Origin of the sequence: Aeromonas sp. Lyrl_2, assembly GCF_051948815.1 — a bacterium.
GTDB classification, from domain to species: domain Bacteria; phylum Pseudomonadota; class Gammaproteobacteria; order Enterobacterales; family Aeromonadaceae; genus Aeromonas; species Aeromonas veronii.
Map to the genome: position 1 here is coordinate 284550 of NZ_JAYJLJ010000001.1, position 56668 is coordinate 341217.

Sequence of the window (56668 nt, forward strand, 5' to 3'; positions counted from 1 at the left end):
GCCGGCAAAAATGAAGACCGAAAACAGCACCGGCAGCAGATCGTTGAGCACCAGTCCACCGGTTGCACCTGAGTAAAGCACCTCTGGCCCCACCTGGAAGAAGGTCAGCAGCACGAAGATACCGCCCAATACCCGCACACAGGCCCAGAAAGGGGAGACATTGAACAAGCTGTTGAGGAAAGGACGACGCACCAAGATCGCTGGCTTGAACAGCCAGGCAATCAGCGTCATCAGCATGGTGGTGGTGATCACCGCACTGACCATGGCGACCAGATAATCGGCAAAAACGCGCTGTACCAGCTTGGCCAGCACGGCCACCGGGATGGTGACGTTACCGTCATAGACGACCGGCGTCATGAACAACAGGATCCCGATAAGTGACGGAACCAGAAACATCAACAAGTTACGGCGAGTATTGACCGCAGGTGCTTCTAGACTCTTTTCCAACATGATATGACTGCCCTAATGTTACTTTTCCCTAGCCCGGCCAACCTGCGTATTCATGCATTAACCGGCAAAGCGGGCGCAAGAATACTCTAAAAAAATGCACAAACAAGCCCTTAAGACAGAAATCTGCGCATAAATATTTCCACAGGCAAACCTTCCATCAAAACAATAAGATACAGCGTCGCATATCGATTCAATCGACATCGCCAGATGATTGTTTCGTTATTGTTAATTTTGGTGGGCAGTATAATCGGTTATCAGTAGCAGGCAATAAGTGACATCACAAATATACCTAATGAGTTGCTGCTCGATAGACATAAAAAAACCGGAGCCTGTTCAGGCTCCGGTTTTCAATGAGAGTAACGGGGATCAGTCGCGGACGTAGATGACTTCAACGCCATCATCTTCGTCGTCATCCCAATCGTCATCATCAAGCCCTTCATCGAAGGCAAGAGAGGCAGCCAGTGCTTCCGCTTCAGCCTTGGCCAACTGGTTCTTGTGGTAGTCGTCCCACTTGAACTCCACCTTCTCGATGGCGTCTTTGGCATCTTCCGCCAGCTGACGGGGCATGGTATCCAGCAGATCCAGAATGTCGTAGCAGACCTTCTTAGTACCTTCCTTGCTGATGGCAGTGATGGCATAGACCGGACCTTCATGGTTCAGGGCCGCCTTGACGCGCTCCATCACCTCCTGGGCTTCCTCTTCCAGGATCAGATCCATCTTGTTGAACACCAACCAGCGCGGCTTGCCAGCCAGTTCCGGGCTGTACTTCTCCAGCTCCTTGACGATGGTCACGGCATTTTCAGCAGGATCGGAGCCATCAACCGGGCAGATATCCACCAAGTGGATCAGCACGCGGCAACGCTCGAGGTGTTTCAGGAAGCGGATACCCAGACCTGCACCTTCGGCAGCGCCTTCGATCAGACCCGGGATATCGGCGATCACGAAGGAGCGGGAGTTCTCACCACGCACCACACCCAGGTTCGGTACCAAGGTAGTGAAGGGGTAATCAGCTACTTTCGGGCGAGCTGCAGAAACGGCGCGAATAAAGGTAGACTTGCCTGCGTTGGGCAGACCCAGCATGCCGACATCGGCCAGCAGCAGCAGTTCCAGCTTCAGGGTGCGCACTTCACCCGGAGTACCGTTACTCTTCTGGCGGGGAGCACGGTTGACGGAGCTCTTGAAGCGGGTGTTGCCCAGACCGTGGAAACCACCTTTGGCAACCAGTAGCTTCTGCTCGTGGTGGGTCAGATCCCCCAGCAGTTCACCGGTATCTTCATCGGTCGCACGGGTACCGACCGGCACACGCAGGATCTTGTCCTTGCCGCGGCGACCGGTACAGTTGGCGCTCTGGCCATTCTCACCGCGCTCGGCAGCATGGAAACGCTCGAAACGGTAGTCGATCAGGGTATTGAGGTTCTCGTCGGCGATCAGATATACGTCGCCACCGTCACCGCCGTCACCGCCGTCCGGACCACCGTTGGGAATATATTTTTCACGGCGAAAGCTTACACAACCGTTACCACCGTCACCGGCATCGACTCGAATCTGGACTTCATCAACAAACTTCATAGGTAACCGTCACCTTAATTCGAAAAACCGATACGCAATTATAGTGGTACAGACCCCTGCGGGCGATACGCATCTTGCCAATCATGCCCGTCAGAGCCAAAGTCAGCTGCGTTCCGTTTTTTCGTCAACGACATCAGAAAGACGTCAGAAAAACAAAAGCCCCGCCTGTTGGCGGGGCTTCGGATCCTTGCGGTCCGTAATTACTCAGCAACGATGCTAACGTACTTACGATTCAGCGGACCTTTAACTTCGAACAGGATTTTACCAGTCGCGGTAGCGAACAGGGTGTGATCCTTGCCCAGACCAACGTTGGTGCCAGCGTGGAACTTGGTACCACGTTGACGAACGATGATGCTGCCAGCCAGAACTGTTTCGCCGCCGAAACGCTTCACGCCCAGGCGTTTAGCTTCAGAATCGCGACCGTTGCGGGATGAACCGCCAGCTTTTTTGTGTGCCATTTATCGGACTCCTCTAATTAAGCGCTGATGCCAGTGATTTTGACTTCAGTGAACCACTGACGGTGGCCCGCTTGCTTACGATGGTGCTTACGACGACGGAACTTGACGATAGTCACTTTCTCGCCACGGCCGTGAGCCACAACTTCAGCTACAACCTTGCCACCTTCAACGAAAGGAGCACCTACTTTAAAAGTGTCGCCTGCAGCAACCATCAGAACTTCGTTGAAGTCGATGGTAGCGCCAGTCTCAACGTTCAGCTTTTCCAGACGAACGATTTGACCTTCGGCCACACGGTGTTGTTTTCCGCCGCTTTGGAATACCGCGTACATTTGATTAACTCCGTAAAGGCATGTCTTTTGCTCAAGGCTAGACATGCGCAAAAACCTATAACAATGGGCGGGCATTCTACGCAAATCGATCTGCTCAGGCAAGGCCAATTTAGCAAAAAGTTTATTTTGTGCGCATATCTGCCGCCGTGGATAAACGCCTAACTGTAACCCATTGTGAAATCGTGTAGAATCCCTGCCATTACTAAAATCGCAGTTATTGCTGCTGTCACGTTACGAGACTTATGGACCAACAGACTATCCGTGCGCTCTGTGCCGCCGACATGACGGCGGTCAATGAACTGATCCTGGCCCGACTCCAGTCCGATGTCAGTCTGATTAATCAGCTGGGTTTCTACATTGTCAGCGCCGGCGGGAAACGGATGCGCCCCATGCTGACCGTGATGGCTGCGCGTGCGCTGGGCTATGAGGGTGAGGATCACCTGAAACTGGCCGCCATCATCGAATTCATTCACACCTCTACCCTGCTCCATGACGACGTGGTCGACGAATCCGACCTGCGCCGTGGCAGGGAGACCGCCAACGCCATGTTTGGCAATGCCGCCAGCGTGCTGGTCGGTGACTACCTCTATAGCCGCTCCTTCCAGATGATGGCCGAACTCTCCAACCTGCGGGTGATGGAGATCCTCTCGGATGCCACCAACACCATCGCCGAAGGGGAAGTGTTGCAGCTGATGAACTGCAACGATCCGGACACCACCGAAGAGAGCTACATGACGGTCATCTACTGCAAGACCGCCAAGCTGTTCGAGGCCGCTACTCGCCTTGCAGCCGTGCTGACTCATCAGCCCGAGCCCGTCGAGCAGGCCATGACCGATTACGGCAAGTATCTGGGCACCGCGTTCCAGATCATCGATGACGTGATGGACTACTGCTCCCAGAGCGAAGAGATGGGTAAGAACGTCGGAGACGATCTGGCCGAAGGCAAACCGACCCTGCCGCTGCTGCGCGCCATGGAAGTGGGCACGCCGGAAGAGCGCCAGCTGGTGCGCGATGCCATCGAGCACCGCAACGGCATGGAGCATCTTGAGCAGATCCTTGGCATTCTCGATCGTACCGGCGCGCTGGAGTACTCCCGCATGCGTGCCCGGGAAGAGGCTGACAAGGCCATTGCCGCCCTCGCCATTCTGCCGGACTCCCAACACAAGCAAGCGCTGGAAACACTGGCCCACATGGCCGTGCAGCGCAGTGCCTGAGTAAACGACATGGATGAAAAAAGAGGCCTGCGGCCTCTTTTTTATTGTCTGCTATCTGCTGAACTGTGCATTGCGACAGACTCAGCGACTCAGCATCCAGAGGATCACGCTACCTGCCACCACTAGCGAGCCGCCGATACGGCGCAACTGCTCCGGTGGCTGATCGCTCAGCAGCCGCAACATCTGCTGCCATGCCCTGGGCATCAACAGCGGGCCGAGCCCCTCGAACAACAACAGCAATCCCAACCCCATCAGCATGGATGTCAGCATCCGACCTCCTTCAGCACAGCGTCAACACAACCAACCACTGGTGGTCGACGGCTGGCGTTGGCACCAAAAACAAAAGGGTCTGACAATGCAGACCCTTTGAATGTGACCTCGTGGCGATTACTGCTTGGTGCCGTGAGGAGACTTGAGGTAACGGAAGAACTCGCTGTCCGGCTTCAACACCATCAGGTCGTTGCCACCGGCGAAGCTCTTGCGATAGGCCTCCATGCTACGCACGAAGCTGAAAAACTCGGGGTCTTTCTTGTAGCTGTCGGCATAGATCTTGGCGGCTTCCGCATCCCCTTCACCGCGCAGCTGGCGAGCGTTACTCTCGGCGTCAGCGATCATGACGGTTACCTTGCGGTCGATATCGGCACGCAGGATTTCAGCCTTCTCGCGACCCTGAGAGCGGTGCTCACGGGCGACTGCGGTACGCTCGGCGCGCATCCGCTGGTAGATGGAGTTGGAGACTTCCACCGGCAGGTTGATCTGCTTGATCCGCACATCCACCACCTTGATGCCGAGCTCGGAGGAGCGCGCCATCTTCTTCAGGGCATCTTCCATCACGGTACTGCGCTCACCGGAGACGATGTCCTTGATGGTGCGGTTACCGATCTCGGAACGCAGACCGTTGTTGATCTTGCGCTTGAGCAGATCTTCAGCCTGCAGCTTGTTGCCACCACCAGTTGCCAGGTAGTACTTGGAGAAGTCCTCGATCTTCCACTTCACGTAGGAGTCGATGATCAGGTCTTTCTTCTCGGAGGTAACAAAACGGTCGGCCTGGCTGTCAATGGTCTGGATGCGGGCATCCATCTTGCGAACCTGGTCGATGAGCGGCACCTTGAAATGCAGGCCCGGCTCATAGAGGCGGGGTTCACCGGAGTCAACCCGTTTCACCTTGCCAAACTGCACCACAATCCCCTTCTGACCTTCATCAACGATAAAGACAGAGGAGAAGCAGACCATGGCCGCGACAGCGATTGCACCAATAGCTAGCTTTTTCATCTATCAGTTTCTCCCTGAGCTGAAGCGGTCACCGCTACGCAGCGGCATTGTCGGGGTAGAGTTGGCACCCTCGTTGGAAACGGGGACCTGCTCTGTGACCGGGGCGACAGTGGCACGATCAAACTGGGCAGCCTTCGGCTTGCCAGACAGCTTGTCGAGCGGCAGGTAGATCATGCTGTTGTTGCCAGCCGGCATGTCGACCACCACCTTGTTGGCCTGCTGATAGAGATCTTCCATGGTTTCCAGATAGATACGCTCACGGGTCAGCTCGGGGGCAGCCAGATACTGGGGCAGCAGCTCGTTGAAGCGAGCAACTTCACCCTGGGCTTTCAACACGATCTGGGATTTGTAAGCTTCCGCTTCCTGCTCCAGACGCTTCACCTGACCACGGGCCTTGGGCTCGACTTCACGGGCATAGGCTTCTGCTTCACGAATGAAGCGCTGTTCATCTTCCTGAGCGGAGATGGCGTCATCAAACGCGTCTTTCACCTCTTCCGGCGGACGCGCCGGCAGGAAGTTGACGTCGACGATCTGCAGACCCATCTGGTAGGGCTCGATGATGCCATCGATCACCTGCCAGGTCTCCTGACGCACTTTCTCACGACCGGTAGTCAGCACGTCATCCATCCGGGTATGGCCCACCACGTAGCGCAGGGCGCTATCGGTAGCCTGGCCCAGACTCTCGTCGGCATTGGTCACGCTGAACAGATACTGCTCGGGATTGACCACACGGTACTGCACGTCCATCTCGACCCGTACCACGTTCTCATCCTGCGTCAGCATGAAACCGGAGGCAGGCAGGGAGCGCACGGACTCGACGTCCACCGGGATCACCTGATCGATAAAGGTCGGCTTCCAGCGCAGGCCCGGCTCGACAATATGGGAAAACTTGCCAAACCGCAGCACGGCACCACGCTCCGCTTCGCGAATGGTGTAGAAGCCGCTGACGACCCACACCACCACAGCCACAACCAGCGCGATGGAGATACCAAAGCGACCTACATCGCCGCCAGATTTGCCGCCACCAAACAAGCCACCGAAACGGCGACTCACTTTGCGCAGCATTTCATCCAGATCAGGGGGTCCCTGATTCTTGCCGTTATTCCCCCAAGGGTCACGGTCTTTGCCGTTGTTACCAGGCTCATTCCAAGCCATCAGCGTCTCCATTAATACATGCGGATGGATATCATCTCTATCGGGCCATCATACGTTGAGAAGCCCCTAAGGGTTCACCTTCATCAACGAATCAATGCCTGATAAAGCGTTGTAAACTCTCACCTTCCTGTTTCACGAGGCGGTTCCAGTCGGCCACTTGCAAGCGGACTTCCAGCACGAAATCACCCTCCTCGCTAAAACCTTCCTGCTCAATCCCTTTCAGCTGATAGAGCGCACTGCGCAATCTCGCGGCAGAAGGAGGCAACTGCAGGGTGTGATGCACCATGGAGCCAGCCAGCAATTCGGTCAGCGCCGTAAACAGATGCTCACAACCTTCACCAGTCTGGGCCGACAACCAGACGCGCAACGGGCGCCCCTCGTCATCTCGCTCCAGACCTGCCGGACGATCCGCCAGCTTGTCGATCTTGTTGCAGATCATCAGCTGGGGCCTGTCATCGGCTTCAATCTCGGCCAATACCTGCTGCACGGAGTCGATATTCTCCTGCATCTGCTCATCGGCACAGTCCACCACATGCAGCAGCAGATCCGCTTCACGGGTCTCCTGCAGGGTCGCCTTGAAGGCCGCGACCAGATCATGGGGCAAGTGTCGAATAAATCCAACTGTATCCGCCAAAATCACATCACCCACATCCCGGATCACCAGTTTACGCAGGGTGGGATCCAGAGTTGCGAACAATTGGTCGGCAGCATACACGCTGGCAGCTGTAAGTTGGTTGAACAAAGTGGACTTTCCGGCGTTGGTATAACCAACCAGTGACACCGTCGGCACTTCGTTGCGGTTGCGGGCACGGCGTCCCTGCTCCCGCTGTTTGGCCACCTTGTCGAGCCGACGCAAAATCGCCTTGATGCGTTCCCGCAGCAGACGTCGGTCAGTTTCAAGCTGGGTTTCACCCGGGCCACGCAGACCGATCCCGCCCTTTTGACGCTCAAGGTGGGTCCAGCCTCGCACCAGACGAGTGGAAAGATGGCGCAACTGGGCCAGTTCGACCTGCAGTTTACCTTCATGGGTTCGGGCGCGCTGGGCAAAGATATCGAGGATCAGGCCGGTTCTATCCACCACCCGGCACTGGAACAGACGCTCCAGGTTGCGCTCCTGGGCAGGGGTCAGGGCATGGTTGAAGATGACGACGTCGGCATCCAGCATCTGGACTTGGGACGCGATCTCTTCAGCCTTGCCACTGCCGACAAAAAATTTGGCACTGGGCGCACTGCGACTGGTGGTAATTACCCCCAGCGCATTGACTCCGGCCGAGCTCACCAACATCTTGAGCTCTTCCAGATCCTCCCGCTCACCCTCATCACTGAAGTTGACATGCACCAGAACGGCCTGTTCGCCAGCTTCATAACGGTCAAACAAGCGCTTGCTCCTTAACAGGAATCATGATGAATCTGAGTTGGCGAGTCGACTCGCCCAGGGGTATCACGCCTCGGCATCACCCTGTTCATCAGCCGCGCCACCCGGAGTGGGCTGGTGATGATTGACGGCACGGGCCGGTACGACAGTCGAGATGGCGTGCTTGTAAACCATCTGGCTCACGGTGTTTTTCAGCAGGATAACAAACTGGTCAAAAGACTCGATCTGACCTTGCAGTTTGATGCCGTTCACCAAATAGATAGAAACAGGAATCCGCTCACGGCGCAGCGCATTCAAAAACGGGTCTTGGAGAGATTGCCCCTTAGCCATTTTTCTTTTCCTTATAGTTTGTTGTTTTTAAACACCGAATATCAATATAACAACCTGATTATACAGGGAGTGTCAAGCCGCACCAGCGCGAGCAAGCACGCGGTCGAGATTGCCAGACTCACCAGATTCCAACCAAGTCACGTCGGGCCAGCCGCGCAACCAGGTCATCTGTCGTTTTGCCAATTGGCGGGTGGCAACAATGCCACGATAACGCATCTCATCATACCCCACTTCACCGCACAGGTAGTCCCACATTTGGCGATAACCCACACAGCGAATGGAGGGGAGATCCGGGGTCAGATCGCCGCGCGCCATCAGCGCACGAACCTCCTGTTCAAAGCCACCTTGCAGCATCTTGTCAAAGCGCTGTTCGATACGCTGATGCAGCACGGCGCGATCGCTCGGGGCGATGGCAAACTGCTGCACCCGATAGGGCAAGCCCTCCCCCTGCACCTGCGTCAGCTCGGTAAGGGTCTTGCCGCTGATACGGTAGACCTCCAGCGCCCGGGAGAGTCGCTGCGGGTCATTGGGGTGGATCCGCGCACCGGCCACCGGGTCGATGCGCACCAGCTCATCGTGCAGCGCCTGCCAACCGAGGCGGGCAGCCTCTTCCTCAATCCCGGCTCGAATGGCGGGATCGGCAGAGGGCAGCGGGGACAATCCCTCCAGCAACGCCTTGAAATAGAGCATGGTACCGCCCACCAGCAGCGGAATGCGGCCACGGTCGGCGATCTCTTTCATCTCCCGCAGGGCATCCTTGCAAAAATCGGCTGCCGAATAGCTCACAGCGGGATCAAGAATGTCTATCAGCCGGTGCGGAGCCCGCGCCAGTTCATCAGCGGTGGGCTTGGCCGTACCTATATCCATGCCGCGATAGATCAGCGCAGAATCGACGCTGATGATGTCGCAAGGCAATGCCTGGCACAGTTCAATGGCGAGATCCGTCTTGCCGGAGGCCGTCGGCCCCATCAGAAAAATTGCGGTCGGCAAGTCACTCGCCATGTTCAAACTCCTCCAGCACGGTCGCCAGCGAAAGCGGGCGTACCATGCGAATGTCTGCCAGTTGGTCACTGAAATCAGTCACAAGTTCCGTCAGCAGACGACTGGCAGTTGAAAAATCGTATATCTTCTCGCGGCTTATCCCCTGCTCCACCAGCCATTGGCATAATACTTCAGCCTGCTGACCAGCATCACTGTCAGATCCGCCCTCGATAATTTGCAGCAATTCGGGTAACAGACGCACCAGATCGGTCTGGCGCAGCAGAGCCGGCACCCGAGTCAGGATCATGGTGTCGCGTCCCCCGCTTTTCAACTCCAGTCCCATCCGTTTCAGCAGACGTTCCTGCTCGGTCACCAGCGCGATCAGATTCTTCGGCAATTTGAAGGAGACCGGCAGCAACAGTGGCTGGGCCGCCAGTCCCTGGCCCCAGGTCTCCAGCAGCCAGTGGCGCAGCAGCACCCGCTCGGCGCGCACCAGCGAGAGCAGCGCCAGCTGATTATCCCGCTCGATCAACAGGTAGGCCTGCTCCACCAATGTCAGGGCGCGACATCCCCCCTGTTTGGGTGACGGCACTGGATCAGTGGGCTGCACAGGCGCAGCCTCAGTCGCAGTTGCGATAGGCAGCGTAGTTAGCAGAGCGCCCATGCCGCGCATCGCCTCCCGACTGGGGGGCTCGGGCGGTTGATAATTGCTGGCTCGGCCAGCCCCACCGCTCCCCTCCCGTACCTGTGCAGGTGCCCGGTAGCTGTGCTCGGCACCGTACCACTCCGGGCGTGGCGCCTGACCGGGATATTCAATTTGCGGAGTGACCGGCAACTCGACTAGGGTTTCGGCCAGCGGCGCGTCCTGATGAACGGCGCTGACTCCTTCGCGGCGCAGCGCAGTAAACAGCGCCTGAAAGATAAAGTCGTGGATCAGTCGCGCCTGATGGAAGCGCACCTCATGCTTGGCCGGGTGGACGTTGACATCCACCTGACGGGGATCCAGCTCGATATAGAGCACATAAGCGGCGAAACGATCGGGAGGCAATAGCTCGTCATAGGCCTGACGAATGGCGTGATTGATGAGCTTGTCGCGCATCATCCGGCCGTTGACATAGGTGTATTGCAGGTCGTTCTGCGGTCTTGCCCCCTCCGGAGTCGCCAGCCAGCCCCACAGCCGCACGTCGCTATGCTCGCTCTCCACCGCCAGCGCATGGTGCATGAAGGGGGTGCCGCAAACGGCGGCGAGACGTCGCTCCTGCTCCGGCACGGTATTGGCGGCCTTGTACTGGCGCACCACCTTGCCATTGTGGCGCAGGATCAGGGTGGCATCGAAGCGGGAGAGCGCGATGCGGCGCACCAGCTCGTCGATATGGGCAAACTCGGTCTTTTCGCTGCGCATGAACTTGCGCCGCGCCGGGGTATTGAAGAAGAGATCCACCACCTCCACCGTAGTGCCTACTGGATGGGCCGCCGGCTTGATAGTGACGCTCATTTCGCGCCCTTCCGCCTGGGCTTGCCAGGCTTCGGACTGATCTGCAGTACGGGAGGTGAAGGTGAGACGGGAGACCGAGCTGATGGAGGCGAGCGCCTCACCACGAAAGCCGAGGCTGTTGATCCCTTCCAGATCATCCAACGTGGCCACCTTGGAGGTCGCATGACGCGACAGCGCCAGCACCAGCTCGTCTTTGGCGACGCCACAGCCGTTGTCACGGATGCGGATCAGCTTGGCTCCCCCCTTGTCGATGTCGATCTCGACCCGGTCGGCCCCCGCATCCAGGCTGTTCTCCACCAGCTCTTTCACCACAGAAGAGGGCCGCTCCACCACCTCTCCGGCTGCAATCTGGTTGGCCAGAATGGGTGGCAAAATACGGATCGGCATCATTTACTCCTGAATTTCTATCTTGCGGATGGTCAGTCTCTTAAGGCTCCAGGAGGGCCGCTCCACCACCTCTCCACCAACCGGAATCTGGTTGGCAAGGATAGGGGGCAATATACGGATCGGCATTGCTGACTCCTGAATTTCAATCTTGCTGATGGTATTCGCTAACAGCGGGAGCGGCATCGCCCGCTCCCGCGCGTCAGTTTTGCGGAATGTAGAGCACCTGCCCTACCTGAATATTCCGCGACTTGAGCTTGTTGATCTCTACCAGCCGAGCCTGACTCACCCCATGTTTCTCGGCAAGGCGGGAGAGACTCTCGCCCCGCTTGACCACATGGCGGATCATCTGCGACTTGTCGTCACTGCGAACGGGGGCGGCAGCGCGGCTCTGCCCTTGCTGGGGAATATAGATTGTTTGACCAATCTGAATATCCCGGCTGCGCAGCTGGTTGATCTCCACCAGAGTGGACTGACTCACTCCATGCTTCTCGGCAAGGCGGGAGAGGCTCTCACCCCGTTTGACCACATGGCGGAGCATCCGCGATTTGTCATAATCCCCCACACTGCTGACCGGTGCACCGCTCTCCTGCGCTGCCGCCGAGTAAGGCTTGATCACCCCGGCGCCAGAGCCGCTCCCAGCACCGCCGTCACGGACGGTGGCGGGCATCTTGTTGGTCACTACCGGCTGCGACTGTGCCTGCCTGGGCTGGCTCACCGGCTGCCGGGCTACCGGTGCAGGGCGAGTAGCCGTAGGTTGGCTCACCTGCCCCTTGCCGGTCAGCATGGCCCCCTTGGTCGGGTGGGCTCGGTAGTAGTTGCGGATACCTTCGAAAATAGCGCGGGCCAGCTGGTCCTGATAGCTGGCAGTGGCCAGCAGCTTCTCTTCCGCATGGTTGGAGATAAAACCGGTCTCCACCAGCACCGAGGGAATATCCGGCGCCTTCAGCACCGCCAGACTGGCATGCTCCGGCGCCTTCTTGTGCAGTCGGGCAACCTTGCCCATGGAGCGCAGGATCTGGCGGCTGACGTCATACCCTTCGGCACGGGACTTGTCCATTGAGAGGTCGAGGAAGGTCTGCGCCAGATAGGGGTTGGGATCAGATTCCGCCAACACCTTGCCGACACCGCCTAGCAGTTCGCCCTGCTTCTCCTGCTTCTCCAGCCAGCTACCCATCTCGCGGTTGGCACGGTTGGTCGAGAGGACCCAGACAGAGGCGCCGCGCGGAGTGGAGTTATGGAAGCTGTCCGCATGGACCGACACCAGCAGATCCGCCTTGGCCTTGCGGGCAATCTCGGAGCGCTTGTTGAGGTCGACGAAATAGTCGCCACGACGGGTCATCACGGCACGCATCCCCGGCTCGCGGTCGATCAGTGCCGCCAGCTTCTGGGAGACCGCCAGCGTGACCCGCTTCTCGTAGGTACGGCGCGGGCCGATGGAGCCCGGGTCTTCCCCGCCGTGGCCCGGGTCGATGGCTATCACCACCCCTTTGCCTTTGCCACCGACAGGCGTGGATTGCACCGCAGCCGCCGAGCGCTTCTCTTCATAAGGAAGGTCGATGACCAGACGGTGGCCATAGGGTCCGGCTGGCGCTAACGGAAAGACCACCGGCTTGATGGCGGAGCTGAGATCCATCACCAGTCGCAGACCCCCCTTCTCCAGCGGTGTACTCTGGCGGATCTTGCGCACCAGTTCGCTGTTGTTCTCGATCCGGGCCAGATTGGCGGCGTTGCTCGCCCCTTTCAGATCGATCACCAGCCGATCCGGGCCGGTGAGGGTGAAGTAGTTGTAATTTGGGGCGCTGCTCATATCGAGCACCACCCGGGTGTTATCAGGTGATGGCCAGATTCGTACGCTCTTGAGCTGATTCGCCCAGGAGGGTAACGCCATCAAAGAGAGAGCAATAACAAGGATCAAGCGCACGTAGATGACAACCGTTCCAGAATGGCTTCGCCAATAGCAGTGCGAGCCTCTATCAGAACCTCGCGCTGCTCGCCTACATAGGTGAGGGTAATTTCCAGGTCGGGAGCCGGTAACCAGCCCTCGCCCTTCTCGGACCACTCCACCAGACAGAGAGTGTTGGCGGCAAAATAGTCCCGAATGCCCATGAATTCCAGCTCTTCCGGATCAGCCAGGCGATAGAGATCGAAATGGTAGACTTGCCAGCCATCGAGCTCATAGGGTTCGACCAGAGTGTAAGTCGGGCTTTTTACCTTGCCCTGATGGCCAAGGCCCTGCACCCAGCCGCGGGTCAGGGTGGTTTTACCGGCGCCAAGCGTGCCATGCAAAAACACTGTGGTCGCCTGCTGGCAGGCTTGTGCCAGACGGCCACCCAGTGCCACGGTTGCTGCCTCGTCCGGCAGTGTCATCATCAACTGTTTTGCCATGTTCTTCTTTTTAACTTGTAATGGTGTCGGGATTAACCAGTTTGCGGATCAGCGGCAGCAGATCTGACGCCAGCATGCCCCGCTCGCCGTCGGCAGCGGCCAAGTCGGCAGCCTCGCCGTGGATCACGGCGCCCAGCCAGCTTGCCATGGTGGCAGACCAGCCCTGGGCCAAAAGGGCGGCGATTATACCAGATAACAGATCGCCCATGCCGCCACTTGCCATGCCGGGATTGCCTTCACAACAAAGAGCGACCCGCTCGCCGTCATAAATAAGTGTTCCCACCCCTTTTAACAACACCACACCGCCATAGCGCAGCTGCAACGCCTGCACGGCGGCAAACCGATCGGTTTCAATCTCGGCAATGGAGCATCCCAGCAGGCGCGCTGCTTCGCCGGGATGAGGCGTGAGCACCCAATTATCCTGATGGCGGGGAGATTGCGCCAGCCAATTCAATCCATCGGCGTCCAAAACCAGTGGCAGCCGATCGGTGAGATTACAAGCAATTTGTGCGCTTCCCCACTCATCCTGACCGAGGCCGGGGCCAATGACCCGCACCGACGCCCACCCCTCGTCATCAGCGGTAGTGAGACTCATCAGTTCGGGTTGATAGAGGCTGACCGGTGGATGATCCGGATGCTGACATACCCGCACCAGCCCGGCCCCCGCCCGCAGGCAGGCGCGGGCAGCCAGCACGATGGCCCCCTGCATGCCGCGATTGCCCCCCACCAGCAGTACCTTGCCATAAGAGCCCTTGTGGGAAGCGCGCGGGCGCGGGGTCAGCTGCGTGCTCAGCTGCGGATAATCGATACGCCAGGCGGCGGGCAGCATAGTGTCATCAGGCGTCACGCCAAGGGGATCGCAGTCTAGCTGGCCGACACAATCCACCCCGTCGCCGGTGAGCATCCCCTGCTTGATACCGATAAAGGTGAGTGTGCGAGTGGCCTGCACCACGGCCCCCATGGCACGGCCGGTATCGCCGTTGAGGCCGGAGGGGAGATCCACCGCCAGCACGGGCACAGCCAAGCTATTGATTGTTGCGACGATCTTTGTCAGTAGTGGCGAGAGGGAGGTGTTGACGCCGGTGCCAAGCAGGGCATCGACCACCAGATCCGGGGCGGAGTGTTGGGTATCATCAAACTGCTCGGCCAGCCAGACCCGGCCACCGGCCGCCAGCCACTCATCGGCGGCCCGTCTGGCATCCCCCTTCAGCTGGTCGGGTGCTCTGGCGGCAATCACCACCACCTCGATGCCAATCTGGCGGGCAAGGCGGGCCAGTACATAGCCATCACCGCCGTTATTACCGGGGCCGACGAAGATCCACCAGCAGCGACTGTCGGGCCAATGCAGAGTGGCATAGGTGCGCAGCGCGGCACCGGCTCGCTCCATCAGGGCATAGAGAGGTTGCCCCTCACGCGCGGCCCAGTTGCGCTCCAGTGCGCGGATCTGTTCAGTCTGCCACAGCCCCTGTGGTAAACTGCCCCCCTCTTTTGTGCCCAACGCGCCCCTGATGATCTCTACCATGACGGCTCCCGCCTCTTATCAATCGACCCACGCCAGCAAACGTCGGCCAGGCCAAGCCGCATGAGCGCTCCTGACTTCCACCAGCTGGCCCACGATATCAAGCTCTGGGCACGGGAGCTAGGTTTTGACCAGGCGGGCATCACCGACACCGATCTGCGTATCGAAGAGCCGAGATTGCAGGCCTGGCTGGATGCGGGCTATCACGGTAGCATGGATTACATGGCGCGCCACGGCATGATGCGCGCGCGCCCCCACGAGCTGCTGCCGGGCACGGTGCGGGTGTTGTCGGTACGGATGAACTACCTGCCGTTCGAGGCGGGTTTTGCTGCCACCCTGCGCGATCCGACCCTCGGCTATATCAGCCGCTATGCCCTCGGCCGTGACTACCACAAGGTGCTGCGCAACCGGCTCAAACAGCTGGGTGATCGCATTGAAGCGCGCTGCGCCGAGCTGTTTCAAGGCACTGAAGAGACCTTGGGTGAGTGGCGCCCCTTCGTCGACTCCGCACCCATCCTCGAGCGGCCACTGGCAGCCAAGGCGGGCCTAGGCTGGGTTGGCAAACACTCACTGCTGCTCAACGAATCGGCAGGCTCCTTCTTCTTTCTCGGTGAGCTGTTGCTCAACCTGCCGCTGCCGCTCGACCAGCCAGTGGAGAAGGAGCAGTGCGGCAAGTGTGTCGCCTGCATCAACATCTGCCCGACCGGCGCCATTGTCGCCCCCTATGTGGTCGATGGCCGCCGCTGCATCTCCTATCTCACCATCGAGAATGACGGCCCTATTCCGGAAGAGTTCCGGCCCCTGATGGGCAACCGCATCTACGGCTGCGATGACTGCCAGCTTATCTGCCCCTGGAATCGCTACGCAGATGCCAGCCCGGAACCCGACTTCAGCCCGCGCCCCAGCCTGCACCGCCCGCCCCTGCTGGCGCTGTGGTGCTGGAGCGAGAGCGATTTCCTCAAGCAGACCGAAGGGAGCCCGATCCGCCGCATCGGCTATCAACGCTGGCGCCGCAATCTGGCGGTCGCCCTTGGCAATGGCCCGGCGACCCCCGAGGTGATCGCGGCCCTGCAACTGGGGCTGACCACCGCCGAGCCCATGGTGGCCGAACATATCGAATGGGCGCTGGCCACCCTTGCCCGGCGTCAGGATGAAGAGAACAAGAAGACCCGTTTGCTGATCCGCTGCATCGAAAAAGGTCTGTCGGATCACGCATAAGTGATCTGCCCCTTGCCGGATTGCAGCACTTTTTTCATGCTCTGCCGACCTGCAGTGACCATAACAGCGTGGTCACTGCAAACTGCTCGGCACACAACAAGGACAACACAGATGCATATGTTGGGAGTGGATATTGGAGGCTCAGGGATCAAGGGCTGTCTGGTCGATACCAAAACCGGCGAATTGATTGGCGAGCGCCATCGCATTGCCACACCGCAACCGGCCACCCCGGCCGCCATCGCCCATACCCTCAAGGCGCTGGTCGAACACTTCGACTGGAAAGGGCCGGTAGGCTGCGGCTTTCCCGCCACTATCCACAACGGGGTTGCCAAGAGTGCCGCCAACATCGACAAGAGCTGGATCGAAACCGATGCCGAGCATCTGTTTGCCGATGTCACCGGCAAGCCCTGCTATGTGCTGAATGATGCCGATGCCGCCGGTCTGGCCGAGATGCGCTTTGGCGCCGGCAAGGATCGCAAGGGGGTCATCATCCTCATCACGGTCGGCACCGGCATCGGCACCGCCATCTTCGTCAACGGCCATCTGCTTCCCAACACCGAGCTGGGCCATCTGATGCTGGAAGGAATGGTCGCCGAGCACTACTGCTCCGATGCGGCGCGCAAACGTGAAGATCTCTCCTGGAACCGCTGGGGCAAGCGTTTCAACAAGTATCTGGCGCGCCTCGAGTTTCTCTTCTCCCCCGACCTCTTCATTCTGGGGGGCGGCAGCGCAGCCAAGCTGGATAAGTTTGTCGATCGCATCGAGACCCGGGCACCGCTCATTCCGGCGGCCAGCCTCAATCAGGCGGGCATTATCGGGGCCGCACTCTACGCGGCCGAGCAGCAGGGCTGACCGACGCTCACTGCAGATCAGCAGATATCCAATGGAAAGGGCCCGGCACTGCTGCCGGGCCCTTTTGTTTTGCGGCCATCTTGCGTGTTTGGTGCTTATCACCCGCTACATGTCGTCGAGTCGATGCACCCCGTGCACCAGCCGAGTCAGGCGGGTCTGCTCCAGCCCGGCCAGATTCTCGAGCAAAGCGGTGGTGGCCGGAGTCGGGCACTCCCGGGCCAGATGACTCAGCTCGCCCACCAGCTGCTCTTCCCAGCGGCATACCTGAGTGACGATATCCTGAGTCTGGACTGATGCCGGCAGCTCGAAGCGGGTAATGGCAGGCAGCATATCCTCGCTGAAACTCTGGTTCAGCCAGGTCTCCCTGACCGCCTCTCCCAGTTGAGCGGCATATTCGTGCAGATGGGCACTGGCCGCATCCTCACGCCCTTGCAGATAGACCAGCAACATCCGGCTGCGTTCGCTGTCCACCTGACTGGTCAAACGCCCGTAACAGAGTCCGAGCTGGTGATGAACCTGCTCAAGATAGTGCAGCAACTCTTTGATCTGTTGGAATCTCATCGCACTGCCCTCCATGCTTGTCGACATCATCAGTATAAAAAACCGGCGCCACCGACCCAATCCCTATCCGAGCCCCCCTTGTGCTGCATCAAGGTTGACGCCGACAAAGTGGCGATCAGGTGATCCGGTCACGAATAGGGAACGATTTGTGCAGCAATTTGTGTAACGATGGAGGAGCATCAGGCTCGACAGCAGATGTGAACAGAAACGGGCTGACACACTAATAAAACCAGCATTTACCCGATATAAACCATCTTTAATTCGGTTATCTGCCGCAGGGACGAAACAAGATCTGGAAGAGCAACAATACCATCCTGATCGTTATCCGCCTGACAGAAATCCTTATCACTTTTTTAGACGTCTAGACGTAAAAACATGCGTTGACATGGCCATCCAGACATCTTAGCATCATCCTCCATGATGACAGAGTAACCCAGTGGAACCTCTGCCCAATTTCCCCGCCTGTAGCGCCCTGTGCTTTAAGGCTGTTAGCACGGAAGAATCCATGATTAAGTTGATCGGTCTCAACAAAGTCTACGGTACAGGCAGTGACGCCGTGCACGCCCTGCGTGATGTGAGTCTGCATGTACCCCAAGGCAAAATTTTCGGGGTGATCGGTGCCTCCGGTGCCGGCAAGAGTACCCTCATTCGTTGTGTCAACCTGCTGGAGCGCCCGACAGAGGGTCAAGTCATCGTTGATGGCCAGGATCTGGTCGCCCTGAGCGAACGGGATCTGACCCAGGCTCGCCGCCAGATCGGGATGATCTTCCAGCACTTCAACCTGCTCGCCTCCCGCACTGTGTTTGCCAACATCGCCTTTCCGCTGGAGCTGGCAGGCTGGAGCAAAGAGAAGATCCAGCAACGGGTTGCCGAGCTGCTGGCGCTGGTCGGGCTGGAAGCCCGTGCCCAGGCCTATCCGTCCGAGCTTTCCGGCGGTCAGAAACAGCGCGTCGCGATTGCCCGCGCACTGGCACCGGCCCCCAAGGTACTGCTTTGTGACGAGGCCACCTCAGCCCTCGACCCGCAAACCACCCGCTCGATCCTGACCCTACTCAAGGAGATCAACGTCAAGCTGGGGCTCACCATCCTGCTCATCACCCACGAGATGGATGTGGTGAAGGGGATCTGTGACGAAGTGGCCATCATCAGCGACGGCCGTCTGATCGAACAGGGCGAAGTGGCCTGGTTCTTCAGCAATGCCAAGACCCAGCTGGCTCGTGACTTCATCCACTCCACCATCCATCTGGAGGTACCGCAGGAGTATCAGGATCGGATGAGTGCGGAGCGGGTGCCGGGCAGCTACCCACTGGTGAAGCTCGGCTTTACCGGCAGCACGGTCGATACGCCGCTGATTTCCGAGGCGAGCCGCCGTTTCAATATCGACATCAGCATTCTGAGCGCAGACATCGAATACGCCGGTGGCGTCAAATTCGGTTTCCTGCTGGCCGAGCTGTTCGGGGATGAAGCCCAATGCGAGGCGACCCAGCAGTTCCTTATCGACAACCATATTCAGCTGGAGGTAATGGGTTATGTCCGAAGCCATGATTAATCTGCTCATCACGGCCCTGGGCGACACCCTGATCATGGTGTTTGCCTCCGCCCTGTTCGGCTGCCTGCTGGGTCTGCCACTCGGCGTGGCACTGCATGTGACCAAGGCGGGCCAGATCCTGGCCAACCCCTTGCTCAACCGTACTCTGGGTATGGTGGTCAACGTGGGTCGCTCGGTGCCCTTTATCATCCTGCTGGTCGCGATTATTCCGCTGACCCGGCTGATTGTCGGTACCAGTATCGGCACCATCGCTGCCATCGTGCCACTGACTGTCGGTTGCATCCCTTTCATTGCCCGTCTGGTGGAAGGGGCCCTGATGGAGGTGCCGGACGGCCTGCTGGAAGCGGCCAAGGCGATGGGCGCCAAGCCGCTGCAAATAATCACCAAGGTGCTGCTGCCCGAGGCTCTGCCCGGCATCCTCAACAGCGTCACCATTACCCTCGTCACTCTGGTGAACTACTCGGCCATGGCCGGGGCCATCGGTGGCGGTGGTCTGGGGGATGTGGGTATTCGTTATGGTTATCAGCGCTTTGACCCGACCGTCATGCTGGTGACCGTGGTTATCCTGGTAGTACTGGTTCAACTTATCCAGAGCGCGGGTGAGCGCCTGGTCAACAAATGTGATCATCGTTAATCGTCGATTTCTGACAGGAGGTTTTATGAAATTTGGCATCAAATCCGTTGCGGCTGCCCTGCTGGCTGGTCTGGTTCTGGCCGGTTGCGGTCAAAAAGAAGAGAGCAAGGTTCTGAAAGTGGGCGCTATTGCCGGCCCCGAGACCGAACTGGTTGAAGTGGCTGCCAAGGTAGCCAAAGAGAAATACGGTCTGACAGTCGAGGTGGTCAACTTCTCCGACTATGTCACCCCGAACGTGGCGCTGAACGATGGCAGCATCGACGTCAACGCTTTCCAGCACAAACCCTATCTGGATGCGCAAGTACGTGATCGCGGCTTCAAGCTGGTGCCGGTTGGCAACACCTTCGTCTACCCGATTGCCGGTTACTCCAAGAAGATCAAGGCGCTGAGCGAGCTGCAAGATGGCGCTCAGATCGCGGTACCGAACGATCCAACCAACCTGGGTCGCTCCCTGATCCTGCTGGCCAAACAGGGTCTGATCACCCTGAAGGATGGCGCCGGTCTGGAAGCCACCGTGCTGGATATCGCCAGCAACCCGCGCAACTTCAAGATTGTGGAACTGGAAGCAGCCCAACTGCCGCGCTCGCTGGAAGACGTGGACTTGGCCATCATCAACAACACCTTCGCCGGCCAGATTGGTCTGACCCCGACCGAGAACGGCCTGTTTGTTGAAGACAAAGAGTCCCCGTACGTCAACCTGATCGTCGCCCGCGACAACAACAAGGATGACGAGAAGGTCAAACAGTTCGTACAAGCTTTCCAGACCGATGATGTCTACAAGAAAGGTCTCGAGCTGTTCAAAGGCGGCCTGGTAAAAGGTTGGTAATTGCTCACTCGGCAAAAAAGGCCACGCAATGCGTGGCCTTTTTTATTGGCGCCGCTATCATATCCGCGAGCACGGCAACACGAACATACTCATAACATGAAAAAATGGTATCTGGCCTACTGCAAGCCAAAAGAAGAGGCCCGCGCCCGCGCCCACCTCGATGCCCAGGGTATCGAATCCTATTACCCCATGGTGGAGATCGAGAAGCTGCGCCGGGGTAAGCGAGTTCCGGTACGGGAACCCATGTTCCCCAACTATCTGTTTATCTTCGTTGATTTGGAAGAGGTGACACCGGTCACCCTGAAATCGACCCGCGGCATCAGCAGAATCATCCACTTTGGCAGTGAATGGACCCCCATCAGCAGCAAGCTGGTCTATCAGCTGATGAGTCGCGATGACAGCGACGAGGCGAGAGCCAGCTACGTCAGCCTGCCCTGCTCGGGCGACAAGGTGCTGATTGAAGAGGGGCCGTTGGCTGGATTCGAAGCCATCTATATGGAGCCGGATGGAGAGAAACGGGCGATTTTGCTGGTCAGCCTACTCAACCGGGAGACCACAAGCAGCTTCGACAACCACACCTTCAGACGTCTGGACTAAACCCACGGGCCAGACGGCCCGGTGAATGGCAATAGCAATGGCGGGATAATCCCGCCATCTCACGCATCAAGATCAAAGCGGGCGATGACCGCCTGCAGCTTGCCGGTATCGCCAGCCAGTCTGGCTACGATCTCCTCCCCCTGCTGACTACGCTGACAGGATTGCCGACTGAGCGCGGCAATATCGTCGACCGTCCCGGATACCTCGGCGGCCACCCGCGACTGCTGCTCGGTTGCCACCGAAATGGCCTCCAGCTGGCCCGACAGCGATTGCACCAGCTCGTTCATGGCACTCAGGGTATCGGTCACCAATCCAACAGCATCCCGGCCTTGCTCTACCAACCGGGTACCGCTGCTGACGGTACTCACCGTCTGGCGAGTCTGCTGGGAGATGGCCGCAATAGTCTGGCTGATCTCGGCAGTTGATTGATGGGTGCGGGTCGCCAGCTGGCGTACCTCATCGGCTACCACCGCAAAACCGCGCCCCTGCTCGCCTGCCCGCGCCGCTTCTATCGCCGCATTGAGTGCCAGCAGATTGGTCTGCTCCGCAATGGTGGCGATCACCTCGGTGATCTGCCCCACCTGTTCACTCTGATGCTCCAACAGCCCCATGGCTTCGTTGGCCTGTCCAATCATGGCGGCAATCTGCTGCATGGTATCGCTCATTCGCGCCAGCGCGGCCTCTCCCTGACGGGTCTGCTGCCGCACCTGATGGGCTCCATCCGCCACACCGGCAATGTTGCCAGCCACATCACGAGCACTCACTGACATCTGATCGATAGCCGCCGCCACCGCATCGACCCGCTGATCCTGCTCCGTCAGATCCACCACTATGGCTCTGGTGGTGCTGCCCACATCGAGACAGGCCACCTCGACCTGCCCCACTGCGCCCTGCAACTCCCCGACCAGATGATGTAACTGGGCAGACATCCGGTTGATGGAGCCAGTCAATTCTCCCAACTCATCCTGCCCTGTGATTGGCAAGGGCTCGGCCGCCAGCCGACCATCCGCAACCTGCCCCGCCCGGGTCACCAGACAGGCAATGTCACGGGTCAGACGGCGACTAAAGAGCCATGCGACCACCATGCCAAGCATGATGGCGCTGCCGGTAGCCAACAGCAGAGTCTGGTTGATGGCCCTCCCGGCTCCGGTCATCTGCGCCGAAATCTGATCCACCTCGGCACGGGTTTTCTCCACCTGCTGGACCAGCTGCTCGCTGAGGCTGGACTGCATCGGCTCGATGTCGGTGGCCATCAGGTAGTTTGCCTGATCCCAATCCGGCGCCTGGCGTTTCTCGATCACCTGCCCCACCAACTCGGAGAAGGGGGTCGCCATCTCTTCAAACAGCTGCCAGAGGCTCTGCTGGGTGTCAGTAAAGAGCGCGGCTTGCTGTTTAACCTCAGCCACCCGCTGCTGATGAAACTGGTAGTAATCCTTATACTTGCTGCGGTATTCGGGGTCACCTGAGATGAGAAAATCCCGCAGGGCTGAGAGAGCGTTGGCGAGGCTGTTATAGGCATCCCCCACCTGTTTGAGCAGCATGCGGCGATCGCCGGAGAGTTGAGCCTGCGGAGTACCAACTTCTTCATTGGCAAAGGATTGCAGCTGATCGAGCGCAGCCTCCGCCAGCGGCCCCGCCTCCTGCAGCATCAGAGTGTGAGCGGGCAGATTCTCTTCACTCTGGGCGATGGTCCACACCTTATCCTGATTGCTTTTGAAGGTCTCGAGAGACTTGGCGAGCGCCGGACTGAAGGCCTGATGGGCGATGGCCTGCCAGGCCGACTCCCACTCCTGCTTGAGACGGGAAGCCTGAGCCGGATCCTTGCCGAGGATCAGATAGCCACGCAAGGCAGAAACGGTGGCAACCAGTGCCTTCTGGCTCGCCTCATCCCGCTGCAAAGCGGGCAGCGCCTGCTCCAGCAGGGTGTGTTGGGCCTGATTGATCTGGGTCAGCCGGTAATAGACCAGCGTAGAGGAGAGCAGGATCAGCAGGTTGATAAAACCGAAGCTGAGCAGCAACTTACTTGAGATTTTCATGAACATCCTTGTTCAAACGGAGGGATCCAGCCAACAGAATCAGATAGATATCAGTGTAGGCAATCTATCTTGCCAAGTCCGGTGCCAATTAGCCAATTCACTGCGTAATGACTTGACGGCCCACAACGTGGACAGATCGCCATGCATAGAACTACGGCACAGCAATCCAACCTCAACGTTTATACTTGCCTGCCCCTCACGGGACCAAACAAAAATGGCAGACCGGAGTCTGCCATCAATGCCAAGAAAGGGGCCATACAGGCCCCTTTCCTCAGGTTATTCGATTCCCGAGGCGGAAGCCGGTTTGATACTCCCGCTCGCGAACGAGGGCGATTTGACCCTGATATCCTTCCAGCCCGATATCCCTGAGCAGGGCGGGCGACAGATTGACCTGCACGAGACGACGCTCGACTCGGGCAATCCTTCTCTGGACCAGGGATTCAACACTGCGCAGTAAAACCAGTTCGATAGACATGACATTCTCCAGTTGAACATGCGGTTCTCCCAGAGAAAGTGGATATCACCCTGCGGGACGAACCGCGGGTGATAAAAAGACAGGGGTTACCTGTTTACGCCACGCGGTAAAAGAGCACGAGATTTCACGCCGCACGCAGTGCCGCGAGAGAATGCAATATTGAGCATCAGATGTTGCATTTTCGTCTCCTTACCGGATAAAAGTTGAACAGGTTGCAGAAGTCTAAAAAATATCCGAATTTAAAACAAGCCTCTTGCGACTCCTTTTTAAACGTTTTTACGGCATTTTATGCTGCCCGACAGGGAGCTTGGGGCATCAGATCCCCGAGAGTAGCCGGTACTCTTCCAGTACATAGGTATCCGTCATGCCGCTGACATAATCGAGCAGCAACCGCACCCGGTAATACCACTCCTGCTCGTTCTGGCAGGCAAAACGCGGATCCGGGGTGGCGATCGCCAATCGATAGGCCTTGAGATGGCGGGCCGAGAGGCGGTGATAGAGGCGGCGCGCAAAGAACAGCGCCTGGCTCCCCTCCCCGGCCAGCAGGCGGGCAAACTGTGGCGCTGGCAGCGACAACAGGCAGGCATAACTGGTCAGCACCCCGCGCAGCGCCGCATACCCCTCCAGCTCAAGCGCTTCCACCTCGGGGCGCATAAAGACCAGCTCACGGGCCACCCGCTTGAGGATATCGAGCACCCGCGCCGCCGGCGCCTGGCCATGCAGCAGCGCTTGCGGATAGGAGCCCTGCAAAATGGCCTGATGTTCGCTGACATAGCTCTGCGCCGCCAACGCCACCAGATCCCGGGTCAGCTGCTGGCGAAAATGGGGGAAAAAGCCCCGACCAGAAGCCAGCGCTTCATCCAGCAAGGTGCCCATGTAGTCACTCTGGTCAGCAGCTCGCAGCGCCGCCAGCAGTTCACCCTGAGTCAGGATCCGCCGATCTACCGCATCTTCCAGATCGGCGATGCAGTAGGAGATGTCATCAGCCGCCTCCATGATGTAAACCAGCGGATGACGGCAGCCGGGGGCTAATCCCAGGCTCTGGCCGAGGGCACTGTAGAGCGGCTGCTCGCTAAAGAAGATGCCCCGTTTGCTGCTCCAGCCATGATGCTGGCCATAGCTCACCCCGGGTTGCGGCTGCTGCGGGTATTTGCAGAGTGCCGCCAGTTGTCCGAGCGTCAGGTTGAGCTCGTGCAAGCTGTGCACCAGCCGCAGACTCTGGGCGTTGCCATCAAACAGTTGCAGATCCTGACGCAATTCAGCCCACTGGGCCGAAGGTGGCTGCGCCAGCGCCTGCTGATAGAGGGGATCGAGCATCTCGCCGAGCCACTGGCTCATCACCTGCTCGCCAAAGTGGCCAAACGGCGGGTTGCCCACGTCATGAAGCAGGCAGGACATCTCCACCAGATTGATAAAGGCCCCTTCGCAGACCGTTCCTGCTGGCAAGGCGGCCAGAATGCGGCGGCTGATCTGGCGACCGGTCTCCTGCACCTCCAGCGAGTGGGTTAGGCGGCTGCGCACCGAGGCCTTAACATCGAGCGGAAAGACCTGGGTCTTCTGCTGCAACCGGCGCACCGGTGCGGCCTGCACGATACGGGCGCGATCCTGCTCGGTCGCCTCCAGCAGATCCTCGTCCCCCCAAGGGTGGATGCGCGCAGGGGTAATCAAACGGCTATACATCTCGCGGCTCCTTGCCAGCAACTTCCATCAGACTCAAGACAACCTCCAGCCTCAAGACAGCAACCAGCGCCGCAGACGGGCGATATCGCCGGGATATTCGCGGCGCAGCGTCTCAATCCAGTCTTCCACGTTTTCCCACCAGGCGGGGTGATCCGGGCTCTGGATCAGCTGAGCCGTCTGCTGCAAACGGCGCAGGCCAATGGAGCCTGCCGCCCCTTTTATCTTGTGCGCCTCTTCCACCACGCCAGCTTGATCCTTGGCAATCATGTTGGAGTCGAGCACTGCCATGTAGTCCGGCATCATCTTCTCGAACAGATCGACGCTGGAGAGCAGCACCGGCTTGCCCACGGTATCGGCGTAATCGGTGAGGAAGGGGATATCCAGCAGGGCATCCTGATTGCCCGCATCCGCCTGCTCGTCCGCTTCATCCTCGGCCAGATCGGCAAACAGGTGACCAATCACCTCCCGCACCGCTTTGGAGCCAAGCGGCTTGTTGATCACATCCTGCATGCCGTGATCCCGGTAGTACTGGCGATCGCCGGTGGAGTTGGCGGTGAGCGCCACCATGGGTGGCAGGCTGTCGCCATAACGCTCCAGCAGGGTTTTCGCCACATCGAAGCCGGTCATGTCCGGCAGCTGGATATCGAGCAAAATGAGGTCGAAATCATCCGGGTTGGCCATCGCCAACGCTTGGGTACCATCTCGTGCCACCTGCACCTGATGACCCAGCTTGCCCAGCAGGGCGCAGGCTACTGTCACGTTAAGCTCCACATCCTCCACCAACAGGATATCGAGGGAGGGCATCTCCTCCTCCTGCTCTGGCAACACCGGCTCGGCGCAAGCCACTTCCAATTCGGCAGTAAAGCAGGAACCTTCGCCCGGATCGCTGTCCACATAGAGCTGGCCGCCCATCGCCTGCACCAGCTGACGGGAGACCGCGAGGCCAATGCCGGTGCCGGTGGCGTGCTTCTTGCCCTGCACCTGATAGTACATGGCGAAGATCTTCTCCTGCTGGGCGCGCGGGATGCCGATGCCGGTATCCTCCACCTCGAAGTGCAGGGCCAGCTTGCCCGGCTCGTCGGCGGGATGGGATAGGCAACGCACGGTGACGCCCCCCTCATCGGTAAACTTGACCGCGTTGCCCACCAGATTCCACAGCACCTGACGCAGGCGGGTGCCATCAGCCATCACGAATTGCGGCATGTCGCCATCGCGATCGAAATGGAGATAGAGCCCCTTCTGCTCCGCCTGAATGCGCGACAGGGTCTCCAGCTCATCGAGGAAGGCGGGCAGATCGATGCGGGTAGGCGCAATTTCGAGGCGACGGCGATCCAGTTTGTCCAAGTCGATGATGTCGTTGAAGATATTGCCAAGGGTTACCGCACTCAGGTGAATGGTCTTGAGCTGCTGATGCTGCTTGGGATCGAGGGGGGTATCCATCAGCATCCGGCTTAAGCCCACGATGCCATTGAGCGGGGTGCGCAACTCGTGGCTGATGGTGGAGATGAAGGTGGTCTTGTCGCGGCTCGCCTTCTCCAGCTTGTCCTGATACTGCTTGCGCTCGGTGATGTCACGGCCAAAGCCGAGCAGACCGAGTCGTTTGCCGAAGCGGTCGAAGAAGGGCACCTTGCGCAGCTCGAAGTAGGCCTTGCGGCCATCGGGATACTCCAGCCACTGCTCGTAGGTGAGCGGCTCGTTGCTAGCAAAGACCTGCTTGTCGGTCTCCACCACCTTGTTGGCGATCTCCTGCTTGTAGACATCGAACGGGGTCAGACCGATCAGCTCGGCCTCCACCTTACCGGTCAGCTCCTCCATGGCGCGGTTGCAACCGGAAAACTGCTCATCCTCGTTGCGGTAGTAGACCAGATCGGGGGAGCAGTCGATAAAGGAGCGCAGCAGGGCAGTACGCTCCCCCAGATGAAGCTGGGCTTTCTCCCGCTGGAACACCTCGTTCTCGAGATCCTCGATGGCCTGCAGACGCAGACTCTCGGCCCGGTTGGTCTCGGCAATCTGGGCGTTGAGGCGGCTGATGTTCTCCTGCAGCTGGGTATTGAGCTCCAGATCCCGCTCGCGCATATCTTGCAGCTTGCGCACCATCCGGCTCAGTCGCTGACGGGAATCCTCCAGCTGATCCACCACGATGGAGAGAAAATAGACCGCCCAGGGGGTCACCAGCAAGCCAAAAAAGACCGAGCGAACGAAGTCGATCACATCGATATTGCCGCGCAGGAACAGGGTCACCCCCATCTGGATGGCGACCGCCAGCACGATAATGCCCGCCGCCAGGAACATGCTAAAGCGCACCAGTCCCAGCTTGGTCATCAGATCGACATAATATTGCGCCCAGGATTTAATCTGTTTCATATTATTGTTTTCCCCCGATATTCGCGGTACAGAATACCAGCACAACCGAGTGAACTCTTCTTAATCTCGCACAATTAATTAACGATTCGCCGAATGAAATGAGTGGGTTAGGATAATTGGCAATATTGAGTCAGTTGCCATTAAGGTTTTTTCTTTATACTCACCGGCCGAAAAAATTCACCACCATTTAATTTAGGAGTTATCCGATGCGCAATACCACCTTGCTGGGCCTGGGCCTGCTGGTCGCAAATAGTGCTTATGCTGATTTGGGTGAAATTCCCAAGGAGTCTGGCTGGTCCGGTTTCCTGCTTGGCGGGGTCAGTGTCATCAATTACGAATCGAATTTTTATAGTGGTGATGATGAAAACCGCCGCCTAAGCGGACTGGGCAGTGCCGAGAGCAGCTCCGCCGTTGCCCCGCTGCTCAACGCCGATATCCGCTACACCTTTGCCGATACCCGCACTCAGGTCTTCCTCGGTAACCTGATCCAGGATGCCATCCGTTTCGACTTCACCCAGCAGCTCGGTATCCGTCAGGAAATGAGCGACAAGGGCATCGTAGCTGGCTCCGTGGTCTTTAATGCCATGCCGACCGAGCAGTGGAGCGATCCCTTCGCCGTAGGCGTTGATCGCCAGTCGACCGATATCAAGTCAAAAGGGGTTCGCTTCGCCTGGGACAGCATCTGGGGTAGCAACTTCAATGGCAGCCTGACCACCCGCAACATCGAGGTGGATGAGGAGCGCAGCGGCAGCCAGTATGGCGCCGATACTGCCGCCAAGCTGGATCGCAACGGCAAGATCCACGCCCTCGACCTCTCCTACAAATGGCAGCTGGCACCCGGTCAAATGCTGGAGCCAGCCTTTATCTACCGCCAAGCCGATCTGGATGGCAGCGCCCAAAGCTACAAGAGCAACGGCCTCCAGTTGACCTACGGCATGCGCGCTTCCCAGTGGTCTTTCGTCAGCAACGCCTATCTGGGCCAGACCAAATATGATGAGGCCAACCCGATCTTTGGCCAAAACGCCGACTCCGACGAGTTTGCCCTGACCGGCACCTTCTTCTGGCACCGCCTGTTTGGTATCGCGCCGCTCTCCGCAACCTTTACCGCTGGCTACGCCAAGTCCGATTCCGACATCAACTTCTACGATTCTGAATCCGTGATGTTCAACACCGGCCTGCTCTACAACTTCTAACAACGGTTGTTCGCACCGATACAACAAGGCCACCCGAAGGTGGCCTTGTTGCTATCCGGCATTTGCCTCAAATACCCAGAGAGTCGAGCAGATCGTCGTGATCGTTGGCGACCGGGGCCGCAGCCTGAGCCGGCTTGGCGGCATCCTGCTTGGCCTGGGCGATCAGCGCATCGGGATCCAGCTCTTCATGCTCCATCCCCTCATTGTGGATGCGGATGAACTCGGTTTTGTCCATCGCCAGCTCCAGATAGAAGATGTTGTTGCGGGCGGTGAAGAAGGTGACGCGGCGGGACTCCGGGCTGTCGAGATTGGTATCGACACTCAGCATCACCTGCTTGTTGAGGGCCAGCATCTTCGGCTGGTTCTGGGTGATGTGGGTCTGCAGATCCCGACCCACCTTGACGGTGAAGCTGCCGACGATCTGGTTCATCAGCTCGCCCATCACGTTGCTCACCTCATCAGAAGTGTGGGAGATGGCGAGATCCTCTTTGGAGAGTCCCATGCTCAGCATGTAGCTCTCGTACAGCTCCATGGCGGCGGCGGCGGAGAAGTTGATCACCACCAGACCGGAAAAACCGCCATCGAACAGCACGAAGCAGCCGATATCCGGCTTGAGGCAGGTCTTGCTGATCCGCTGCACCATGCCGGAAAACCGCACCTGACTCATGGTCGCGGCACTCAAAACGTCCGTCACCGAGTTGCACAGGCTGAGCAGCACATCCTCTGTGGTCAATACGGCATCGTCATCGGATCTTGTCACTATCATGGGACCTTCCTGAACATCGAAAATGGGCTTATCTATACCATAACTCTAACAGATGGCGCGGCCCGGAGACTGAAATAGCGACACGCCTCTCAGTTGACTCCGTTATCAGCAGCCACAGGGGTGAAACCGCTCAGCTTGGCGAGCCGGGCACGCCATATATCGGCCTGCTGTGCCAAAACTTGTGGCTCATAAGGCACGACCGGATGAGCACCCCAGATGGGGCCAGGCCAGGCGCGATCCGTCGCAAAGCGGGCGACATGGTGAAGGTGGAGTTGCGGCACCAGATTGCCCAGCGCTCCGATGTTGATCTTGTCCGGGCTGAGGGCCTGCTCCATGAGGGTGGCGACGGCGCAGGACTCCTGCATCAGCTGTTGCTGCTGCTCCGGCGCCAGATGGTGAATTTCCCGCAGGTTAGCCACACGCGGCACCAGAATGAGCCATGGGTACTGGCTATCTTTGGCCAGCAAGACACGGCAGAGGGGCAGATCCCCGAGCCACCGGGTATCTGTCTGCAGGCGTGAATGCAATTCAAACATGAAAACCTCGTTGAGTACGATGAACAGAGCGCCTGAAAAAGGAGTGCCCACGTTACTGCAACGGACGAAAAACTTAAAGCTGCGGCACGGCCCAACCGATAAAGCGCTTGCGAAGGGCCGGATCGGCCTTGAGGAACAGCTGCTGCAACTGCCCTTCCAGCTCGCTGGCTGCCAGTGGTTGAGCCCCACTGGAGACCGTGGCCGCTGGCGGTGCAGCAACGGCGACGGCCGTCAGCGCCGCCTTGCCACCGCTGCGGTTGTATTCCGCCAGTTTGCCGTTCCAGTCCACCCCCAGCAGGATGCCGCTGGTCACCAGCGCATCCTGCTGGATGGCAAGCGCCCGGCCACTCTCCTGCAACCCTACCAGCGGTGCCTTGGCATACGCCTGCATCCCCCGCTCGTCTCCCGGCACGCTGGCCGTCAGCTGCAAATGCTGATTGCTGCCCTGATAGCGCACCACCTGCGGCTCGGAGCGCACCTGTCGGTCATTCTCGCTGCTGCTGCGACTGGGGATAATCCCTTCGAAGCGCACCAGCAGTTGCTGCTCGCCATCTGCCAGGGTGGCATGCTGCTCATCCTGCAGGGTGCCGTTGCTCACCGCGAGGATGCGAAAATTATCCGGCACCTTCACTTCCACCACGGCCTGCGCACTGCCCGCCCCCAACGCCGCACAAAGCAACACAAACCCGGTTAACCCCTGATTACTTTTCATTTCCGCTGATCTTCCTGATGCCGATGATGGGCGCAGGGTAGCAGCCGAAGATGACAGAAAAATAACGCAGCTCAGAGCAGGTAGCGGGGTCGCTCGGCAAACCACTGGGCCAGCACCTGCTTGAACAACCGGATCTTGCGCGGCACCCGCCGCTGCTGGGCGTGCAGCACATGGAGCTGATGCAGGCCGCTCTGCCACTCGTCGAGCACGGTCACCAGCTCTCCTGCAGTTAGCTGCGATTCCACCAGCATCAGCGGGCACTTGGCATAGCCCATACCGGCGCGCGCCAATTGCAACACGGTACTGTAATGGTTGGCCCGCACCTTGCCCTGCACCAGAATGTGGGCCTCTTCACCCTCACGGATAAAGTGCCACTGCTCCCAGGCCGGATTGTGCCCCTGCAACAGGCAGCTGCGCCCGCTCAGCTCATAGGGAGTGGCAGGACGCCCCTCTCGCGCCACCAGTGCGGGGCTCGCCACCACCACATCCTTGAGCCGCCCCAGCGGCAGGGCCACCAGATTGTCCGGCACCTCGCTCATGGCGCGCAGGGCGATGTCGTTTTCTCCCTGACTCATGTCGACCATCTGGTTGGTGAAATTGAGTTCCACCTCAACCCCCGGGCAGAGCGCGGCAAAGCTGGTCAGCAGTTCGCTCACCATGCGGTCGCCAGTGCTGACCGGGCAGGTAAAGCGCAGTCGTCCGCAATCCTCTTCGGTCAGCGCCTGAATATCCTGCTCCGCCTGCCGAGCCAGCGCGAAGATCTCCCCCGCCTGCTGGTAGAGAGTCTTGCCCGCCTCGGTCAGGCTGAGGCGGCGGGTGGTGCGCTGCAACAGTTGTGCATTGAGGGAGGACTCCAGCGCGCTGACATGGCGGCTCAACATCCCCTTGCTCACTCCCAGCGTATCGGCCGCAGCCGAGAAACTGCCGCGCAGCACCACCTCGTAAAAGCTGGCCAGATGGGCGATATCCATCATTAGCTCCAATATGGAAACAATGGGTTTATTTTACGCGCTTTTTCACATTTTCTGTTGCGCTAGAATCGATACATCCCAACCAGGAGTGATGCAGATGAAAATTGTGATTGTGGGTGCCTCCGGCACCGTCGGCTCCGCGGTCAGTGAACTGCTTGCCAAAGATCATCAGGTGATCCGGGTCGGCCACAGTCGTGGCGATGCCACGGTCGACATGCGCGATCCCGCCTCCATCAAGGCGCTGTTTGCCCAAGTAGGCCAGTTTGATGCGCTGGTGGTGGCCAGCGGCAGCGTGGCCTTTAACGGCCTGACCGAGATGACCGACGAGCAGTGGCAGGTGGGACTGGAGAGCAAGCTGATGGGCCAGATCAACCTGACCCGAGCCGCCATTCCCTATCTGACTGACAAGGGTTCCATCACTTTGATCAGCGGTATTCTGAGCGAGGAGCCGATCAACTGGGGCGTGAGCGCCAGCACAGTCAACGGCGCCATCGATCACTTTGTGAAAGCGGCCGCCTGCGAGCTGCCAAGGGGCCTTCGCATCAACGTGGTGAGCCCCACTGTGCTGGAGGAGTCAATGGACAAATACGCCGACTTCTTCCCGGGCTTCGTGCCGGTGCCTGCCGCCAAGGTAGCGCACGCTTACAAGAAGTCGGTGCTGGGCATCCAGACCGGTCAGGTGTTCAGGGTCAACGGCTGATCGCCGCCCGCTAACCGCCAGACCAGCAATAAAAACGGGCCCCGAAATGGGGCCCGTCTGTTTATTTGCTTCTATCTTTCGCCACCAGCAAACGTTTGTTTCTAGGCAACAAAAAAGAGAGCAACCCTTAGTCGATCAGACCGTACTGATCGCGCAGCACCTCGATGATCTCCTGCTTGGGATTGGCAGAACGCGCCAGCTTGTGGCCGATGATCTTCTCGGCGATCCCGACATAGGTGTTGGAGATATCCATCATCACTTCGGTCGGCAGCTTGTTGTCGCGGGCCAGGGCAAAACGTTCCGGCATGCGGTTCTTGTTGAGCAGGATGTCCGGATCCGGGAAGTGGTTGAGCAGCCACTGACGGAAACCCTCTTTCGACTTCTCGACAATCTGACCGTCGCGCAGGGCCGCGCCATCCCAGATACGGGAGCTGTCGGGGGTGCCCACTTCGTCCATGTAGATCAGCTTCTCGTTGCCGGCGGCATCGTGGACGTAACCAAACTCGAACTTGGTATCGACGAAGATCTGATCCAGCCCGGCCAGCGCGTCGCTGATGACGTTGAAGCCCTCTTTGAGCAGCACTTCGTAGCGGTCGATGTCGGCCGGTTTGCTGAAGTTAAAGCCCTTATAGTGGCGCTCGATATCGGCACGGGAGACGTTGACGTCATCGGCTTCCGGCACGCCATCCAGCCCTTTCAGCACGCCCTTGGTGGAGGGAGTGATGAGGATCTCCGGCAGTTTCTGATCCTTTTTCAGCCCTTCCGGCAGGGTGATGCCGCAGAACTCGCGCTCGCCATCCTTGTAGGCACGCCACATGGAGCCGGTGATGTACTGGCGGGCAATCGCCTCGATCATCACCGGACGGGCTTTTTGCACGATCCAGACGAAGGGGTGCGGAATATCCAGAATGTGGCTGTCGGCCAGTCCCTTCTCCTTGAACAGCTTGAACCAGTGGCTGGAGATGGCGTTGAGCGCCGCCCCTTTGCCCGGTACGCCGTTCAGGCCATCCACACCTTGCCAGATGCAATCGAAGGCCGAGATGCGATCGCTGATCACCATGAGGGCGAGGGGCGCATCGGCCGGCACATCATAGCCTTTCTCTTTTATGAGCCGGGCACTGTCTTCGGGGGTCAACCAGTAGACGCTGCGCACTTTGCCGGAATGGACAGGTTTATCGGTACGGATCGGCAAATCGTCATTCACCGCCAATACTTGATCTGCAAGACTCATGGCTAATAACACTTCCTGTTTGTGGGGGGTAAACATCGCGAGTTACTCACCTGCGCGCTCTGTTTGCAACGGGCTGGCAAGGGGGCTCGCATCATCGAAAACCACTCTGAATCCCCGCGTTTTCAGGGGGATTTTGATAACAAAACAGGGGCACAAGGCCCCTGTATTTATTCTGCTTTTGCTGCTGCCTGATCGGCCAGCCCCTTGGCGAACGCCTCGGACAGGCTGATATACATCTGGGAGATAACCCCGGACGATACCGGCTTCTTGTCCTTGTCGAACAGGGTAATGGAGGTCTTGCCTCCCGCCATTTCGCCAAGCTGGAAGCGGTATTTCTCCTCCTCCAGTTTGAACGGCTCGCTCCCTTTCGCCTTCCAGAACTCGGCACTCGGCTCTTCGTACTCGACGTCGATCCAGCCCAGAGACTGCTGGGTATCCTTGATGGTGAAACCGTAAGCGGGCAGTACCTGGTTGAGGCGACGCCACACCTGATCAAAGGAGCCTTCGGCAATCCAGGCGCTCAGTTCGTTGTTGTCCAGACCCAGTTGCAGACCCATGCCATCGTTGGACTTGTGCTGCTCGCGGGCTTTCAGCTGGCTGTCGTAATAGAGCGAGAACTGGTTCAGCACTCGCGCGGCATAGCGCTGGGCATCGGCAGGGGTCAGCTTGTTGCTGGTCTCGCCGTCGATGGTCTCTTCGTGATCCAGCACCCGGACCGACATGTTGACGGCGTGGCGCTGGGCATCGTTGCGTACGGTGAACTGGTAACGCTGACGGATTTTGAAGTCTTCGTCATCTTCACCCCAGCCATCGAGGGCGACCGTGTTGTCAAACCAGCCGGTCTGCAATACGCCATCCTGCTGATCCAGCTTCTCGGTGGTGACCTTGTACTTGGCCAGGAAGTTCATCAGGAACGACCAGGTATCGCGCTCCACGCTCTGGCTGGTGCTCAGGGCATAGAAGGCAACGGTCGGTTCGGTTGCGGTCTGCACCACCTGACTGCCCGGTACCACGGTCAGCAGTTGAGCGGGTGGGCGCACATCGACCTGGGCGCCGAGGGCACCTTCACGGCTGCTCTCGGGAAGCGGCGGGATATCGTACTGGCTGTTGAAGGTGGGGGCACTCAATCCTGCGGGGATCAAGAACGCGCGGCCCTCGAGGCGGGCATCTTCATAACCGAAGTCGCGGTTGGCCATTTTGCGATCCTGGGGGGTGCTGCAACCGGCCAATACGGCCACAGTCGCAACGCTCAGCACCAGACGGGCTCTATTTCCCTTTCCATTAGATTTAAACACTCGCCATCAACTCCGCTGTGGTCAGTGCTCGCGCCATCAGCTGTTCGCCCTCGGGGGTGAGGTCAACCAGCGGCAAGCGCAAGGTGGCTGTTGCAATCAACCCCAGTTGGGCACAGGCCCATTTCACCGGGGTGGGGCTCGGTTCGCAGAACAGAGTCTTGTGCAACGGCATCAAGAGATTGTTGATGTCATGCGCCTGCCCGGCATCACCGGCCAGCGCAGCACGACACATGTCGGCCATCTGGGCCGCTGCAATATTGGTGGTGACCGAAATCACGCCATCGCCACCTTGCAGCATAAAATCACAACCAGTGGCATCGTCACCACTGTAGAGAGCAAACTCCGGCCCGCACAGCTCGCGCAGCAGCGGGGTGCGGCTCAAATCGCCAGTTGCCTCTTTCAAACCGATAATGCCGGGAACCTTGGCCAGACGGGCCACGGTCTCCGGTTTGAGATCGCAACAGGTGCGACCGGGCACATTATAAAGAATTTGGGGCAGACCACTAGCCTCGGCGATCGCACAATAGTGGCGATAGAGACCTTCCTGAGTGGGCTTGTTGTAGTAAGGAGTCACCGAGAGGCCCGCCACCACGCCGGTTTTGGCCAGTCGCTTTGCCAATTCAATGGCATGGGCAGTATTGTTGGAGCCGCAACCGGCGATGACGGGAATGCGTCCGGCGGCATACTCAACGGTCTTTTCAACGACGGCGATATGCTCCTGCTCGCTCAGGGTTACCGACTCCCCTGTGGTACCCACCGCAACAATGGCGCTGGTCCCGGCGCTGACATGATAGTCGACCAGTTTGGCCAGACTGGCCCAATCGACTTCACCTGAAGCCAGCATGGGGGTAACGAGCGCAACAATACTACCGCGTAACATGGACTTTTCTCCCGATTTTCAGGGGCGTAATGGTAAAGCTGGCCCCTTTGAAAAACAAGGGAGAGAGGGGGCAAGCCGTGATACCATCCGGAACAAAAAGCAATGGACGAAAGTCGGCAACGTCCCTCAGGGAGTGGTCATCAGGGCCGGAGGGTTGACTTGTCAGCGCGGCTTTCGCAACGAAATAACGGACGAGAGAAGATTTATGACTCACTACCTGGTCGTAACGGCCATCGGCACGGACAGGCCTGGCATCGTCAATGAAGTGACCCGCCACGTCAGTGGCTGTGGTTGCAACATTGTGGACAGCCGCCTTGGCATCTTCGGCAATGAATTTACCTTTATCATGCTGCTCTCGGGCGACTGGAACAGCATGATGCAACTCGAAATCAGCCTGCCCCTGCGTAGCCAGGAGTGGGATCTCATCACCATGATGAAACGCACCGAACGCCACCAGTCCCTGCAGTATGACATCCGCGCCAGTGCCGACCTGTTGATCCGCGACGAGCCCGGCATCGTAAGCCAGTACACCCAGTTCTTCAGCGAACATGGCTGGAACATTCAGGCGATGCAATCCATGACCCTGGAGCAGCAGCCGTTCAACCTGCTGAAGATCAGTTTTCAGCTCAATCTGGCCAGAGAGGGTGAAGTGGAAGGTTCGCAAACCGCCTTCGCCGAATTCTGTCGTCAACTGGGTGCCGAATCGTTCGAGTTTATCGTCAATCGCAAACACGCCTGAGGGCGTTTTACCCGAGGAGACCCCATGCAACCACTACAAGCTGGCAGCCCCGCCCCCGATTTCTCCCTGCCCGACCAGAATGGCAATCAGGTCAGCCTCGCTGGCCTGCGCGGCAAGAAGGTGCTGGTCTATTTCTACCCCAAGGCGATGACCCCCGGCTGCACCACCCAGGCCTGCAGCCTGCGCGATGTGAGCGCCGAGCTGGCCGCCCTCAATGTGGTGGTACTTGGCATCAGCCCGGATCCGGCCAAACGGCTGAAAAAGTTCGAAGAGCGGGACCAGCTCAACTTCACCCTGCTGGCCGATGAAGACCACGCCGTCGCGGATGCCTTTGGCGTCTGGGGCCCGAAAAAGTTCATGGGCAAGGAGTATGACGGCATTCACCGTCAGAGCTTCCTGATCGATGAAGAGGGCAAGATTGCCCACCACTTCGACAAGTTCAAAACCAGCGATCACCATCAGGTGGTACTGGATTTCCTCAAGGGATAATCCTCCCCTGCGTTATTGAAAGGCCTGCCATGCAGGCCTTTTTCGTCTGCTCAACCGCCCCTTGCCAGCGGATTTTTCTCACCAACTCCCCCGCCCAGATCAAAAAATTCATTTTATATATGGGTTAACGTGGCCCCAGAATCATCTTCCAGCGAGATATCCCATGAACATGAGCAACACTGAGCGTTTGATCCTGAGCAACCAGTACGAAATTCTGGCGAAACTCAATCCGGAGAAAGCGGACGTCTACCAGCGCGCCAGCACCATCATCGAGCGCGGCTACTGCCTGCAGATCCTCGAGCTGGAGAAGAGCTTCGGCCATCTGGATCTGGCAACCTGCCAAGAGGTGATCGATACCCTGGAGCTGCACCACGCACTGGCCATCTCATGGGGCAATCTGGATGCCGCCGATCAGGGCGAGATCAATGCCAGCCGGCTGGAGTTCAACGGCTACAGCCGCAGCCAGGAGCGTGAGCTGGCTGACTACGTCTGCTTCCTGCTGGAGGTGGACAAGCGCTTCCCCGAGCTCAAGTGCCCGTGCGACGAGCTCTCCAGCGACATCGCCATGCGCGACAAGTACCAGCGGATGCTGCAGGTGTGGCGTCAGTGTCCACGTCAGTACAAGCTCTCTATCCAGGAGATCCGCAAGGTGCTGGCGGCCTGATCCACACACCAACCGCAACAAAAAAGGCGCCACTGGCGCCTTTTTGCTCTGAAACGGGTTATTCGTAGAGAAAGGATTTATCGAGCTGCTGGAAGGCGGCCTTGAGGGTATCGGCCAGCTCTTCATAGCGCGGCTGAGACACCAGCTGACGACGGCCACCCTGCTCGTTCATCTTGCAGTTGATCTCCCGATACCAGCTCGCCAGCGAAGGGGGCAAGCGGGTGTCGGCACGCTGGCCGAGCCAGTAGTAACCTTGCAGCGGCAAACTGAGCAGAAACAGCACGGAAGTGATGACGGAGGGCCAGTAGTGCAGCTCGCCAAACTGGAACTGCAGCATCACGCTCAGCACCGCCAGCGCGGGGATCACCTTGAGGGCGAACTCGGTTGCCTTGATCACCCGATTTTCAGGAAACATCGAATTGAGCTCGGGACGGCGCGGCCAAAGCGTCATATAATGGCGGCCTTGCTGTAACTTAGTTCCAAAAATGTTCATGCTCATACTACCTCCGAGCGCTTTTTGAACGTACTAACGGCAAAACCTCGACAAAATTTGATGCAAAGTAACAAAGGTTGAGGATGACTTTGTTATTTTTCAACAATCGGGTTATCCTTTGTACGCCCATTTTTGCGTCAAAAGCTTCTTGCTATTGACCTGTCAGGGACGTCTGGATTTCGGGTCTTGTATCACTATACAAGGGGCAAGCAACAGATTGCCAACCCTCATAAGGATAAGTTGAAAGTTTTTGGCCGCACCGCGTCCAACGCATCCGCCTACACAACCCAATCTGCGATAGGATTTATTCATGAGTAAGCTGGTTCTTGTTCTTAACTGTGGCAGCTCTTCCCTGAAGTTTGCCGTCATTGACGCAACCACCGGTGATGACCTGCTGTCCGGCCTGGCCGAGTGCTTCAACCTCGACGATGCCCGCATCAAGTGGAAACTGAATGGCGAGAAAGGCAGTGCCGATCTGGGCGCGGGTGCCGCTCACCAGGAAGCTCTGGACTTCATCGTCAACAAGATCCTGCCGCTCAATCCGGAACTGTCCAAGAACCTGATCGCCATCGGTCACCGTGTTGTTCACGGTGGCGAGCGCTTCACCTCTTCCGTCGTTATCTGCGAAGACGTGATTGCCGGCATCGAAGCCGCCGTTCCGTACGCACCGCTGCACAACCCGGCTCACCTGATCGGTATCCGTGAAGCTCGCCGCGTATTCCCGGCGCTGGCTGACAAGAACGTGGCCGTATTCGATACCGCGTTCCACCAGACCATGCCGGAAGAAGCCTTCCTGTACGCCCTGCCGTACAAGCTCTACAAAGAGAACGGCATCCGTCGCTACGGCGCTCACGGCACCAGCCACTACTACATCAGCCTGGAAGCAGCCAAGCAGCTGAACAAGCCGGTTGAAGAGCTGAACATCATCAACTGCCACCTGGGCAACGGCGGTTCCGTCTGCGCCATCAAGAACGGCAAATCTGTTGATACCTCCATGGGTCTGACTCCGCTGGAAGGCCTGGTGATGGGTACCCGCTCCGGCGATCTGGACCCGGCCATCATCTTCTTCCTGCACGACAAGCTGGGCATGAGCGTGGCCGATATCAACACCATGCTGACCAAAGAGTCCGGCCTGCAGGGGCTGACCGAAGTGACCTCCGACTGCCGTTTTGTTGAAGACAACTACGACAGCAAAGAAGAAGCCAAGCGTGCTATGGACGTTTACTGCTATCGCCTGGCCAAGTACATCGGCGCCTACGCTGCCGCCATGGACGGTCGTCTGGACGCCGTTGTTTTCACCGGTGGTATCGGTGAAAACTCCGCCCCGATCCGTGAAATCACCCTGAACAAGCTGGGTCTGCTGGGCTTTGACGTCGATCACGACGCCAACCTGAAGGCTCGTTTCGGCAAGGGTGGCGAGATCACCAAGGCTGGTTCTACCAAGGCCCTGGTTATCCCGACCAACGAAGAGTGGGTTATCGCCCACGACGCGCTGGAACTGGTCGGCGCTTAATTGACGCAGTAACTCGAGGCCGCCCACAGGGCGGCCTTTTCCTGATCCCAAAAAATGAACAAGGGGTATAAAGTGGCACGCACTATTATGCTTATCCCGGTCGGCACTGGTGTCGGCGTAACTTCCGTGAGTCTGGGCGTTGTTCGCGCCATGGAGCGTCACGGTGTCAATGTCAGCTTCTTCAAACCGGTTGCCCAGCCGCGTCCGGGTGAAACCGGCGCAGAGCGCTCAACCGCCGTTATCCGCGCAGCTGCCAACATCAATCCGCCCGAGCCCTTCACCCTCTCCTACGCCGAGAACATGATCAGCTCCAGCAACACCGATATCCTGCTGGAAGAGATCGTTGCCCGCTTCGAAGAGCACGTGAAATCCAGCGGTGCCGAAGTGCTGGTTGTCGAAGGTATGGTGCCGACCGACAAGCAGCCCTTTGCCAACAAGCTGAACTACGACGTTGCCAAGGCGCTGGATGCCGACATGGTATTCGTGACCCACCCTGGCCATGACTCCAGCCAGAAGCTGAAAGAGCGCATCGAACTGGCCTGCTCCAACTTCGGTGGTGTCAACAACCCCCGCATCGTTGGTTGCGTGATCAACAAGGTTGGCGCGCCGGTTGACGAGCATGGCGTAACCCGCCCTGACCTGACCGAGATGTTCGAAGCCCATCACCACGCTTCCGACGCTGCCCACAACCTGGAAGTGCTGCAAGTGTTCGGCAAGAGCCCGCTGCGCATCCTGGGTTGCATCCCTTGGAACACCCAGCTGATCGCCCCGCGCGCCAAGGATCTCGCCAAGCATCTGGCCGCCAAGATCCTGCACAAGGGTGAGCTGGACAGCCGCCGTCTGCAGACCGTGACCTTCTGTGCTCGCTCCATTCACAACATGGTTGAGCACTTCCGTCCGGGCAGCCTGCTGGTCACCTCTGGCGACCGCTCTGACGTTATCGTCTCTGCCTGCCTCTCCGCCATGAACGGCGTCAAGCTGGGCGCCCTGCTGCTGACTGGTAACTATCATCCGGAGCCGCAGGTCATGGCGCTGTGCCAACAGGCCATGGCCACCGGCCTGCCGATCATGATGACCGGTACCAACACCTGGCAGACCGCCGTCAGCCTGCAGAACTTCAACGTCGATATTCCGGAAGATGACCGCGAGCGTATCGAGCTGGTACAGGACTACGTCGCTGGCCACATCGACAAGCACTGGATCGAGTCGCTGACCGTCAGCTCTACCCGTTCCCGTCGCCTGAGCCCGCCGGCGTTCCGTTATCAGCTGACCGAGCTGGCCCGTCAGGCCAACAAGCGTGTCGTGCTGCCGGAAGGCGACGAGCCGCGCACCATCAAGGCTGCCGCCATCTGTGCCGAGCGTGGCATTGCCCGTCCGGTACTGCTGGGTAACCCGGAAGAGATCCGTCGAGTTGCCGAACAGCAGGGTGTAGTTCTGACCGATCGCGTCGAGATCATCGATCCGGCCGTTGTACGCGAGCGCTATGTGCCGCGTCTGGTCGAGCTGCGCAAGAACAAGGGCATGACCGAAGTGGTTGCTCGCGAGCAGCTGGAAGACAACGTGGTACTGGGTACCATGATGCTGGAGCGCAATGAAGTTGACGGCCTGGTATCCGGCGCAGTGCACACCACTGCCAACACCATCCGTCCGCCGATGCAGATCATCAAGACCGCGCCGGGCTCTTCCCTGATCTCCTCCATCTTCTTCATGCTGCTGCCTGACCAGGTGCTGGTCTACGGTGACTGCGCGATCAACCCGGATCCGACTGCCGAGCAGCTGGCCGAGATCGCCATCCAGTCCGCCGACTCCGCTGCCGCTTTCGGCATCGAACCGCGCGTCGCCATGATCTCCTACTCTACCGGTACCTCTGGCGCTGGTGCCGATGTAGAGAAAGTGCGTGAAGCGACCGAGCTGGCCAAGGCCAAGCGCCCCGACCTCATCATCGACGGCCCACTGCAGTACGACGCGGCCATCATGGAGAACGTGGCCAAGTCCAAGGCACCGAACTCACCGGTTGCAGGTAAAGCCACCGTGTTCGTCTTCCCTGACCTGAACACAGGTAACACCACTTACAAAGCGGTGCAGCGTTCCGCTGACCTGGTCTCCATCGGCCCCATGCTGCAAGGCATGCGCAAGCCGGTCAACGACCTCTCCCGTGGCGCCCTGGTTGATGACATCGTCTACACCATCGCCCTGACCGGTATCCAGGCTGCCCAGGCTGACGAACAAGCCTAATCAGTGCCTGTCTGAAAAAACCGATCACAAAGGCTGCTCACCCCAGGTGAGCAGCCTTTTTTATTGGTTCTCTTTTGAAGACCAGTGAAACATACTACCAGCTCATTGTTGCGCAGAATAATGCCATGCAGTGCGCCTGCAACAGCTTTAGCGGAACCTCTCGGGAAAGCGTGATCGCCACCTTAAAGATGTATCTAAAATAGATTCAAGATCATACGGTTGGATATGTGAGGTCATTCATAGCGAAGCGCTTATAGCAAATATTTCGCCATCGGCATGAGGATTTGACCTGTTAGAAATAACAGTGAAAAAGACCCGTTCGATACGCTATTCATCAATGTGCCACTCGGCAATATCCACATCATGGAGGAATGGAAATGCTGATGAAGAAGCTCTCTGCAGTCATGCTGCTGGCCTGCTTGCCCCTGTTCAGCCAACCTGTGCTGGCCGCAGATAAGGCAGCGCCCAAGCAAACAACCACGACTGCGGTCGCCAAGGAGACCGGCAAGCTGAATATCAATACGGCCACCCTTGCCGAACTCACCAGCCTTAAAGGGATTGGCGACAAGAAGGCACAAGCCATCGTCGACTATCGGGAAAAACAGGGAAAGTTCACCTCGGTCGATCAGCTGGCGGATGTCAATGGCATTGGTCCGGCCACGCTGGAAGCCAACCGTGACATGATCATCGTCAAATAACGTCCGAGCTCTGCATATACGAATGGGGTAGCCTGTGGCTGCCCCATTTTTCTTGGAGTATCATGGCCGCACTTTAATCCCGCTGGATAGTTTTCCATGAAAAAGACTCCTCTGACAGTTCGCAAGGCCGTGCTCCCGGTAGCCGGTCTGGGTACCCGTATGCTGCCAGCCACCAAGGCCATCCCGAAAGAGATGCTGCCGGTGGTCGACAAACCACTGATCCAGTACGTAGTGCGCGAAGCCATCGCCGCCGGTATCAAAGAGATCGTGCTGGTCACCCACTCGAGCAAGAACTCCATTGAAAACCACTTCGACAAGAGTTTCGAATTGGAAGCGACCCTCGAGAAGCGAGTCAAGCGTCAGCTGCTGGAAGAGGTGCAACAGATCTGCCCGAAAGACGTCACCATCATGCACGTCCGCCAGGGCGAGGCCAAAGGTCTGGGCCACGCTGTGTTGTGTGCCCGTCCGCTGATCGGTGACAACCCGTTTGCCGTGCTGCTGCCGGATGTACTGATTGATGAAGTGGCCAGCGACCCGAAAAAAGACAACCTGGCCGAGATGGTGCACATGTACGAAGAGAACCAGATCAGCCAGATCATGGTGGAAGCGGTTCCCGAGAGCGAAGTGGACAAGTACGGCATCGCCGACATCAAGGGCGAGGCCCTGAGCGAGGGGATGTCCCTGCCGATGCAGGCCATTGTCGAGAAGCCGCCCCGTGACGAAGCCCCCTCCAATCTGGCGGTGGTGGGTCGTTATGTCCTCTCCTCCAATATCTGGCCGCTGCTGGAGAAGACCCCGGCCGGTGCCGGTGACGAGATCCAGCTAACTGACGCCATCGCCATGCTGATGGAGCAGGAGCAGGTCAACGCCTACTTCATGAAGGGCAAGAGCCACGATTGCGGCAGCAAGCTGGGCTACATGAAAGCCAATGTGGAATATGGTGTGCGCCATCACGAGCTGAACGGCGAATTTATCGGTTGGCTGAAGCAGTTCGTCAAGCAGTTGTAATCGCTGATAAATCTGTTTTTTATAGACGTATTTAAGGGGCATCAAATGATGCTCCTTTTTCATTTTTGCAACAAAAAATCAATCAAGAGTAAATAAACTCTCAGCAAATCATAATGTTGTAATTTATTCACACATGCTCTATAAGGATTGAGGCGTGTTTCTCGCCCTTGCATAAAAAACTCAAAAAAATATAAGACACAGGTGGAAGTTCCAATGAATAACCCGTCAAAAGGGACCTTTTTAGGTCACCCTAAAGGGCTTTTTTTGCTCTTTAGTACCGAACTGTGGGAGAGATTCTCCTATTACGGCATGCGTGCCGTACTGGTGCTCTATCTGACCGACCTGACTGCCAACGGCGGTCTGGGCTGGAGTCAGGCAGATGCCCTCAAACTCTACGGTATCTATACCGGTCTGGTTTATATCACTCCGCTGATCGGCGGCTGGCTGGCTGACACCTTCCTGGGTCAACGTCGCGCCATCCTGATCGGTGCCGTGCTGATGGCAGCAGGTCAGTTCACTCTGGCACTGCCCCACGACATGTTCCCGGATATGGTCAACACCATGTTCTACGCGGGCCTCGCGCTGCTGATCGTGGGTAACGGCCTGTTCAAACCGAACATCTCTACCATGGTGGGTGACCTCTATGAAGAGGGCGATCACCGCCGTGATGGTGCTTTCACTATCTTCTACATGGGTATCAACCTGGGTTCCCTGCTGGCAGGCGTGATCTGTGGTGCTGCCGCTACGGCCTACGGCTGGCAAGCTGCCTTCGTCGGCGCCGGTATCGGTATGCTGCTCTCTCTGGTGATCCAGGCAACCATGGCCCAGCGTTTCCTGGGAGACATCGGTCGCGTCACTGCCGCCCAGCGCGCAGCCGCCCTGCGTACTACTGAGCAGAAAGCACCGCTAACCAAGCAGGAAGTGGATCGCATCAAGGTAATTCTGGTACTGGGTCTGTTCACCATCATCTTCTGGGCCGGTTTCGAGCAGGCCGGTGGTCTGATGAACCTCTACACCCAGGAGTATACCGACCGCATGATCGGCAGCTTCGAAGTGCCGACCGCCTGGTTCCAGTCCCTGAACCCCTTCTTCATCATCACTCTGGCACCGGTCGTTGCGGCCATCTGGATCAAGCTCGGCAAGAAAGAGCCGAACTCTCCGGTGAAATTCGCCATGGGTCTGCTGTTCCTGGCTATCGGCTTCCTGTTCATGGTCGGTGCCGTGCTCCAGCAGGGTGGTGACAACACCGTCAAGACCTCCATGTTCTGGCTGGTAGGTGCTTACCTGTTCCACACCCTGGGCGAGCTCTGCCTCTCCCCGATCGGCCTCTCCATGGTGACCAAGCTGGCTCCGCTGCGTCTGGCTTCCCTGATGATGGGTGCCTGGTTTGGCTTCGTTGCCCTGGCCAACTACGCTGCGGGCTTTATCGGCTCCTTCGTTGGTGAAGCCGGCCCGATCGCCATCTTCGGTGGCATCGCCCTGGCTGCGATACTGAGCGCCCTGATCCTGCTGACCATGGCCAACCGCCTGGTCTACTGGATGCACGGTGCCGAAGGCCCGGCCAAAGAGCCGCAAGCTCAAGAGAAGAAACTGCAATCTGCCACCGTCTAAACGGTCAGGATTGTAAACCACAAACAGGGCGCCGATGGGCGCCCTGTTTGTTTTGGCCTGTTTATCAGGCGGCATCAGTGATGACGAACCTGCACATCCAGCGAGCCACCGCTGTCGCTGCGAAACTGCAGGGCGAACGGTTCATGCCAGCTACGTTTGTGCAGGGCGTAGTGGCTGCTGCGCATCAGACCAAGGGGTAGGCCGCCTGAGCGCATCAGCCAGTGGGGAGAGGTGAGCCCTGCATTGGCAAACACCAGCCCATCATGCTGATCAAACAGCAGCGCCGCCATGGCAAAGGAGTGGCGAAGCCCGGATGCCATCAACTGATGGTTGAGGTAGTCGAGCAACCGGTGCGGCTGGCTCAGCAACCGGCTCTCGTTCTGCTGAAACTGGCGGTAGGGGACATTCATCAAGGATCGCACCAGTGCCCCACAAAATGCCGCATCCGTACCCATGATGGGCAGCTCCATCACCAGCACCAGCAGCTTGTCTTCCACCTTGAAGGTATCTGGAATAAACAACTGCCCCAGCCCCTTGAACGTGACCTGCCAGGGGCCCCACTCCTGCAAGCCCGGCGGCTTGAGCCCCGCCAGCAGGCGGCTGGCCGCCTTGTCGTGGGCACTGAAATAGTCGATGTGATCCATCAGCTCCAGCTGCTGCGCCCGGTTGGCGCTGCCGTTGAGACACTGTTCGATACTGCGCTCTACCAGCGCGTAATCCTCGAGGGGCTTGAGCAGATAGTCCCGCGCACCGGCACGCAAGGCGCTGGCGACTGCCTCCATGGTGCTCTGGGCCGAAATAACGATAACCGGAATATGGGGATAGCGCGCAGAGAGGCAGGCGATCACCTCGTGGCCATCCATATTGGGCATATTGAGATCGCAGAGCACCACATCGGGATGGTAGAGGGCCGCCGCCGATAGCCCCTCAATACCATCTTCGGCCTGAAATACCGTTGCCCCGTCCCGTGCGAGGTAACTCACTAACGAGTGGCGAAAAACAGCTTCGTCCTCCACCATCAGGATCCGTAGCCCGGCTCTTAACATCTTGATAAAGCTCTTATTAGTCAATTGGTTATTTAGGTATTAAGACTAGTTCAAAAGTGAGGTATCCGCGGAAACGATGTGTCAAAAATAGACCTTGGTCAGGTTCTGAACGACAGATTGCTCTATTAACAACCACATAGCAGCACAACCTCTCCCCACAATGTCGCTACCTCCATCCGAATTGTGCAAGTGGGCGCCATAAGGGATAATGCCCCCCACTCCAGCTCGTGAAGAAGACCATGACCCCAGCCGAATACAGCGCCCTTGCCCACCCCAGATTGTCCCATCCGGCTCGTAGTCTCTATACCCTGCAGCTGCGCCGACTGGTGCTGGAAAATCAGGCGGCAAGGCTCAACTATCCCGAGCTGGGTCGGGCGCTGGCAGTGGTCGATCCGGGTGATCCCTGCGGCTTCTCGTTTCAGGTCAATGCCCGCCAGCTCACCGAACTGTTCGATGAACTGATGGAGGCGGGCCTGCTGCAGGTCGAGGCTCAGCCCGAGAGTGAGCACTACCATCAGTGCCCTTTTCAGTTGCCGCTGCTGACCCAGAAATTGCGCAGCCCGCTGCCGGAACGCCCCTTCCAGATGCATCTGCAATGGCGCCCGGACGAAGAGCTGCCCGCCCTCGCCCGTCTGTGCGGGGTGATCGATGCCAGCTATAGCGAAGAGGATCTGGGAGAATTTATCGCCTACTGGCTGGGGCGCCCCGAGGTATTCGACTCCCAGCATCAATGGATGCTCAAGTTTATTCGCGCCCTCAAGACCCGCCGCTATACCCGTCGCAAACCGATGGAGGTGCAGGGCTACCAGCAGGTGACGCAGGCCCCGGCAGAGTCGGGCCCCAGCAAACGGGCCCAACAGATGATTGAAGAGGCCAAGCGACTGGCCCAACAGCAGACGCAAGAACCCGCAGCGCAGCAGGAGCCGGATAATGATTGATAGCGGCCCCCGCCTGCAGGCAGAATCAACCCCTTGTCTACCCATCCCTGATCGAGCAGAAGGAGCATTCCATGACTGACCCGCAAGATCCCCTGCGCCAGGAGCTGGAAGAGATCGAAGCCAAGCGCCAGAAGATCGCCAAGGCCAAGCAGGATCACCGCATTCACGACCCGGAATTGAGCCGCCATGTGGGTGGCCTGCTGGAGCGCATTCGTCGCCTGCAACAAGAGACCGGTGGCGGCCAGTATGACTACGAGACCCTGCGCAAGGAGTACGACGCCAAGGCCAACGCCGAGGTGCGCGAGCTGCAGAAGGCGGCCCGTCAGGAGCGGATCCAGAAGCTGATCGCCCAGGCCGACCTCAACCCCGACTGGGTATTTGACAAGATGGATGCCGGTGACCCGGCGCTGCAATATCCCATCGAGACCGCCCGTTACTTTATCAGCGGCTTCGAGCACTGGGAGAAGAGCGGTGGCGGCTGCATGCTGATCTACGGCGACTACGGCACCGGCAAGTCGACCCTCGCGGGGGCGGTAGCGCATGAGCTGATCGCCCGTCACCAGAAATCGGTGATCTTCCAGCAGTGGGCCTCCATCGTCGATCGGCTGTTCTTCAACGTGATCCCCGATCAGGACGAGCGCAACCAGTACCGCCGCGCGCTGGAAGAGGTGGATCTGCTGATCATCGATGAGGTATCGGCCAACCGCGCCAAGATGGCGGAGAGTCAGTCCAGCTTCCTCGGCCACCTGCTGCGCCGCCGTCGCAACCTGTCAAAGAGCGTCATCATCATCACCAACCACTCGCCCCAGAGCCTGCATCAGGCGATCGGTGATTTCAGCTATGAGGCGATCAAGGCGTTCAATCCGGTGGATATCCACCTGAGCGGCCCCAGCCGTCGCCCCAGCATCGGCAACTACAGCGGCTGATGCCTCTCAAAGAGTGCGAGTCGCTGGCGGCTCGCACTCTCTCCTCCCTGCCAGCTCACAAATAGAAACAACTCTCATTTACAGCAAGCGAACAAGCCACTAGGCTAGCCCCTTTTGCCAAGGGAGCTCATCTATGCCAACCACACTGATTTTCGGAGCCAGCCGCGGGCTGGGCCGCGCCTTTACTCATCACGCCCTGAGCCAGGGTCACCGGGTCGTTGCGCTGGTACGCAGCCCCGAGATGGCTACGGAACTGGAGACGCTGGGAGCTGAGGTGGTCGAGGGGGATGCGCTGGATCCGGCTGCGGTGCAGCAGGCATGTGCCCGTGCGGGACAAGATGCTCAGGTCGTCTCTACCCTCGGCAGCTTTCGCCAAACAGTGCCAGTGGACTATCAGGGCAACCGTCATGTAATCGATGCCATGGAGCAGGCAGGCCTGAAACGGCTGCTGCTGGTCACCTCCCTCGGCTGTGGCGACAGCTGGCAGTATCTGCCGGAGCGGGCCCGCGCCGCCTTCGGTCACGAGGTGCGTCTCAAGAGTCTAGCGGAGAGCTGGCTGCAGACCAGCTCCCTCGCATGGACCATTCTGCGCCCGGCGGGCCTTCAGGATGGCGACGCCACCGGCCGTGCCGAGCTGAGTCAGGGCAAGGAGGTACACGGACTGGTGCGCCGCGCCGATGTGACCGCCCAAGGGCTGCGTCTGCTGGCGGATGAGACGGCGGTGGAGCAGATCTACGCCATCGGGGATCCCACGCTCCAGCGCGGCTAAAGCAGCAGTAAAACCGCTTAACCCCACCACATAACAAAACGGTCAGCCCAAGGGCTGACCGTTTTCACTTTACCGCACACGCCATCTCACGGGCGCTTGCACCATCCCGCTTAACCGGCGGTCGTTTCACTCTGCACGACTGACGGGCGAGCAACCGGCAACGACTGCTGCCGCCAGCGCAGCAACAGGCAAGCCAGCGCGCCGTAGAGCAGCGCCAGACCCCATAGTTGCCACCAGTAACGGGAAACCTGCGCAAAGTCGGCCCCCATCTGGTTAAGGCGCAGAAAACCCTCGACGGCGGGGATAGTGGGCACCCACTGAGCCAGCCAGTTGAGAGGCGCCGGGATCAGCTCCAGCGGCCAGATAAAGCCCGCCAGAAAGACCAGCGGTAGGGAGGAGACCAACACAACCTGAGTGGGCAGATCGCGCCGGGTAAAGATGGCGCCCAACACAATACCGAACCAGCAGGTCGCCAGCAGGAACGGCAGGGCGAACAACCACAACTCCAGCGAGTCAGCATGGCGAGCGATGTTGTAGTGATCGAAGCAGAAGCCGAGGAAGTAGCTCACCGGCAGCAGGAACAACCCCGCCAGCACCAGAGTTCTGGCCAGCAGCAGCGGCAACACCAGCGCACTCTGCCAGTAACCATGCTCGCCGCGACAGCTACGCTGGTTCTGGGTCGCCCCCAGGATCCCCGCCCCCATCAGCAACACCTGATGAAGGATCAGCACAAACACCGCTGGCACCACATAGTTCACATAACCCATGGTCGGGTTGAACACCGGCACCACGTTGAGGGCCACCGCATTCCAGCCCATGGCCGCTTGTGGCAGTGCCTCGCCGTGGCTCAACAGCCGCGCCACCTTCACCTGCGCGGCGAGAGTGCCGCCGGCCTGCGCCAGCCCCTCGGCAATGGTACCGTAGACCAGAAAGTAGGAGGCATCACCGGCATAGCTCAGGGTGACGCTCTTGCCCAACATCAGGTCCCGATAGAAGTGGTTGGGGATGTGCAGGATCCCGCTCGCCTCCCCGGCCATCATCAGCTGGCGCGCCTCGGCCAGCGAATTGGCTCGCACCACCAGCTTCACCTGCGGCGTGGCATCGGCCATAAACTCCAGCTGACGGGACAACTGACTGCCATCCTCGTTGACCACCACCACCGCCTCTTCCCGCGGCAGCTGATGCAGATAGGGCTGGGGATAGAGAAACGAGTAGAAGACCACCCCGCCAAACAGGGTGAGCATGATGGCGCGATCCGCCAGCAGGGTGCGCAGCTCTAGGCGCAACAGATCGACAAATCCCAGCATCACTCAGGCTCCTTTTCGGCGCTCGCCACTGCGGCTGATTGACGGGCCAGCTCGGCCTGCTGCTTGTAACGACGAACCACCAGCAGCAGGGGGAGCAGAAACAGCAGCAGCGCCCCCAGTTGCGGCAACGCCGATGCGAGAGGCAGACCGTAGTTGCTCTGACCAATCTGCAGCTCCACATAGTGAGAGACCGGCAACAGGCTGCGCCAGAAGCGGGCGAAATCTCCCATGGCACTCACCGGAAAGGTGACCCCCATAAAGGCGAAACCGGGCGCAGTGTAAGCCCCCGCTAACGACAGGGCGCGGGCCGGATCCCGAATGATGCCGTAAAAGAAGGCCCCCATGGTGACGCAGGCGGCCGAGGCTAGCCCCAGACCCACCACCAGCACCAGCCAGCTGCCGTGCATGGGGTAGGAGAAGCCCTTGAACAGCAGCAGCGTCCAGACTATCCCCCACCCCCAGCTAATCAGCACGTGGGGCAACAGGGTGCGCCAGAGACCAAACCAGACACCGCGAGTAGTCCAGTCCAGCCCCAGCCGATCGGTACGGGCCAGCGCATTGAGGCCGAACAGCACCACCAGGATCTGCCATACGGCTGGCAGAATGGCACTCAACAGAAATTGGGCGTAGCTGGAGTTGAGGTTATAGAGCGCCGTCACCTGACTGCTGATGGGCACCGACTGCCCGAGTGCGCCGGGCAGCGACTTGCCATCGGCCATCGCCTCCAGCACACCGACCTGACCGTTGAGAGTGCCTACCACCTGCGCCAGCGCCGAGTTGACCAGCTTGGCGATCAGGATGAACTGGCCGTTGTTGAACACCGTTACCTGCGGCTGGGTGCCCTGACGGGCATCCCGCTCCAGATGATTGGGGATCACCACCAGCGCATAGATGTCGCCACCGCGCAAGGCGCGCGCCCCGGCCTCGATGGAGTCAAACTGTTGCGCCACCTTGAGCCCGGCCGAGCCATCCAGCGAGAAAGCGAGCTGGCGCGAGAGCACGCTGTGGTCGAGATCCACCAGCCCTACCTTGAGGTCACGGGCCAACCCTGCCGAGAAGATCCAGCAGAGGATCCCCATCAGCAGCAGCGGCACCCAGCTCATCAGGGCACGACTGAAGGGATCCTGCCACAGCAGCCGAAATTCACGTCCCATCAGAGTTCAACCAGCACACTCATGCCAACCCGCAGCCCCTCAACCGGTTGCAGCGGGCGAGCCTCCACCTGGAAGCTCTTCATATCGAAACCCTGACGGGTATCGGTGGCGCGCCAGGTGGCAAAATCCCCCATCACGGCCACATGGGTCACCTTGAAGCGTACCATCTGATCGCCCAGGCCCGGGATGCGGGCATCAAACTCGGTACCGACCGGGAAGCGGGGCAGCAGATCCTCGCGAACGTGGAACTGGGCCCAGGCATCGTTCATGTCGAGCAGAGTCACCACGGGGAAACCTTGGGGCGCCAGCTCGCCGCTGCGCAGCAGTACCTGACTCACTTCACCATTGTGGGGGCTGGTGATGCGGGTATCGGCCAGATAGGCTTCAACCTCGGCAACAGAACCCGCCGCCATCTTGGCCTTCTCGCGAGCGGCGATCTTGGTCTCTTCCCGCGCCCCTTCCAACGCCATCTGGTACTGCTGCCACGCCATCCCTTCGCTGTAGCGGGCGGCTTGCCAGGCAGTCCAGGCCTCGTCGCGTTTTTGCAGCGGCATTACACCGTCGCGGTGCAGGCTGGCGACCCGCTCATAGGTCTTGCCACGCAGTTGGGCTGCAGCCTTGGCTTTTTGCCACTGATCCTTGGCGGCAGCGATCTGTTGAGCACGGGCCCCTTTCTCGGCCTCTTGCGCCAGCGCACCCGCAGCGGCCTCACCGGCCTTAGCCTGGCTCAGCTTGGCTTCGATCTCGGGGCTCGCCAGGGTAAAGACCAGTTGATCCTTGGTCAGCTGATCGCCCTTTTTCACCAACACTTCGTCGATGCGCCCCGGCACCTTGGAGGAGACCGAATATTGCTGCGCTTCAATCTGCCCTTGCAGATGCACCGGCTCCGGCTGATAGGCGAGCCAGAAGCGCCAGCCGAGCCAGACCACCAAGATCACCAGCACCAGCGGCAACAACAGCGGTTTACCCTGGCTCATCTTCTTTTTGATGGGGGGATGGCTCATCACTTCACCTCGACAAACGGGCGACCCTTGGCGGTCGAAACAGAGATAGAAAAAGGAACGGACTGGAGTGCGATCATGAGTTCACCTCGATCACCTGACCGTGCTGATATTGATTGAAACTGTTCATCTGGCCGGAGAGCGCCAGCAGGCGAGCCAGCGACACCACATATTGATAGGCCGCCGCCGCGCGCTGAGTCTTCACCCCCGCCAGCTGGTTTTGGGCATCCACCACATCAAGGGAGGTAGAGAGTCCCTGACCAAAGGCTTTGTCCCGCAGTAGTACGTTCTCCTCGGCCAGCGCCTGGGTGGAAGAGAGGGATTGATACTCCTCCAGCCCCTGCGCCGCTTCGCGCCAGGTCTTCTCTACCAGCAACTCCAGATCCTGGCGGGTCTTGGCTTGCAGTAGATTGACCTGCAGCTCGGCGCTCTTGGCGGCCTGCACCGTCTCGGAGCGGCCATCTCGGCTCACCAGCGGCATGCTGACACCCACCCCCACCAGCCAGTCCGGCGCAGTCTTGGAGGCGAGCGAATCATCTTCATAGAGGTTGTAGTTGCCGAACAGGAACACCTCGGGGGCATATTTGCCCTGCTCGACCCGGATCAGCCCCTTGGCCTGCTCCTTCTTGGCGCTGAGCAGCTTGAGACCGGGGTGCACCTCCAGGGTCTGGCTCACCAACCCCTCAAGGCGCGGCAGATCCTTGTTGACGAACAGGCCGCTGCCCGGCTGGGCATTTGGCAACTTCAGCATGCGGCCGAGGGCCAGCTCGGCGATCTCGAGGCTGCGGCGCGCCTTCTGGGTATCGATGCGGGCCCGATCATAGGCCGACTGGGCGGAGAGGCGCTCCACCCTGGCTATCTGGCCCTGTGCTTCGAGCTTCTTTGCGTGATCCAGATGGTGGGCGAGCCCCTCTTCGATCTCCTGCTTGGTCTGCACCACCTGAGCAGCCAGCACCACGCCGAAATAGGTCTGGGAGAGGCTCTCGAAGGTGGATTGCTGCTTGAGCACCAGCAGCTGCTGCGCCTCGCTCACCTGCGCCTGGCGGATATCCTGCGCCGCATCGATGCGACCACCGGCAAAGAGCGGCCAGAGCATCTTGACCGAGCTGGTCACCACATTCTGTTTGGTCAGGGGGGTGACAAATGCGTTGGCCCCGACCCCAAACAGGCTGCCGAGCGCCAGGATCAGATCTTTCTGCTTGGCCAGCGGATTGAGATCGAGGGCATCAAGTTCAATCGGCTGATTAAGATGGGTATAGCTGGCCCCCAGATCCACCTTGGGCAGATACATGTCCTTGGCCGCCTCGCGCAGCTGTTTGGCCCGATCGACCCCGGCCTGCTCGGCAGCCAACCCTTCATCCTGCTGGATGACCCGCGTCCAGGCTTCACCGAAGCTGATGGTTTGCGCCTGCGCCGACCCCAGCACGGCCCCCAGCAGACACGGCCAGAGTGATTTAATGAACCTTGACGTCATAGATCCCCAATCCGCTTTTGTTGCATAAATGTTTGGAGCATTTGCTCGATTTAAGCCCGCTATCATAACGCAAAGCGGGCCTGCAAGTGGACTGACAATTATGCAGGTGTCCGACCCGAATGGTACAGCGCTCACTCTCCGTCAATCTGGCCGTTTTTCAATAACTCCAGAATTTGCAAGCCTTGGCGCGACGTTTTTTTCAGAAAAAAATGGCTGACGCTCAAATACTAACCTTTTCTCCTGCCTAAAAAATGCGTAATATACGCCGCCCTAAGCCGATGGTAACCGTGGAATGCAGATAGGTCCCCACACGCTTGAAACTCCCTTGATTGTGGCTCCCATGGCCGGTGTAACTGACCGACCATTCCGTGAACTTTGTTTGCGATTGGGGGCCGGCATGGCCGTTTCCGAGATGCTGCTGGCCAACCCGGATGTCTGGGATACCCAGAAAACCCGGATGAGGATGGATCACTCTGCAGAAGGCGGTTTGCGATCGGTCCAGATTGCCGGAGCCGACCCCGAGATGATGGCGTTTGCTGCCCGCTACAACGTGGAGCAGGGCGCACAGATCGTCGACATCAACATGGGGTGTCCGGCAAAAAAAGTGAATAAGAAGCTGGCAGGTTCAGCCCTGCTGCGATACCCCGATCAGGTCAAAGCAATTTGCCGGGCCGTGGTGGATGCAGTGGAGGTGCCTGTCACCTTGAAGATCCGCACAGGATGGGATCCGGATAACCGCAATGGCGTGGAGATCGCCCGAATCGCCGAAGATTGCGGTATCGCGGCCCTTGCCGTGCATGGTCGTACCCGTGCCTGCCTCTACAAGGGCGAAGCGGAGTACGACACGATCAGGGCGATTAAGCAGGCCGTATCGATTCCTGTTGTCGCCAATGGTGACATCAACAGCCCGGAAAAAGCCCGGTATGTCCTCGACTATACCGGCGTTGACGCCGTGATGATCGGCCGAGCTGCGCAAGGACGACCCTGGATTTTCCGGGAAATCCGTCATTTTCTTGAGACGGGCACCAAGCTGCCGCCTCCCGAGAGGGAAGAGGTTCGCACCCTGATGAACGAGCATGTAACCAACCTGCACCGGTTTTATGGTGCATATCTGGGAGCGCGCATAGCCCGTAAACACGTGGGCTGGTATCTGGATGAAGAAGAGACGGGCCGAGAATTCCGTAAGCACTTCAATGCCCTGGATTGCGCAGACGCGCAACTTGAGGCACTCGAAGCGTATTTCGATGGATTAGGTTAACAAGATAACTAAAGAGCCGACCGAATATGTTCGAACAAACCCTGACTTCTGATGCATTGGTAACAACTACTCACAATCACGCTGCCGAGCCGACCCAGCGCCCCCTGCGTGACTCTGTGCAACAGGCCCTGCGTAACTACCTGGCCCAGTTGAACGGTCAGGAAGTGATTGATCTGTACGATATGGTTCTCTCCGAAGTCGAAGCGCCGATGCTGGACGTGATCATGCAGTACACCCGTGGTAACCAGACTCGCGCTGCCGTGATGATGGGTATCAACCGTGGCACCCTGCGCAAGAAGCTCAAGCGTTACGGCATGAACTGATTGCTGGCCGCGAGCCGCGACGGCGGTTCAAGGCAGATGCGAAAGGCGCCAGGTAGCAATACCTGGCGCCTTTCCTTTATGCTCTCCCCTCCATTTCACCAGACGACCCCGATGAACCGCACTCCTCTGCTGCTGATGGTACTGGTCACCCTGCTGGCCGCCGCTGGCTGGCTCTTCTCGAAAGAGGCGATCCGCGAACTGCCCCCCGCCGCCTTTATCGGCAGCCGCTTTCTACTGGCCGCCCTGCTGTTGCTGCCCCTCGCCTGGCTGCGTGAACCGCCGCCGACCCGCGCCCAACTGGTGCGCGCCGCCGGCTGCGGCACATTGCTCGGCGCCAGCCTGCTGCTGTGGGTCACCGCCATCAGCCAGAGCGATGCGCTGGGCAGCGGCGCCTTTATCATGAGCGTCGCGACCCTGATGGCCCCACTGGCCGCCTGGGGAGCCTTTCGGGCCAAGCCTGGCCGCCACTACTGGCTCACCCTGCCCATCGCCATCGCCGGTTTGCTGCTGCTCTCCAGCAGTACCCACTGGGGCGTGTCGCTCTCGCTGTTCTGGTTTCTGGCGGCGGCCACCACCCTCGGCATCCAGCTTGCCGTCCATCGCCACTTCGCCCAATCCATTGCCCCGGCCTGGCTCACCTGCATCCAGCTGGCGATGACCGGCCTGCTCGGCACCCTGCTCTCCCTGCTGAACGAGCAGTGGCCCGAGGCTGGAGTCAGCCACGGCATCTGGGGCTGGTTTGTGGCGAGCGTGTTGATCGCCACCACATTGCGCTACTGGCTGCTCACCCATGCGTTGAGCAAGATGACCACCGCCCACGCCGCCCTGATGATGCTGCTGGAACCGGTCTGGACTCTGCTGCTGAGCACCCTCTTCTACAACGAACCCCTCGGCGGCGCCAAACTGGCCGGTGCCGGATTGGTGCTCGGTGCCCTGGTGCTCTACCAGCTTCCCCTGCTGCTGCGTAGTCGCACGCTGAAACCGTGCGGATGAAACAACCAACGAAAAGGGGCCTGCAGTTGCAAGC

Annotated in this window: 56 protein-coding genes (1 of these 56 running past the window's edge); 23 read left to right on the plus strand and 33 right to left on the minus strand. The window is 58.9% G+C overall.

From position 1 onward, the window contains the following. The 4 genes from VF684_RS01375 to rplU all read right to left on the minus strand — a co-directional run. Positions 1-450, minus strand: the 5' portion of a protein-coding gene (locus tag VF684_RS01375; protein WP_064338715.1) for a YjiH family protein. The gene continues 921 nt to the left of window position 1, outside the view; only the first 450 of its 1371 coding nucleotides appear in the window; its start codon is at positions 448-450; its stop codon lies off the left edge, out of view. A 366-nt stretch (positions 451-816) separates the two neighbouring features. Further along, positions 817-2019 (minus strand): Obg family GTPase CgtA, encoded by a 1203-nt coding sequence (gene cgtA, locus VF684_RS01380; RefSeq protein ID WP_151285929.1) that lies wholly within the window; start codon positions 2017-2019, stop codon positions 817-819. A gap of 200 nt (positions 2020-2219) precedes the next feature. Continuing rightward, positions 2220-2477, minus strand: a complete 258-nt coding sequence (gene rpmA / locus VF684_RS01385; protein WP_005339028.1) for a 50S ribosomal protein L27 — start codon at positions 2475-2477, stop codon at positions 2220-2222. A gap of 17 nt (positions 2478-2494) precedes the next feature. Then, positions 2495-2806 carry a 50S ribosomal protein L21 gene (gene rplU, locus VF684_RS01390; protein WP_005304210.1) on the minus strand — a complete coding sequence of 104 codons (312 nt, stop codon included), beginning with the start codon at positions 2804-2806 and terminating at the stop codon, positions 2495-2497. A gap of 242 nt (positions 2807-3048) precedes the next feature. On the opposite strand from rplU, the gene ispB reads away from it, so the two are divergent. Continuing rightward, positions 3049-4020 (plus strand): octaprenyl diphosphate synthase, encoded by a 972-nt coding sequence (gene ispB, locus VF684_RS01395; RefSeq protein ID WP_279497501.1) that lies wholly within the window; start codon positions 3049-3051, stop codon positions 4018-4020. An 81-nt stretch (positions 4021-4101) separates the two neighbouring features. Here ispB and VF684_RS01400 read toward each other — a convergent pair whose 3' ends face one another. From VF684_RS01400 to VF684_RS01450, 11 genes are all read right to left on the minus strand, one after another. Further along, the gene (locus VF684_RS01400) at positions 4102-4290 is read right to left on the minus strand and encodes a DUF2065 domain-containing protein (RefSeq protein ID WP_005339036.1); all 189 of its coding nucleotides are present in this window, start codon (positions 4288-4290) and stop codon (positions 4102-4104) included. A 117-nt stretch (positions 4291-4407) separates the two neighbouring features. Beyond that, on the minus strand, positions 4408-5292 hold the full coding sequence (gene hflC / locus VF684_RS01405; RefSeq protein WP_005339038.1) for a protease modulator HflC: 885 nt from the start codon (positions 5290-5292) through the stop codon (positions 4408-4410). Positions 5293-5295: 3 nt separating this feature from the next. Then, positions 5296-6447, minus strand: a complete 1152-nt coding sequence (hflK, locus tag VF684_RS01410) for an FtsH protease activity modulator HflK (protein WP_376898989.1) — start codon at positions 6445-6447, stop codon at positions 5296-5298. Positions 6448-6538: 91 nt separating this feature from the next. Then, positions 6539-7825 carry a ribosome rescue GTPase HflX gene (gene hflX, locus VF684_RS01415; RefSeq protein ID WP_005339043.1) on the minus strand — a complete coding sequence of 429 codons (1287 nt, stop codon included), beginning with the start codon at positions 7823-7825 and terminating at the stop codon, positions 6539-6541. Between the two features lie 63 nt (positions 7826-7888). Then, entirely contained in the window at positions 7889-8152 is a 264-nt protein-coding gene (gene hfq, locus VF684_RS01420; protein ID WP_005339045.1) for an RNA chaperone Hfq, read from the minus strand. Between the two features lie 72 nt (positions 8153-8224). Then, a complete protein-coding gene (gene miaA / locus VF684_RS01425) occupies positions 8225-9154 on the minus strand; it encodes a tRNA (adenosine(37)-N6)-dimethylallyltransferase MiaA (RefSeq protein WP_267513051.1) in 930 nt (309 codons plus the stop codon). Beyond that, the gene (gene mutL, locus VF684_RS01430) at positions 9144-11015 is read right to left on the minus strand and encodes a DNA mismatch repair endonuclease MutL (RefSeq protein ID WP_376900333.1); all 1872 of its coding nucleotides are present in this window, start codon (positions 11013-11015) and stop codon (positions 9144-9146) included. Before mutL ends, miaA begins: the two co-directional genes overlap by 11 nt. Positions 11016-11018: 3 nt before the next feature. Beyond that, the gene (locus VF684_RS01435; protein ID WP_047436150.1) at positions 11019-11198 is read right to left on the minus strand and encodes a hypothetical protein; all 180 of its coding nucleotides are present in this window, start codon (positions 11196-11198) and stop codon (positions 11019-11021) included. Between the two features lie 16 nt (positions 11199-11214). Next, positions 11215-12903: an N-acetylmuramoyl-L-alanine amidase gene (locus VF684_RS01440; RefSeq protein WP_440173500.1), complete on the minus strand. Its 1689-nt coding sequence runs from the start codon at positions 12901-12903 to the stop codon at positions 11215-11217. A 23-nt stretch (positions 12904-12926) separates the two neighbouring features. Then, complete coding sequence (gene tsaE, locus VF684_RS01445; RefSeq protein WP_005339056.1) at positions 12927-13400, minus strand: tRNA (adenosine(37)-N6)-threonylcarbamoyltransferase complex ATPase subunit type 1 TsaE; 474 nt, start codon at positions 13398-13400, stop codon at positions 12927-12929. Between the two features lie 10 nt (positions 13401-13410). Next, positions 13411-14922 carry an NAD(P)H-hydrate dehydratase gene (locus VF684_RS01450; protein ID WP_257724790.1) on the minus strand — a complete coding sequence of 504 codons (1512 nt, stop codon included), beginning with the start codon at positions 14920-14922 and terminating at the stop codon, positions 13411-13413. A 60-nt stretch (positions 14923-14982) separates the two neighbouring features. Here VF684_RS01450 and queG point away from each other — a divergent pair, with 60 nt between their 5' ends. Together queG and ppgK are read left to right on the plus strand one after the other, a co-directional pair. Next, complete coding sequence (gene queG / locus VF684_RS01455) at positions 14983-16137, plus strand: tRNA epoxyqueuosine(34) reductase QueG (protein WP_139405611.1); 1155 nt, start codon at positions 14983-14985, stop codon at positions 16135-16137. 111 nt (positions 16138-16248) lie between these two features. After that, positions 16249-16989, plus strand: a complete 741-nt coding sequence (ppgK, locus tag VF684_RS01460) for a polyphosphate--glucose phosphotransferase (RefSeq protein WP_005339062.1) — start codon at positions 16249-16251, stop codon at positions 16987-16989. 105 nt (positions 16990-17094) lie between these two features. On the opposite strand, the gene VF684_RS01465 is transcribed toward ppgK, so the two are convergent. Then, positions 17095-17550: a hypothetical protein gene (locus tag VF684_RS01465; RefSeq protein ID WP_043822996.1), complete on the minus strand. Its 456-nt coding sequence runs from the start codon at positions 17548-17550 to the stop codon at positions 17095-17097. Positions 17551-18055: 505 nt separating this feature from the next. Between VF684_RS01465 and metN the strand changes: the two genes are divergently transcribed. From metN to rfaH, 4 genes are all read left to right on the plus strand, one after another. Continuing rightward, complete coding sequence (gene metN, locus VF684_RS01470) at positions 18056-19099, plus strand: methionine ABC transporter ATP-binding protein MetN (RefSeq protein ID WP_005341087.1); 1044 nt, start codon at positions 18056-18058, stop codon at positions 19097-19099. Further along, positions 19080-19733, plus strand: a complete 654-nt coding sequence (locus tag VF684_RS01475) for a methionine ABC transporter permease (protein WP_005339070.1) — start codon at positions 19080-19082, stop codon at positions 19731-19733. Before metN ends, VF684_RS01475 begins: the two co-directional genes overlap by 20 nt. A 25-nt stretch (positions 19734-19758) precedes the next feature. Beyond that, positions 19759-20559, plus strand: a complete 801-nt coding sequence (metQ, locus tag VF684_RS01480) for a methionine ABC transporter substrate-binding lipoprotein MetQ (protein WP_005339072.1) — start codon at positions 19759-19761, stop codon at positions 20557-20559. Positions 20560-20655: 96 nt separating this feature from the next. Next, complete coding sequence (gene rfaH, locus VF684_RS01485) at positions 20656-21156, plus strand: transcription/translation regulatory transformer protein RfaH (protein ID WP_376898995.1); 501 nt, start codon at positions 20656-20658, stop codon at positions 21154-21156. 59 nt (positions 21157-21215) lie between these two features. Here the strand turns inward: rfaH and VF684_RS01490 are convergent, their stop codons facing one another. The 4 genes from VF684_RS01490 to arcB all read right to left on the minus strand — a co-directional run bounded on the left by VF684_RS01490 (position 21216) and on the right by arcB (position 27711). Further along, on the minus strand, positions 21216-23192 hold the full coding sequence (locus tag VF684_RS01490; RefSeq protein ID WP_376898997.1) for a HAMP domain-containing methyl-accepting chemotaxis protein: 1977 nt from the start codon (positions 23190-23192) through the stop codon (positions 21216-21218). 271 nt (positions 23193-23463) lie between these two features. Then, positions 23464-23667: a hypothetical protein gene (locus tag VF684_RS01495; protein WP_005349248.1), complete on the minus strand. Its 204-nt coding sequence runs from the start codon at positions 23665-23667 to the stop codon at positions 23464-23466. Between the two features lie 315 nt (positions 23668-23982). Continuing rightward, on the minus strand, positions 23983-25347 hold the full coding sequence (dgt, locus tag VF684_RS01500; protein ID WP_376898998.1) for a dGTPase: 1365 nt from the start codon (positions 25345-25347) through the stop codon (positions 23983-23985). 51 nt (positions 25348-25398) lie between these two features. Further along, positions 25399-27711, minus strand: a complete 2313-nt coding sequence (gene arcB / locus VF684_RS01505) for an aerobic respiration two-component sensor histidine kinase ArcB (protein ID WP_005339096.1) — start codon at positions 27709-27711, stop codon at positions 25399-25401. 206 nt (positions 27712-27917) lie between these two features. On the opposite strand from arcB, the gene VF684_RS01510 reads away from it, so the two are divergent. Beyond that, positions 27918-28904, plus strand: coding sequence for a DUF2860 family protein (locus VF684_RS01510; RefSeq protein WP_019446216.1), 987 nt, complete (start codon positions 27918-27920; stop codon positions 28902-28904). Between the two features lie 67 nt (positions 28905-28971). On the opposite strand, the gene VF684_RS01515 is transcribed toward VF684_RS01510, so the two are convergent. The 4 genes from VF684_RS01515 to VF684_RS01530 all read right to left on the minus strand — a co-directional run bounded on the left by VF684_RS01515 (position 28972) and on the right by VF684_RS01530 (position 31889). Continuing rightward, on the minus strand, positions 28972-29670 hold the full coding sequence (locus VF684_RS01515) for a DUF3334 family protein (protein ID WP_005339098.1): 699 nt from the start codon (positions 29668-29670) through the stop codon (positions 28972-28974). Between the two features lie 89 nt (positions 29671-29759). Beyond that, entirely contained in the window at positions 29760-30206 is a 447-nt protein-coding gene (locus VF684_RS01520; protein ID WP_376899000.1) for an HIT domain-containing protein, read from the minus strand. A 73-nt stretch (positions 30207-30279) separates the two neighbouring features. Continuing rightward, on the minus strand, positions 30280-30918 hold the full coding sequence (locus tag VF684_RS01525) for a DUF2057 domain-containing protein (RefSeq protein ID WP_139440516.1): 639 nt from the start codon (positions 30916-30918) through the stop codon (positions 30280-30282). A gap of 71 nt (positions 30919-30989) precedes the next feature. Further along, positions 30990-31889: a LysR family transcriptional regulator gene (locus VF684_RS01530; protein ID WP_257724794.1), complete on the minus strand. Its 900-nt coding sequence runs from the start codon at positions 31887-31889 to the stop codon at positions 30990-30992. Positions 31890-31986: 97 nt separating this feature from the next. On the opposite strand from VF684_RS01530, the gene VF684_RS01535 reads away from it, so the two are divergent. Continuing rightward, positions 31987-32589, plus strand: a complete 603-nt coding sequence (locus VF684_RS01535; RefSeq protein ID WP_019446220.1) for a short chain dehydrogenase — start codon at positions 31987-31989, stop codon at positions 32587-32589. 127 nt (positions 32590-32716) lie between these two features. On the opposite strand, the gene VF684_RS01540 is transcribed toward VF684_RS01535, so the two are convergent. The 3 genes from VF684_RS01540 to dapA all read right to left on the minus strand — a co-directional run bounded on the left by VF684_RS01540 (position 32717) and on the right by dapA (position 35995). Then, complete coding sequence (locus VF684_RS01540; RefSeq protein WP_040065098.1) at positions 32717-33820, minus strand: phosphoribosylaminoimidazolesuccinocarboxamide synthase; 1104 nt, start codon at positions 33818-33820, stop codon at positions 32717-32719. A 167-nt stretch (positions 33821-33987) separates the two neighbouring features. Beyond that, the gene (gene bamC / locus VF684_RS01545) at positions 33988-35115 is read right to left on the minus strand and encodes an outer membrane protein assembly factor BamC (RefSeq protein ID WP_201911615.1); all 1128 of its coding nucleotides are present in this window, start codon (positions 35113-35115) and stop codon (positions 33988-33990) included. Continuing rightward, positions 35108-35995: a 4-hydroxy-tetrahydrodipicolinate synthase gene (gene dapA, locus VF684_RS01550; RefSeq protein WP_005349232.1), complete on the minus strand. Its 888-nt coding sequence runs from the start codon at positions 35993-35995 to the stop codon at positions 35108-35110. Before dapA ends, bamC begins: the two co-directional genes overlap by 8 nt. Before the next feature lie 205 nt (positions 35996-36200). On the opposite strand from dapA, the gene VF684_RS01555 reads away from it, so the two are divergent. The 3 genes from VF684_RS01555 (at position 36201) to VF684_RS01565 (ending at position 37887) form a co-directional block, all read left to right on the plus strand. Beyond that, positions 36201-36734, plus strand: a complete 534-nt coding sequence (locus VF684_RS01555) for a glycine cleavage system protein R (RefSeq protein WP_139440514.1) — start codon at positions 36201-36203, stop codon at positions 36732-36734. Positions 36735-36758: 24 nt separating this feature from the next. Next, the gene (gene bcp / locus VF684_RS01560; protein ID WP_139440513.1) at positions 36759-37223 is read left to right on the plus strand and encodes a thioredoxin-dependent thiol peroxidase; all 465 of its coding nucleotides are present in this window, start codon (positions 36759-36761) and stop codon (positions 37221-37223) included. A gap of 163 nt (positions 37224-37386) precedes the next feature. Further along, entirely contained in the window at positions 37387-37887 is a 501-nt protein-coding gene (locus tag VF684_RS01565; RefSeq protein ID WP_005341125.1) for a YfbU family protein, read from the plus strand. Between the two features lie 58 nt (positions 37888-37945). On the opposite strand, the gene yfbV is transcribed toward VF684_RS01565, so the two are convergent. After that, positions 37946-38386 carry a terminus macrodomain insulation protein YfbV gene (gene yfbV, locus VF684_RS01570; protein ID WP_201911617.1) on the minus strand — a complete coding sequence of 147 codons (441 nt, stop codon included), beginning with the start codon at positions 38384-38386 and terminating at the stop codon, positions 37946-37948. A gap of 304 nt (positions 38387-38690) precedes the next feature. On the opposite strand from yfbV, the gene VF684_RS01575 reads away from it, so the two are divergent. The 5 genes from VF684_RS01575 to VF684_RS01595 all read left to right on the plus strand — a co-directional run bounded on the left by VF684_RS01575 (position 38691) and on the right by VF684_RS01595 (position 45445). After that, positions 38691-39893 (plus strand): acetate kinase, encoded by a 1203-nt coding sequence (locus tag VF684_RS01575; protein ID WP_005349210.1) that lies wholly within the window; start codon positions 38691-38693, stop codon positions 39891-39893. 54 nt (positions 39894-39947) lie between these two features. Continuing rightward, positions 39948-42128 carry a phosphate acetyltransferase gene (gene pta, locus VF684_RS01580; RefSeq protein ID WP_005339119.1) on the plus strand — a complete coding sequence of 727 codons (2181 nt, stop codon included), beginning with the start codon at positions 39948-39950 and terminating at the stop codon, positions 42126-42128. A gap of 377 nt (positions 42129-42505) precedes the next feature. Further along, the gene (locus tag VF684_RS01585) at positions 42506-42826 is read left to right on the plus strand and encodes a ComEA family DNA-binding protein (protein ID WP_201911619.1); all 321 of its coding nucleotides are present in this window, start codon (positions 42506-42508) and stop codon (positions 42824-42826) included. 96 nt (positions 42827-42922) lie between these two features. Next, positions 42923-43834, plus strand: coding sequence for a UTP--glucose-1-phosphate uridylyltransferase GalU (gene galU / locus VF684_RS01590; RefSeq protein WP_047436208.1), 912 nt, complete (start codon positions 42923-42925; stop codon positions 43832-43834). A gap of 213 nt (positions 43835-44047) precedes the next feature. Next, positions 44048-45445, plus strand: coding sequence for a peptide MFS transporter (locus tag VF684_RS01595; protein WP_201911621.1), 1398 nt, complete (start codon positions 44048-44050; stop codon positions 45443-45445). A 74-nt stretch (positions 45446-45519) separates the two neighbouring features. On the opposite strand, the gene VF684_RS01600 is transcribed toward VF684_RS01595, so the two are convergent. After that, positions 45520-46491, minus strand: coding sequence for a response regulator (locus VF684_RS01600; RefSeq protein ID WP_005339125.1), 972 nt, complete (start codon positions 46489-46491; stop codon positions 45520-45522). Positions 46492-46730: 239 nt separating this feature from the next. On the opposite strand from VF684_RS01600, the gene VF684_RS01605 reads away from it, so the two are divergent. The 3 genes from VF684_RS01605 (at position 46731) to VF684_RS01615 (ending at position 49124) form a co-directional block, all read left to right on the plus strand. After that, a complete protein-coding gene (locus tag VF684_RS01605; RefSeq protein ID WP_139440511.1) occupies positions 46731-47429 on the plus strand; it encodes a DnaT-like ssDNA-binding domain-containing protein in 699 nt (232 codons plus the stop codon). A 71-nt stretch (positions 47430-47500) separates the two neighbouring features. After that, positions 47501-48355, plus strand: coding sequence for a DnaA ATPase domain-containing protein (locus VF684_RS01610; RefSeq protein ID WP_139440510.1), 855 nt, complete (start codon positions 47501-47503; stop codon positions 48353-48355). Between the two features lie 133 nt (positions 48356-48488). Next, entirely contained in the window at positions 48489-49124 is a 636-nt protein-coding gene (locus VF684_RS01615; protein WP_139440509.1) for an SDR family oxidoreductase, read from the plus strand. 110 nt (positions 49125-49234) lie between these two features. Here the strand turns inward: VF684_RS01615 and VF684_RS01620 are convergent, their stop codons facing one another. The 4 genes from VF684_RS01620 to VF684_RS01635 form a co-directional block, all read right to left on the minus strand. Further along, positions 49235-50431, minus strand: a complete 1197-nt coding sequence (locus VF684_RS01620) for an ABC transporter permease (protein ID WP_376899007.1) — start codon at positions 50429-50431, stop codon at positions 49235-49237. Next, complete coding sequence (locus tag VF684_RS01625; protein WP_139440507.1) at positions 50431-51585, minus strand: ABC transporter permease; 1155 nt, start codon at positions 51583-51585, stop codon at positions 50431-50433. The genes VF684_RS01620 and VF684_RS01625 overlap by 1 nt, the downstream gene beginning before the upstream one ends. Next, positions 51585-52589 (minus strand): HlyD family secretion protein, encoded by a 1005-nt coding sequence (locus VF684_RS01630; protein WP_139440506.1) that lies wholly within the window; start codon positions 52587-52589, stop codon positions 51585-51587. The genes VF684_RS01625 and VF684_RS01630 overlap by 1 nt, the downstream gene beginning before the upstream one ends. 73 nt (positions 52590-52662) lie before the next feature. Beyond that, entirely contained in the window at positions 52663-54060 is a 1398-nt protein-coding gene (locus VF684_RS01635; RefSeq protein WP_376899010.1) for a TolC family protein, read from the minus strand. A 292-nt stretch (positions 54061-54352) separates the two neighbouring features. Between VF684_RS01635 and dusB the strand changes: the two genes are divergently transcribed. The 3 genes from dusB to VF684_RS01650 all read left to right on the plus strand — a co-directional run bounded on the left by dusB (position 54353) and on the right by VF684_RS01650 (position 56634). Beyond that, positions 54353-55318 carry a tRNA dihydrouridine synthase DusB gene (gene dusB, locus VF684_RS01640; RefSeq protein ID WP_026458041.1) on the plus strand — a complete coding sequence of 322 codons (966 nt, stop codon included), beginning with the start codon at positions 54353-54355 and terminating at the stop codon, positions 55316-55318. 26 nt (positions 55319-55344) lie between these two features. Beyond that, positions 55345-55641, plus strand: a complete 297-nt coding sequence (fis, locus tag VF684_RS01645; RefSeq protein ID WP_005309538.1) for a DNA-binding transcriptional regulator Fis — start codon at positions 55345-55347, stop codon at positions 55639-55641. A gap of 111 nt (positions 55642-55752) precedes the next feature. Then, positions 55753-56634: a DMT family transporter gene (locus VF684_RS01650; RefSeq protein WP_376899012.1), complete on the plus strand. Its 882-nt coding sequence runs from the start codon at positions 55753-55755 to the stop codon at positions 56632-56634. The last annotated feature ends 34 nt before the right edge of the window (positions 56635-56668 follow it).

Bases quoted from the DNA above. Each gene is read 5' to 3' on its own strand.
- pta (WP_005339119.1), top strand. From the start codon at position 39,948: ATGAACAAGGGGTATAAAGTGGCACGCACTATTATGCTTATCCCGGTC.
- VF684_RS01535 (WP_019446220.1), top strand. From the start codon at position 31,987: ATGAAAATTGTGATTGTGGGTGCCTCCGGCACCGTCGGCTCCGCGGTC.
- tsaE (WP_005339056.1), bottom strand. From the start codon at position 13,400: ATGGCAAAACAGTTGATGATGACACTGCCGGACGAGGCAGCAACCGTG.
- VF684_RS01520 (WP_376899000.1), bottom strand. From the start codon at position 30,206: ATGTTTGAATTGCATTCACGCCTGCAGACAGATACCCGGTGGCTCGGG.
- VF684_RS01625 (WP_139440507.1), bottom strand. From the start codon at position 51,585: ATGGGACGTGAATTTCGGCTGCTGTGGCAGGATCCCTTCAGTCGTGCC.
- VF684_RS01635 (WP_376899010.1), bottom strand. From the start codon at position 54,060: ATGACGTCAAGGTTCATTAAATCACTCTGGCCGTGTCTGCTGGGGGCC.
- VF684_RS01440 (WP_440173500.1), bottom strand. From the start codon at position 12,903: ATGGCGTTACCCTCCTGGGCGAATCAGCTCAAGAGCGTACGAATCTGG.
- VF684_RS01565 (WP_005341125.1), top strand. From the start codon at position 37,387: ATGAACATGAGCAACACTGAGCGTTTGATCCTGAGCAACCAGTACGAA.
- arcB (WP_005339096.1), bottom strand. From the start codon at position 27,711: ATGAAACAGATTAAATCCTGGGCGCAATATTATGTCGATCTGATGACC.
- VF684_RS01510 (WP_019446216.1), top strand. From the start codon at position 27,918: ATGCGCAATACCACCTTGCTGGGCCTGGGCCTGCTGGTCGCAAATAGT.
- galU (WP_047436208.1), top strand. From the start codon at position 42,923: ATGAAAAAGACTCCTCTGACAGTTCGCAAGGCCGTGCTCCCGGTAGCC.
- VF684_RS01555 (WP_139440514.1), top strand. From the start codon at position 36,201: ATGACTCACTACCTGGTCGTAACGGCCATCGGCACGGACAGGCCTGGC.
- VF684_RS01620 (WP_376899007.1), bottom strand. From the start codon at position 50,431: ATGCTGGGATTTGTCGATCTGTTGCGCCTAGAGCTGCGCACCCTGCTG.
- cgtA (WP_151285929.1), bottom strand. From the start codon at position 2,019: ATGAAGTTTGTTGATGAAGTCCAGATTCGAGTCGATGCCGGTGACGGT.
- fis (WP_005309538.1), top strand. From the start codon at position 55,345: ATGTTCGAACAAACCCTGACTTCTGATGCATTGGTAACAACTACTCAC.
- VF684_RS01540 (WP_040065098.1), bottom strand. From the start codon at position 33,820: ATGAGTCTTGCAGATCAAGTATTGGCGGTGAATGACGATTTGCCGATC.
- VF684_RS01615 (WP_139440509.1), top strand. From the start codon at position 48,489: ATGCCAACCACACTGATTTTCGGAGCCAGCCGCGGGCTGGGCCGCGCC.
- queG (WP_139405611.1), top strand. From the start codon at position 14,983: ATGAGCGCTCCTGACTTCCACCAGCTGGCCCACGATATCAAGCTCTGG.
- VF684_RS01600 (WP_005339125.1), bottom strand. From the start codon at position 46,491: ATGTTAAGAGCCGGGCTACGGATCCTGATGGTGGAGGACGAAGCTGTT.
- ppgK (WP_005339062.1), top strand. From the start codon at position 16,249: ATGCATATGTTGGGAGTGGATATTGGAGGCTCAGGGATCAAGGGCTGT.
- mutL (WP_376900333.1), bottom strand. From the start codon at position 11,015: ATGCCGATCCGTATTTTGCCACCCATTCTGGCCAACCAGATTGCAGCC.
- VF684_RS01630 (WP_139440506.1), bottom strand. From the start codon at position 52,589: ATGAGCCATCCCCCCATCAAAAAGAAGATGAGCCAGGGTAAACCGCTG.
- VF684_RS01605 (WP_139440511.1), top strand. From the start codon at position 46,731: ATGACCCCAGCCGAATACAGCGCCCTTGCCCACCCCAGATTGTCCCAT.
- VF684_RS01435 (WP_047436150.1), bottom strand. From the start codon at position 11,198: ATGCCGCTCCCGCTGTTAGCGAATACCATCAGCAAGATTGAAATTCAG.
- VF684_RS01530 (WP_257724794.1), bottom strand. From the start codon at position 31,889: ATGGATATCGCCCATCTGGCCAGCTTTTACGAGGTGGTGCTGCGCGGC.
- VF684_RS01575 (WP_005349210.1), top strand. From the start codon at position 38,691: ATGAGTAAGCTGGTTCTTGTTCTTAACTGTGGCAGCTCTTCCCTGAAG.
- dusB (WP_026458041.1), top strand. From the start codon at position 54,353: ATGCAGATAGGTCCCCACACGCTTGAAACTCCCTTGATTGTGGCTCCC.
- bcp (WP_139440513.1), top strand. From the start codon at position 36,759: ATGCAACCACTACAAGCTGGCAGCCCCGCCCCCGATTTCTCCCTGCCC.
- dgt (WP_376898998.1), bottom strand. From the start codon at position 25,347: ATGTATAGCCGTTTGATTACCCCTGCGCGCATCCACCCTTGGGGGGAC.
- VF684_RS01450 (WP_257724790.1), bottom strand. From the start codon at position 14,922: ATGGTAGAGATCATCAGGGGCGCGTTGGGCACAAAAGAGGGGGGCAGT.
- VF684_RS01610 (WP_139440510.1), top strand. From the start codon at position 47,501: ATGACTGACCCGCAAGATCCCCTGCGCCAGGAGCTGGAAGAGATCGAA.
- VF684_RS01465 (WP_043822996.1), bottom strand. From the start codon at position 17,550: ATGAGATTCCAACAGATCAAAGAGTTGCTGCACTATCTTGAGCAGGTT.
- VF684_RS01475 (WP_005339070.1), top strand. From the start codon at position 19,080: ATGTCCGAAGCCATGATTAATCTGCTCATCACGGCCCTGGGCGACACC.
- rfaH (WP_376898995.1), top strand. From the start codon at position 20,656: ATGAAAAAATGGTATCTGGCCTACTGCAAGCCAAAAGAAGAGGCCCGC.
- metN (WP_005341087.1), top strand. From the start codon at position 18,056: ATGATTAAGTTGATCGGTCTCAACAAAGTCTACGGTACAGGCAGTGAC.
- rplU (WP_005304210.1), bottom strand. From the start codon at position 2,806: ATGTACGCGGTATTCCAAAGCGGCGGAAAACAACACCGTGTGGCCGAA.
- VF684_RS01400 (WP_005339036.1), bottom strand. From the start codon at position 4,290: ATGCTGACATCCATGCTGATGGGGTTGGGATTGCTGTTGTTGTTCGAG.
- miaA (WP_267513051.1), bottom strand. From the start codon at position 9,154: ATGGCGAGTGACTTGCCGACCGCAATTTTTCTGATGGGGCCGACGGCC.
- VF684_RS01490 (WP_376898997.1), bottom strand. From the start codon at position 23,192: ATGAAAATCTCAAGTAAGTTGCTGCTCAGCTTCGGTTTTATCAACCTG.
- dapA (WP_005349232.1), bottom strand. From the start codon at position 35,995: ATGTTACGCGGTAGTATTGTTGCGCTCGTTACCCCCATGCTGGCTTCA.
- VF684_RS01525 (WP_139440516.1), bottom strand. From the start codon at position 30,918: ATGAAAAGTAATCAGGGGTTAACCGGGTTTGTGTTGCTTTGTGCGGCG.
- hflK (WP_376898989.1), bottom strand. From the start codon at position 6,447: ATGGCTTGGAATGAGCCTGGTAACAACGGCAAAGACCGTGACCCTTGG.
- VF684_RS01595 (WP_201911621.1), top strand. From the start codon at position 44,048: ATGAATAACCCGTCAAAAGGGACCTTTTTAGGTCACCCTAAAGGGCTT.
- ispB (WP_279497501.1), top strand. From the start codon at position 3,049: ATGGACCAACAGACTATCCGTGCGCTCTGTGCCGCCGACATGACGGCG.
- VF684_RS01650 (WP_376899012.1), top strand. From the start codon at position 55,753: ATGAACCGCACTCCTCTGCTGCTGATGGTACTGGTCACCCTGCTGGCC.
- hfq (WP_005339045.1), bottom strand. From the start codon at position 8,152: ATGGCTAAGGGGCAATCTCTCCAAGACCCGTTTTTGAATGCGCTGCGC.
- VF684_RS01585 (WP_201911619.1), top strand. From the start codon at position 42,506: ATGCTGATGAAGAAGCTCTCTGCAGTCATGCTGCTGGCCTGCTTGCCC.
- yfbV (WP_201911617.1), bottom strand. From the start codon at position 38,386: ATGAGCATGAACATTTTTGGAACTAAGTTACAGCAAGGCCGCCATTAT.
- rpmA (WP_005339028.1), bottom strand. From the start codon at position 2,477: ATGGCACACAAAAAAGCTGGCGGTTCATCCCGCAACGGTCGCGATTCT.
- metQ (WP_005339072.1), top strand. From the start codon at position 19,759: ATGAAATTTGGCATCAAATCCGTTGCGGCTGCCCTGCTGGCTGGTCTG.
- hflC (WP_005339038.1), bottom strand. From the start codon at position 5,292: ATGAAAAAGCTAGCTATTGGTGCAATCGCTGTCGCGGCCATGGTCTGC.
- VF684_RS01495 (WP_005349248.1), bottom strand. From the start codon at position 23,667: ATGTCTATCGAACTGGTTTTACTGCGCAGTGTTGAATCCCTGGTCCAG.
- VF684_RS01515 (WP_005339098.1), bottom strand. From the start codon at position 29,670: ATGATAGTGACAAGATCCGATGACGATGCCGTATTGACCACAGAGGAT.